Annotated in this window: 16 protein-coding genes and 2 pseudogenes (1 of these 18 running past the window's edge); 11 read left to right on the top strand and 7 right to left on the bottom strand. The window is 41.8% G+C overall.

Annotated elements, in window-relative coordinates:
* The 7 genes and pseudogenes from RMX89_RS13290 to RMX89_RS34500 form a co-directional block, all read left to right on the top strand.
* Positions 1 to 954 carry the 3' portion of an efflux RND transporter periplasmic adaptor subunit gene (locus tag RMX89_RS13290; RefSeq protein WP_322689258.1) on the top strand. 720 nt of this gene lie to the left of the window's left edge, so only the last 954 of its 1,674 coding nucleotides appear in the window; the start codon falls outside the window, past its left edge; its stop codon occupies positions 952 to 954.
* A 50-nt stretch (positions 955 to 1,004) separates the two neighbouring features.
* Positions 1,005 to 4,181, top strand: a complete 3,177-nt coding sequence (locus RMX89_RS13285; protein WP_322689257.1) for an efflux RND transporter permease subunit — start codon at positions 1,005 to 1,007, stop codon at positions 4,179 to 4,181.
* 166 nt (positions 4,182 to 4,347) lie between these two features.
* Positions 4,348 to 4,464: pseudogene (locus RMX89_RS13280) on the top strand (CemA family protein); the annotation flags it as partial.
* Positions 4,465 to 4,834: 370 nt separating this feature from the next.
* Positions 4,835 to 5,320: a hypothetical protein gene (locus tag RMX89_RS13275; protein WP_322689256.1), complete on the top strand. Its 486-nt coding sequence runs from the start codon at positions 4,835 to 4,837 to the stop codon at positions 5,318 to 5,320.
* Between the two features lie 31 nt (positions 5,321 to 5,351).
* Positions 5,352 to 6,089: a two-component system response regulator RppA gene (gene rppA / locus RMX89_RS13270; protein WP_322689255.1), complete on the top strand. Its 738-nt coding sequence runs from the start codon at positions 5,352 to 5,354 to the stop codon at positions 6,087 to 6,089.
* The gene (gene rppB / locus RMX89_RS13265; RefSeq protein WP_322689254.1) at positions 6,067 to 7,464 is read left to right on the top strand and encodes a two-component system sensor histidine kinase RppB; all 1,398 of its coding nucleotides are present in this window, start codon (positions 6,067 to 6,069) and stop codon (positions 7,462 to 7,464) included. Before rppA ends, rppB begins: the two co-directional genes overlap by 23 nt.
* Before the next feature lie 254 nt (positions 7,465 to 7,718).
* A pseudogene (locus RMX89_RS34500) lies at positions 7,719 to 7,814 on the top strand (ATP-binding protein); the annotation flags it as partial.
* A gap of 214 nt (positions 7,815 to 8,028) precedes the next feature.
* On the opposite strand, the gene RMX89_RS13255 reads toward RMX89_RS34500, so the two are convergent.
* From RMX89_RS13255 to RMX89_RS13225, 7 genes are all read right to left on the bottom strand, one after another.
* Positions 8,029 to 10,065 carry an ABC transporter ATP-binding protein/permease gene (locus tag RMX89_RS13255; RefSeq protein ID WP_322689253.1) on the bottom strand — a complete coding sequence of 679 codons (2,037 nt, stop codon included), beginning with the start codon at positions 10,063 to 10,065 and terminating at the stop codon, positions 8,029 to 8,031.
* 175 nt (positions 10,066 to 10,240) lie between these two features.
* Positions 10,241 to 11,086: a phytanoyl-CoA dioxygenase family protein gene (locus RMX89_RS13250; RefSeq protein WP_322689252.1), complete on the bottom strand. Its 846-nt coding sequence runs from the start codon at positions 11,084 to 11,086 to the stop codon at positions 10,241 to 10,243.
* A 66-nt stretch (positions 11,087 to 11,152) separates the two neighbouring features.
* Positions 11,153 to 19,861 carry a non-ribosomal peptide synthetase gene (locus RMX89_RS13245; protein ID WP_322689251.1) on the bottom strand — a complete coding sequence of 2,903 codons (8,709 nt, stop codon included), beginning with the start codon at positions 19,859 to 19,861 and terminating at the stop codon, positions 11,153 to 11,155.
* Positions 19,858 to 29,898: a non-ribosomal peptide synthetase gene (locus RMX89_RS13240; protein WP_322689250.1), complete on the bottom strand. Its 10,041-nt coding sequence runs from the start codon at positions 29,896 to 29,898 to the stop codon at positions 19,858 to 19,860. The genes RMX89_RS13245 and RMX89_RS13240 overlap by 4 nt, the downstream gene beginning before the upstream one ends.
* Before the next feature lie 54 nt (positions 29,899 to 29,952).
* Positions 29,953 to 34,206 (bottom strand): beta-ketoacyl synthase N-terminal-like domain-containing protein, encoded by a 4,254-nt coding sequence (locus tag RMX89_RS13235; protein ID WP_322689249.1) that lies wholly within the window; start codon positions 34,204 to 34,206, stop codon positions 29,953 to 29,955.
* 2 nt (positions 34,207 to 34,208) lie between these two features.
* On the bottom strand, positions 34,209 to 45,134 hold the full coding sequence (locus RMX89_RS13230; RefSeq protein ID WP_322689248.1) for a non-ribosomal peptide synthetase: 10,926 nt from the start codon (positions 45,132 to 45,134) through the stop codon (positions 34,209 to 34,211).
* A complete protein-coding gene (locus RMX89_RS13225) occupies positions 45,131 to 51,862 on the bottom strand; it encodes a type I polyketide synthase (protein ID WP_322689247.1) in 6,732 nt (2,243 codons plus the stop codon). The genes RMX89_RS13230 and RMX89_RS13225 overlap by 4 nt, the downstream gene beginning before the upstream one ends.
* Before the next feature lie 914 nt (positions 51,863 to 52,776).
* Between RMX89_RS13225 and RMX89_RS13220 the strand changes: the two genes are divergently transcribed.
* The 4 genes from RMX89_RS13220 to RMX89_RS13205 form a co-directional block, all read left to right on the top strand.
* Positions 52,777 to 54,483: a CheR family methyltransferase gene (locus RMX89_RS13220; protein WP_322689246.1), complete on the top strand. Its 1,707-nt coding sequence runs from the start codon at positions 52,777 to 52,779 to the stop codon at positions 54,481 to 54,483.
* Positions 54,473 to 55,534: a chemotaxis protein CheW gene (locus tag RMX89_RS13215; protein ID WP_322689245.1), complete on the top strand. Its 1,062-nt coding sequence runs from the start codon at positions 54,473 to 54,475 to the stop codon at positions 55,532 to 55,534. Before RMX89_RS13220 ends, RMX89_RS13215 begins: the two co-directional genes overlap by 11 nt.
* Before the next feature lie 527 nt (positions 55,535 to 56,061).
* On the top strand, positions 56,062 to 57,519 hold the full coding sequence (locus RMX89_RS13210; protein WP_322689244.1) for a methyl-accepting chemotaxis protein: 1,458 nt from the start codon (positions 56,062 to 56,064) through the stop codon (positions 57,517 to 57,519).
* Positions 57,485 to 57,671: hypothetical protein (locus tag RMX89_RS13205; protein WP_322689294.1), on the top strand; the 187-nt coding region annotated here is incomplete at its 3' end. The genes RMX89_RS13210 and RMX89_RS13205, both read left to right, overlap by 35 nt.

The raw sequence follows: 57,671 nt of genomic DNA, 5'->3' as shown, positions 1-57,671 counted from the left end.
GCAGTTAGTCTAGCAAAGTCAAATATTAGTCGCAGCAGTGCTATTTATGAAACGCGGCTGCTACAACTAGGAAACAGCGCTAATGCTAAAGGGCTAATTACAGTAACAGCTCCGATTTCCGGCAAGATTGTTGACAGGGAAGTTACTATCGGCCAATCGTTTGAGGACGCAGGTGGCAAGTTAATGACGATTGTAGATGATAGTCGGGTGTTTGCCACAGCAAATATTTATGAAAAAGATTTAGGCAAGGTAAGAACAGGTCAACCCTTAAGGATGAAGGTTGCTAGCGTACCTAATCAAACCTTTACAGGCAGAATTACACGAATTGGCTCAGTAGTGGCAGGAGAAACACGAGTAGTACCAGTACAAACCGAAATCAATAATGCCAGAGGACAGCTCAAACCCGGAATGTTTGCCGAACTTGAAGTTTTAACAGACCAGACATCTACAGCTACTTTGGTAATTCCCAATTCTGCTGTAGTGGATGCAAATAATAAGAAATTGGTTTATGTGCGAAACGGTAATGCTTTCCAATCGGTTGAAGTTGGGTTAGGACAAACCTCTGGAGATTTAATTGAGATTAAAAGTGGTTTATTTGAGGGAGATTCAGTAGTTACTCAACGTGCGCCACAACTTTATGCACAATCGTTGAAGGGTGGTAGTAAAGAAGAAAATCACGAAGAAGGTGATTCCCACTCTGAAGAAACCGAAGCTAAACCTAACACTTTACCAATACCCTTATGGTTGCTAGGTGCAGGGGGAGGATTAGGCATTGCTATCGTAGCTTTCATGGGGGGTAGCTTCTGGTCTAGCCGTCGTATCCGTTCCGGTCTAGTACCAGTAAATGATGGTTTTAATTATGAAACCGAGGTTTATATCGATAACCACAAACAACCAACTGCCTCTATTTCTACCGAAGAATATGAAAAATCACATCGTTCAGATAGTCATTAACATTTCACGAAAACAAAACCAAAAATTAGCAATCAACAATTTAATAAATAATGATTAGTGCAGTCGCTAAATGGGTAATTGCTCGACGCTGGTTAGTAGTAATTGCAGCATTTATTTCCACAGCAATCATATTATTTAATACCATCCCGCAAATGCCGCTGGATGTTTTTCCCAACTTCGCACCTCCCCAGATCGAAATTGAAACAGAAGCTCCCGGACTTGCTCCTGAAGAAATAGAATCTTTGGTGACATTACCAATTGAAAGCTCAATCAACGGTACACCAGGGATTAACTCAGTTCGTTCTTCCTCCTCAGCAGGACTATCTGTAGTCAGAGTCGTTTTTGGCTGGGGAACAGATATCTATCAAGCCCGCCAGTTGATACAAGAACGACTGCAACAAGCAGCGAATAAGCTACCCGAAGGAATTGAAACACCTAGACTTGCTCCGATTAGTTCGCCTATCGGCACTGTATTAAAATATGCTTTCACAGTAGAAAATGAGGGAGAAAACCAAAACCTCAAATCCACAATCGATTTGATGGAAGTACGCCGCATCATTGATTGGCAAGTGACAAACCGCCTTTTAGGAGTCCCTGGCGTTAGTCAAGTGTTAGTGTATGGCGGTGATGTGCGTCAGTATCAAGTATTAGTAGATCCGAACAAACTCAGAGCTTTTAATGTATCCTTACAGCAAGTATCTGAAGCAGTACAGGGAGCAAATGTCAATGCTCCTGGTGGCTTTTTAATCACACCTGATAAGCAAACTTTGATTCGGGGAATAGGGCGAATTGAATCCCTGAACGATTTAAAACAATCTGTAATTGTTGCCCGTCAAGGAACGCCTGTGCGGTTGGGAGATGTTGCCGACATTCAAATTGGCGGTGCGATTAAAATTGGCGATGGTAGCTTAAATGGCAAAGATGCTGTAGTGGTGATGGTAAATAAACAACCCCTAGCTGATACTCCTACCGTTACCCATGCCATTGAAACTGCAATGACAGAGTTGCAAGCAGGTTTACCGAAAGGAGTAAAGGTAACACAAACCTTCCGTCAAGCAGATTATATTGATGCTTCAGTAGAAAATGTCAGATCCGCCTTGATGGAAGGTAGTATTATTGCCGCAATTATCCTCATTCCTTTTTTGATGAATTGGCGGACTCTGGGAGTTGTGCTGTTGAATTTTGCCCTAACTTTTATATTTTCATTGCAAGTATTATCTTTTTTGGGTTTAGGGCTAAATACAATGACTTTGGGAGGATTAGCCGTAGCCATTGGGACAGCGATTGATGATGCGATTGTCTATGCGGAAAATATTGTTCGTCTATTGCGACAAAATAAGTCCTCTTCCAAACCTCGTCCAATATTAGAAATTGTTTTTGCAGGAGTACAGGAAGTCCAGGAATCTCTAATTGGGGCAACTTTAATTACGATTGTTGTTTTTTCTCCAGTATTTGCCCTCGCAGGTGTAGAAGGTCGAATTTTTGGCCCAATGGGCATAACTTATCTAGTAGTGGTCATGGTTTCCAGTTTAGAATCATTACTGATAAGTCCGGCATTGTGTGCGATTTTACTTCCACAGGAAAAAATGCCGTTAAAAGAACCATTAATACCCCGAATTTTCAAGCGGTTATATTATCCTTGTTTAGATTTTGCTATCCACAGTCCCGTGATGATTATCTCTGTGGCTGTGGCGGGAATGGTAGCGGCAATAGTGATTTTTCCAGCTTTAGGACGGGCTTTTTTACCAGAGTTTCAAGAAACAACTTTGGTCAATACTTTAGCTCTTTATCCAGGCTCATCTTTAGAAGCTACTAACAGTGCCGCCTTTGTATTGGAGACTAAACTAAAAGATGATTCCAGATTAAAATATGTGCAATTACGGGCAGGACGCGCCCCTAATGACCCAGATGCAGCACCCGTAAATCTCGCTCACGTCGATATTGGCTTGAGCGACCAAGCAATGGAGAAACGTCAAGAAACAGTAGAATGGTTGCGAAAAGAATTTAATCAAGTACCGGGTGCAGCTGCCAATATTGGTGGATTTATTTCCCACAGAATTGATGAAATATTATCCGGGGTCAGAAGTCAAATCGCTGTGAAAATATTTGGCTCAGATTTAGAAGAACTCCGCCGAATTGGTAAACAAGTTGAAGGTGTAATGTCATCTGTTTCTGGACTGGTGGATTTACAATTAGAACCGCAAGTTCCCATCGAACAGATGCAAATAAAATTTGACCGCGTTGCTGCATCACGTTATGGTTTAACTGTTGGGAAACTATCTGAAATAATTGAAACTGCGCTCAATGGCAAAGTGGTATCGCAAGTTTTGGAGCAGCAACAAAGTTTTGATTTAGTGGTGTGGTTACAACCACAATACCGGAATAATTTACAAACAATTGAAAATTTATTAGTTGATATCCCTTCTGTTGGGGGAGATGCAGAGGCAAATAAAATTCCTTTAGCTAAGGTGGCTAAAGTGACTTATGGTACTGGCCCTAATACTATTAACCGGGAAAATGTCTCTCGTCTAATTGTAGTATCTGCGAATGCTCAAGGTAGAGATTTGCGATCGCTAGTCAATGAAATTCAAAACAAAGTCAAGGCACAAGTGCAATTGCCCTCTGGTTACTTTATTCAATATGGGGGTCAATTTGAAGCCGAAGAAAGAGCCTCACAAAATATTTTGATTTTCAGTGGCATTTCCTTCGTAGTAATTACGGTATTAATGTATCTTTCTGTCAAATCTATTGCTTCTACAGCAATGATTATGATTAACTTGCCCATCGCTTTAGTCGGGGGTGTAATTGCTGTAGCATTAACAGGAGGCGTTGTCTCAGTTGCTTCCTTAGTAGGTTTTGTGACTTTATTTGGTGTAGCTACTCGCAACGGACTGCTTTTAGTAGACAATTACATAACTAAATTTGATAGCGGAATGTTGTTAAAGGAAATCCTTCTAGCCGGGTCAATGGAGCGACTCAATGCTATTTTGATGACATCATTTACTTCGGCTTTGGGATTAGTACCATTAGTCATTGCAGTAGGGCCAGGTAAAGAAGTTTTGCAACCACTTTCGATAGTAGTTTTGGGTGGTTTGTTTACTTCTACAGCTTTAACCTTGATAGTTTTACCAGCTTTATATTCTAAATTTGGCAAATTTTTATTGCCTCAGAAAAATCCAGCCTTTGTGGAGGATGGAAAAGTTACTAATTCTGTTTTAGAAAATTAATTTTCTCTATTCAAGTCCTTTTAAAATTTTTACATTACCATTGTGTACTTTCTGAAAAAGCAGCAGGTGAGTATAAAGTTGCTATTCTGTCTGATATCAATGCTGAAAAGGTGAACGGTCGCTTTACCTTTAAACGATAATTAACAGCAAGTGGTAGCAATAATCTTTAGTTATTGATACTGTCCCAGTAGTCATGGATACAGTTTTTAAATATTGGATATTCCGCTACCTCAATCGCAGTTCTCCTTCATCTGTTGCCACTTCCCATAACATGAATGAATAATTTTTATAAATATATCTAATTTTCTACAAATACAAAAAATACTATATTTATGTCAACTTGTAACATAATGACAACAACTTTAAATACTAATATTTTGCTTCTTCAACTGTTTGTCAATATCGTTATACTCTAAAAATGAAGTTAGAGAGAGCTTTGAATCTATAACCAGACTACAAAAAAGTATACGTTTACGAAACCGTTACGGCTCCATCAAAGATCCTTATTTATTTTTATTTTTAAAAAATTCCTTGAAATAGCTAAAATTTCACCCAAATTTCATCTCACTTTGTCAAGCTATTAAGAGGTAACATCTTTCCCCGAAGATGATTCTGATAATTAATGGATATAGTGAGGTAATCATCAGAGCGTAATGAATAGGAAATTGATACACACTACGATTTTAGCCTTAAGTATGGCAGTTTTAGTTCCAGCTACTTATGCAAATTCTACATCACAATCTAGTAACTTTCCTCACGTTATTAGCTTAGGGGAATCTCCTCAAGGTATTCGCCACTGGAGAATTCTCAGACATACTTTAAAAATAGCAGTTCCCCAAAACAGCAAGGCTATTTCTCAGCTAATAATCGAAGCTCCAGCTAACATTGTTCTTAGAGAAAGTATTGATGTGTCCGAGGAATATGGTAAAGAAATTGCGGCAAAAGTTTCTATTCAAGGCAAAAAAGGTACGCTAGAGTTTGCTGAGTCAGTCGCTCCTGGAACTATCATCATCGTAGAAATGAAGAATGTTAAAAAAACAGCAATGACCACTGGTGATAAGTTCTACAAGATATCTACAATTCTCACTGGTATGAATGTAGAGTTACCAATTGGTGTCGCTCAATTGCGTGTAATTTAATGAACAAATTGCTAAGATACATCTCTTGATTATGAAAGTTTTGCTAGTGGAAGATGAGCCAGATTTGGGTGCATCGATTCAGCGAAAGTTGAGTAAAGAAAGATATATTGTTGACTGGGTTTTGGATGGAAATGAAGCCTGGATTTATCTAGAACATGATTGGACTCAATATACACTGGCAATTTTTGATTGGTTGCTGCCGGGAATGTCAGGTTTAGAACTGTGCAAGCGTTTAAGGGATCGGGGCAACGCTTTACCAGTGCTAATGTTAACCGCTAAAGATAGCATGGCAGATAAGGTTGCTGGACTAGACGCAGGGGCTGATGACTATCTGATTAAGCCGTTTGGCATGGCAGAACTACTGGCACGGTTGCGGGCTTTGCAAAGGCGAGCTTCCTTTGGAGGTGCAACACTTACACCCCAGTTCCAGCCTTTACAATTGCACGTTGGTGGCCTTATCCTAGATTGCGGTAATTGTACAGTTTCTCGTCAGTATCCTAATGGGGAAAATAAGATAATTTATTTAACAAAAAAGGAATTTCAATTATTAGAGTACTTGATGAAACGTCCTAATACAGTTATTACTCGCGACCAGATTTTGAATCATCTGTATGCTTTTAGTGCAGAACGCGTTAGTAATGTAGTAGCAGCTCAAATCCGACTTTTGCGACGCAAATTATCGGAGTATGGTTGTGATGGGCTAATCGAAACAATCCCTAGTATGGGCTATCGTTTCAATCCTGGCAATGCAAATTCGACTATTTCGTAAGACTCGCTGGCAATTGGCTACCTGGTATGCGGTAGTTATGGCTTTAATTCTGTCCTTATGCGGTTTCGTGGTTTATGAGGTAATTATTGATGCTTATGTGGTTTCTATCAACCGGGAACTGGAATCGGTAGCGGGTACACTTCATGATGTAATTGAACCAAATTTGAAACAACCTGGTATTACAGAGCCAGTTTTTCGGCAGGTTTTACCGAATATTTGTTTAGCCCAGTCCAGTTGTTCTACCCAAAAAATTCTGCGCCACGGTAAAACCACCCCTGATGAACACGGTATTTTTAGTCCTGTATACAAAGATAAGCAATATTACATCCGTTTTGTCGATGGTTCAGGACGGTTAATTGCAGTGGCAGGTTTCCAAGCGGATGAATTGCCACCGACTGTGCTTCCCCAAGTTTGGCAAACACTCAAAGACTTACAAGGTAATCGTTACAGTCAAAAGTCTTTACTGCTGCACACTCAAGATAATCAATATTGGGGCTATATTCAGGTAGGGCGCAGTTTAAATGACCTTGATAATCGTCTCGCGGCTTTGAAAGTAATTTTGGCGCTAGGATTGCCAATTACGGTATTGTTAGTTGGTGGTTCTAGTTGGTGGCTGGCAGGGTTAGCAATGCGACCAATTGACTCTTCGTATAAACAAATGCAACAGTTTACGTCTGATGCCTCTCATGAGTTGCGTACTCCTCTAGCAGCGATTAATGCAACGGTAGAAACTTTATTTGATATGGAGTATCTATCTGAGGAAGCGCGAGATATTTTGGCATCTATTCAACGTCAAAATTATCGACTAGCTGAATTAGTTCAGGATATGCTGTTACTGTCTCGATTGGAACAGCAAACGCAGGCGACACAACAAATACATTGCTGTTTGAATATTTTGATTAATGACCTCTTGGAAGAATTTTCAGCGTTAGCGGCTGCGGCTTCTTTGCAGCTAACATCTTTGGTGTTATGTCAAGAGCTTTTATACGTAATGGGAGATGAAGACCAACTGTTACGTGTACTTTCTAATCTAATTGCCAATGCTATTCAATACACCCCTGCTGGCGGTTATGTAACTGTCATCCTCAAACGCACCAACGGTCATGCTGTAATTGAAGTTCAAGATACAGGTATTGGCATTGCATCGCACGAGCAAAAGTGGATTTTTGACCGTTTTTATCGAGTGAACAGCGATCGCTCACGTCGTACTGGTGGATCTGGATTGGGATTAGCGATCGCGCAAGCAATTGTTCAGGCTCATGGAGGTAGTATACAGGTGCAAAGCCAAGTTGGTAAAGGTAGCTCCTTTATCGTTCACTTACCCTTGACAGAAAAACAGAAGCAACTGACCTGTCTATCAACAGATGAAAATTGAATACCCTCCTAAAAAAAGTTAAGTTTGACAACTTGTCTTTTGACGTAGGCTATAGCTTGTGTGAAAGTTCCAAATAAAATGCCATATCTATTAAAAATCTTTAATATTTAGATGCGTTCGCCCTGTAATGATAGCAGACACTAATTTTATCCTTAGTGATGCTAAATTTTCATCATCTTATTAATCCTTCAGACTTAAATTATTAGATTTCTCGTTACTTAAATCGCAGTTTTTTTCAGGCTTGGTTACTTAATGCTGTAATTAAAGTTCAAGATACAGGTATTGAAATTCCACAACACGAACTTAAGCGAATTTTCGATCGTTTTTATCGGGTGAGTAGTGTCAGGAGCGATCGCCTCATACCAACCACAAGATTTTCTCTGGGCTGGGTGTTGGGGGTAGGGTGTCGGGTGTCGGGAAAAATCAAGAAAAGTAAATATGAGTGGGGATACAAATAAATTTCTGACTCACTACACCCACTCAGCCACACCCCACACCTAAAAGCCTGATATATAATGGGTTTGCCGTTATCAAGCGTGCCATTCGACTCTTATCCAGTCCGCTTTATAACTTTTTTGTCACCCCTTCAACCCATTTCCACACCTTTAAGTCTTTGTCATAGTGGCAGGTCAAGCCGTCCCTAGTAGTGATAGACTCACCTTTACTTGCCTTACTTCTAATCGTCTTAATGGAATAGAAGGTTAAGTCAGTCATTTCTTTATGAGAAAGTCCTATACTTTTAGCTTTTTGAGTCAATATTTCTGATTGATTTTGGGATTCATTGTTAGGCAAACTGTCTATAGTAATGCGAGTATTTTCAGTAGAGTTCTGGATAATTGTTTTTTGATTTTGATAATCTTGCACCGTCAAAAGTTGCCAACTGGAATCTTGTGAAAGTTCCAGAACCCAATGATGATAATTAAATAGACTTTCTCTATGCCCAACGCTAATAAACGTTGTTTTTGTTGCTTGTAATTGTTGATATAAACTTCCTTCATTTTTTAAATCCAAAGCACTTGTTGCTTCATCTAATATGGTGAACCTTGGATGAGTCACTAACAGGCGTGCGAAAGCAAGGCGTTGTTGCTCTCCCAGCGATAATATATTTTCCCAAGGAACTTCAGTATCAAAACCTTCAACTCGACTTAACAAGTTTTGCAGGTTTACTTGTTGCAAAACTTCTTTGAGTTCTGCGTCGGTCATTTGACGATTAGTTTTAGGATAGAGTAACTGTTGGCGCAAAGTTCCCAAAATGATATAAGGACGCTGGGGTAGGAATAAGACTTCTTTTAGGGAAGGACGCACTAGACGACCAGTTCCTGCGTTCCATAAACCTGCGATCGCTCTCAACAGAGAACTCTTTCCTCGACCACTCGGCCCTACAATTAATAAACCTTCTCCAGGCTGAACGTTTAATGACAAGTCTTCGACGATTACCTGCTCATAGTTTGGTGTTTGTAAGGTGACATGCTCAAAAGCGAAATGATTCTCTTCTATTGTTTTAATAGTACTGACATTCTCTGGTTCTTTAGTTACTGCTTCTAAGGCATCTGAGAACTCAGATAAACGCTCAACATAACTAGAAAATCGCCCAGAAACGCCAAATTCAGCGATTAATTCTTCCACAGCACTAGCAAACATATAGCAAGCTGTAGTAGCTTGTCCAATTTCTCCAAAATCCATATCACCTCTAATAAATAAAGGTGCGAGTACTAAAAGCGTAAAAAATTCAATTCCAGCACGGTATCCTCTGTTAAAAATTGCTTGATTTCTCTCCCAATTAATTTTTTGTTTAGCATTTTTTATCAGATTAATAAATCGGCGTTGAATTATATTCAGTTCCTGTTCTTCTCCTTGAAAAAAAGCTATCGACTCAGCATGATTGCGCACATGAGTTAGACAATAATTATAATTAGCTTTAGATTCGATTTCTGCTTGATTAATATTAATCAATTCTTGATTTAAGTAAACAGCAATTAAATTGCCTATAACTGTATAGATAATTAAAACAACAGCTATTTGTTGAGAAATTGTCCAGACAATTATTATAAAAGTCATCATTTCCAGTATTTTTTCTAGAAAAATAGCTGAAAAACTGAGGGCACTACTGGTAATTGGTTCAATTTCTTGAGCTAAACGTTGATCTGGATTATCAATATCGACTTTAAAGTTAATTTTGTAATAAGCACGATTGTGCAAATATTTATTTAAAATATGCTTATTAAGCCATTGATACCAATCAATAGCAATTTGGTTTCTAATAAATTTAGAAAATCCTATTGAAAGCGTTATCAATACAAGTCCAACACCATATATTAAGAGAATATCAATAAATTTAGAATAGTCTTTTTCTTGAATAATAACATCAACTAAATAGCGGTGAACAAAACTATTAAAAGTATTTGCACCTACAACGGCAATTATTAGTAATATTAGGAGAATGAGCATTCCCCAGGCACGAATAACATCTGAAAAAGCTCTTTCTCCTGGCTTTGTTGGATACCAGTAAGGGCCAGCGATCGCTTTTACATCTTCCCAAAATTGAATAAAATCTGAGAAAGCATTTTTTGAGGGTTTAGCTTGAATAACTTGGGGTGCCATATTTTATAAATAAGCTGCAATCTTTAAGTTAACTTTAATGCTTTTTAGTGTTGAATAATCAGTAATCACTACCGTAGAAAATCTCCTTCATAAATATTTGAGTAGTTTCCCCCCTTTGGGGGCTAGAGGGGATCGTAACACTTTGAAAACATCCTCTAGCCTCTCGTCTTGTAGGTTAAATCAGAACTTTGTCGCATAGAAGCTTTAGTGGTGTGTGGTCGCGGCTTACTAAAAATTCTGGTCTGGGTTGCCCTTTGAAGGTTGGTATATTATTGATACTGTTATAAGTAATAATCAACAGCCTGCGATCGTAGGGAGAAATATTAGGTGCTGATCCGTGGACTAAATTACAGTGAAAGAAGAGGACAGAGCCTGAAGGGCCTTTTGGTGCAACAATACCTTTTTCATCAGCTAGTTTGGCGATCGTTTCTTTATCGAGGGAATACTTGAGAGCCGCACTTACATTAGATTTCCAGTCTTTTTCTTGACCATTAACTTCAGATGATTTTATTTGTCCCAAGTGGAAAAGGCTCTCTTTATGAGAACCTGGAATGAAATAGACAGGCCCATTAAACTCATTACATTCATCTAAGAAAACTGCAACATTCAAGGCTTTTGGAGATGGCATTCCATCTTCTTCATCCCAAAATACAAAGTCTTGATGCCACGGCCATAAATCTCCGCCAAAAGCTGCTTTAAAGTTGATTTTAAATTGGTAAACATATACATTGTTATTGAGAATTTCACAAGCAGATTTTAAAAGACTAGGGTGACGAGTTAAGGCATTAAAAGTCTCTGAATCGAGGTGGCATCCATGAAGGGCACGCACTGTTGTGTTGTCTTTTTCTAATATCCGCCCTGGCGTATCTTTTACTATCAAATCTTCAACAGCAACGTGCATTGCCTCAACTTCTTTTTGAGAGAAAAGCTCTGGGATAAATAATAGCCCATTCTCTCTATAATCCTTTATTTGCTCTGCTGTTAATGTTACGGTTTTTTCGATTGGATTGGTGTATAACATAACTATTGTTTTGATAGTGTAAATTAACTAAGGAAATTGAATTAATATTGCCAAACTTGGGCAGGCTTATACCTCATCATCTGTAGCTTTCTGTGCTTGTTCAATACAAGCTTGCAAACGTTCTGCTAATATCTGAACGTGGGGCTGATTTATCATCGTTACATGATTGCCTGGAACAAAATGGACATCTACTGGTTCGTCAGAAAAATTTCCCCAGCCCCAAGTTAAATCCTGCAAAATTTCAGCAGGGACTTCACTATTAGACTCATCAACAGTAGCAGTTTCACTAGCACGTAAGAGGGTAATTCGGCTGGAATAAAACTGTTGTGGTACATAACTAACTAAGCAGTTATTTTTGAGAAATTGCACCTTATTATTAAGCTGCGTAATTTCATCATCGGGGGGCAGAAGATCGGCATCTTTTAGTCGTTCGAGAACATATTTCAGCTGATCTTCCCAAACCAAAGATTCAAGAGTATCGGTAGAAATATTCAAGTTCTTGGCGTAAACAACTTCGATCGCACGCGCAAATTCAAACAACCATTTACCGTTATCCCAATCAAAACCTATTGGGTTTTCCTGATAAAACGGTGCTTTGGTATCAAGAATGGCAATTAAAGCAACGTTATGACCTTTGTCAAGTAACTGCTGCGCTATTTCAAAAGCTAATTTACCGCCAAAAGAATGCCCTGCCAAAAAATACGGGCCCTGCGGTTGGATAGCTAAGAGTGCTTGAATATACTGGGTGGCTACATCCTCAACGGAGGTAATTGGTTCATCTCCTTTACAAAGAGCATCTGCTTGAAAACTGTAAAATGGTTGGTCTGAACCCAAACAACGGGCTAAGTTGTACAGGTAAAAGGGATCGCCAGCCGCCCCTGGAAGACAAAACAGAGGTGGTTTAGAACCGTGGGACTGAATTGCTACTAAGGGAGATTTAGTTAAGAAGTTGGAATCCGCTTGTATAACAGTCGCCAATTGTTCAACAGTGGGATTTTGGTATAAGCTGGCGATCGCAATATCCTTACCAAACTGCTGTTTAATTTGCGCCATTAAGTAAGGCGTTAAAAGCGAGTGACCACCAAGGTCAAAGAAGTTATCTTGTACTCCTACCCTGTCAACTTTTAAAATCCTTGACCAGATTTGTGTTAGTTGGAGTTCTACTTGGCTACGTGGCGCAACAAATTTGTCTGCGTCACTGCTGTCAGAAGGTGCTTGCAATGCACGCCGATCTACTTTACCGTTGGGTGTTAGGGGCAAGGAATCCAGAATAACTATTACTGGGATCATGTAAGCTGGCAGTTTTGCTTTTAAGAACTGACGCAGTTGGCTAAGTGTCGGTACACATTGTTCATGGGGTACTACATAGGCGACTAAACGTTTACTTCGGCTTCGCTCAGTACAAGTATCACCTGGGGTATCTTCCCGGACAATGGCGACAGTTGTTTGAATTTCTGGATGTTGATTGAGTACAGTTTCAATTTCTCCGGGTTCAACCCGAAATCCCCGAATTTTCACCTGATGGTCAATACGACCCAAAAATTCAATATTGCCATCTGGTAAATAACGGGCTAAATCCCCAGTTTTATACAAGAATTCAGAATGAGACAATTGGCCTTTTCTATCTCCTCTGCTTCGACGAAAGGGATTGGGGATAAATTTTTGCTTCGTTAATTCAGGACGGTTAAAGTAACCGTTAGCCAACCCAACGCCGCCTATGTACAGTTCACCAGTAACACCAATGGGGACAGGTTGGAAATTACTATCGACAATGTACATTTGTGTATTGTCAATAGGTTTTCCTATAGGCGGATAAGCAGGCCAAGTATTTGGTGTACCTGAGAAAGTAAAAGCTGTTACCACATGGGTTTCCGAAGGGCCGTAATGGTTATGAAGCGAACAATTTTCTAAATTATTAAATAAATTAACAATTGGTCGATTTACTTGCAGTTGTTCGCCAGTAGTGATAATTTCTGTGAGATTTTTGAACAAATGTTTTTGCTGTCCGTATACCTCTGCCAATTGCTGAAGCACAACAACTGGAAGAATCACCTTCTGTATAGGTTTGCTTGCCAGGAAGTGAATTAAACTGTCCAAATCCAAACGCACAGCTTCGGAAACTATAAATAGCGTTCCACCAGAACACCAAGTGGCGAACATTTCGTGAATGCTGGCATCAAAACTTAATGATGCAAATTGAAGAACTCCTACTCCTGTTTGTAGAGAAGCTAAATGCCATTGAATCAAATTAGTGATTGCTCGATTGGGCAAAGCTACACCTTTTGGTTTACCTGTAGAACCAGAGGTAAATATTACGTAAACTAAGTTACTAGCTTCTACATCAGTAACGAGATTTTCTTGGCTCCATTGAGAAATTACTGCCCAGTCAGTATCTAAACAAACAAGCTCTCCTTGATGTTCAGGTAGTTTGCTAATAAGTTGCTTTTGGGTAAGCAGTACCTTTACCTGGGTATCTTCGAGCATAAAGTGCAAACGCTCAATCGGATAGTCTGGGTCAAGTGGCACATAAGCACCACCAGCCTTCAGAATCCCCAAAAGCCCCACGACCATTTCTAATGAGCGTTCAACACACAATCCGACTAGCACATCTGGTTTCACGCCCAAGGACTTCAAGTAGTGTGCTAACTGATTTGCCCGACAATTCAATTCGTGGTAAGTAAGTTGTTGATTCTCAAACTCTACCGCTACTGCATCTGGAGTACGTTCTACTTGTTCCTCAAACAACTGATGGATACATTTATCAATTGGGTCATCCGTCTGAGTATCGTTCCATTCAGCTAATAACTGATGCTTTTCCTTCGGTGTTATCAGTGGCAATTGGGCGATTTGTTGCTGTGGGTTAGCTATAATTCCCTCAAGCAATGTTTGGAAATGACCTAACAAACGAGCGATCGCACCATCATCAAATCGGCTCGTATCATAGTTAATCTTCACCAATAATTGCTTACCAGGAGCAGCAATTACAGTTAGAGGATAATTGGTTTGTTCAATGCTGTGAATACTTTCAATAGAGAAACTATGATTGTGCGATTGTACTGCCTCATCCACAGGATAATTCTCGAAGACAACAATGCTCTCAAACAAAGGCGTTCCTCTAGAAACTTCGCTCCACCCTTGAATATCTACCAATAAATTATATGAGTATTGCTCAGACTCTACTTGTTGTGTTTGTAAATCCTTCAACAAAGTCAAGACTTGGGTATCATCTCCAACTTGAACTCGCACTGGCAAGGTGTTAATAAATATTCCTACCATTGACTCAATGCCGACAAGAGACGGCGGACGACCAGAAACAGTAGCACCAAAAACTACATCTTTTTCTTGGTTGTAGCGACTTAGTAGTAATGCCCAAGTCGCTTGCACTAAATTATTTATCGTTAGTTGATGCTGCCGTGCAAAAGTCTGTAGGGCAGCTGTCGCTTGCTCTGTCAGTTGGATTTGTTGTTCGCTGTAACTAGAATTTAACTGCTGTCGTTTTGACGATGGTTTATCAACTGTCAAAGAAGTAGGTGAGGTAAAACCTTGAAGTTTTTCTCTCCAGAATTGTTCAGCTTGGGTTAAATCTTGTTTCTGTAGCCAAGCAATATAGTTGCGGTAGTTTTGGGCTGGTTGAACGGCTACAGTTTCACCCTGAGAAATTGCTTGATAAAAATACAATAAGTCTTTGAAAACCAAAGGCATTGACCAGCCATCAAGCAATAAATGATGAGAACTCCAAACGAATTGATAACTATCTGCACTCAATTGAATCAGACCCAGGTACATCAGTGGTGCTTGATTCAGTTGGAAACCCTGTTGTCGCTGTGACTGTAAGAAAAGCTCTAATTGCTGTTGCTGCTCTTGGGTAGATAGCTGTTGCCAATCATGCCTGTTAAGGTTAATCTCCACCTGCCGATACACTACTTGAAGTGGCTGGGCTAATTGCTGCCAAACAAAAGCAGTCCGCAAGATGGAATGCCGTGCTACCACTTGCTGCCAAGCTTGCTCAAAAGCTGCTACGTTTAACTCACTTTTTAAAGTGAAACTTAACTGCTCAAAATATACTCCTGTGTTTGGAGCATACAAACTTTCAAATAGCATCCCCTGTTGCATAGGAGAAAGTGGGTAAATATCTTCAATATTTCTGGAGTTAGTCTTGTCTAAACTTGCTAACAGTTGGTCAAGTTCTAGCTGTTTGAGCTTGGTTAACGGGAAATCTGAAGGTGTATAACCTCCACTCTCACCAGATGAACAATGAGCAATTAACCCTTGCAATGTCTCAACAAATTCTTGCGCCAGACTTGCGATCGTGGTTTGCTGGTGAACATTCGTGCTATAAATCCACTCAATTTGCAACCGTTCTCCAGTAATAATGCTGTTAATGTCTAATAAATGAGCGCGGTTGTTCTGCAAACTTTGGCTGTGTCCCGCAGCTTCGCTAGCTGGCTGTATCCAAGAAGATGTATTGAGAAGTTGATCGAATTGACCTAAATAATTGAAACTGATTTCTGCGTGCGGTAATGCCTGTAGTTGAGCAGCGATTTCTACATCTTGACTTAGATAGCGTAATAAGCCATAGCCAATTCCTTTGTTGGAAATAACCCGTAGTTGTTCTTTGACAGACTTTAAGGCATCGGCAAGATTTCCTGTAGCTCCCAGTTCTAAAACTACAGGGAAAATGGTTGTAAACCAGCCAATAGTGCGTGATAAATCCACACCATCAATAATATCTTCCCGGCCATGACCTTCTAAGTTGAACAGAACAGAGTTAGAGTTAGTCCATCTGCTCAAAACCAGCACCAAGGCAGTTAGTAACACATCGTTAATCTGAGTGTTGTAAGCCTTCGGTACATCTTGTAGTAAGGCACGAGTTTGTGCCTCAGTTAACGAAACCGATACTGTACTGGCTCCTTCAACAGTGTTTGCTCTTTGTGTATAGTCTACTGGGATGGAAGGAACTGCGACACGAGATTCATTCAGCCAATAAGCCACTTCAGATTTGAGGACTTGTGACTGTGCATATTCGGTTAATTTATTAGACCAATCTTTGAAAGAAGTTGTTTTAGTAGGAAGTTTAATGGCTTTACCTTGAGCAAGTTGCTGGTAAGCTGTTTGCAAATCCTCTAACAAAATTCGCCAGGAAACGCCGTCAACTACCAAGTGGTGGATAACTATAAGTAATCGCGCTCTTTTGTCAATACCCAGATAGAAAAAGGCGACTTGCACTAGATTTTCTGACAGATTCAAACTCGCCTGGAAGGAAGCCGCTTTAGCTTCAATAGTTGTTTGTTGCTCGCTCTCTGGGAGTGCCGATAAGTCTATTTGAGAGAAAGCAACGCTATCAGTCACAGCAGAGTGAATTTGCTGCCAAGTAGAGTCAGACTGTATAAAACGTAAGCGCAAAGCATCATGATGTACTAGCAATTGCTGTAATACTTGCTTTAATAACTCTGGCTTGAGGTCAGATGGTACTGAAAGCAGAAATGCTTGATTAAAGTGGTGCGGCTGTGAGAGATTTTGCTCAAAGAAATAGTGTTGAATTGGCGTTAGAGGTAATGTCCCTGTGACTAATCCTTGTTCTATTTGAATAACACTCTCTACGTTTGCCACTGTTGCTAACTGGGCAATTGTTTGATGTGCAAATAATTGCTTGAGAGTCAGTTGCAATCCTGCTTGCTTTGCTCTACTGATGATTTGAATACTAAGAATAGAATCTCCGCCAAGTTCAAAGAAGTTATCATGAATGCCTACTCGTTCTACTCTCAGGACTTCTGCCCAAATCTGCGCTAGTATTTCCTCGATTTGATTGCGTGGGGCTACAAAACTGACTTCCAGTTCTCCACGAGAGTCTGGTGCAGGTAAAGCACGGCGGTTTACCTTACCATTTGGCAAAAGCGGTAGGGACTCCAGCATCACAAAAGCATGAGGAACCATGTAAGCAGGCAATTGCCCAGAGAGGAAGGAGCGCAACTGGTTAACTGTAGGTATCTGTTCTTGATGCGGTACTACATAGGCGACTAGGCGTTTATCACCTGGGGTATCTTCACGGGCAATGACACAACAAGCCTGTACATCATCATATTGGCTCAACCGTGCTTCGATTTCTCCTAACTCAATGCGGAAACCACGTATTTTTACTTGATTGTCAATTCGTCCTAAGTATTCGATATTACCGTTTGGTAAATAACGTCCTAAGTCTCCAGTTTTATATAATCTATTCCCTTCTGCCTCCTGCCTCCTGCCTCCTACCTTCTCAAACGGATTGGGAATGAATTTTTCTTTTGTCAACTCAGGGCGGTTGAGGTAGCCTCTTGCTAACCCAGCACCACTAATGTGCAGTTCTCCTGCTACACTAACGGGTACTGGTTGGAGATACTCGTCTAAGATGTAGATTTGCGTATTGGCTATTGGACAACCGATGGGAACAACTTGCCGCTCAATTCCTTGCTTGCAAGTCCAGAAGGTTGCATCAATACAAGCTTCCGTCGGCCCATAGAGATTATATAAGTTGACATCGAGATTACTTAACACTTTCGCTTGCAAAGCAACAGGTAAAGCTTCACCCCCGCAGAAGATTTGTTTGAGAGAGTGACAAGTTTCGAGTCCTCCTTGTTCTATGAGAATTTGTAACAAGGATGGTACAAATTGAACAGTAGTGACCTGCTCTTGGGCAATTAATTCTAATAGGTAAGAAGCGTCAGCATGACCTCCTGGTTGAGCTAATATCAGCTTTGCGCCTACTAACAAAGGAGCGTAAAATTCCCAAACTGAGGCATCAAAGCTAAAGGGAGTTTTCTGTAGCACTTTGTCTTTTTCAGTCAGGGGGAATGTTGTTTGCATCCAGAACATATGATTGCAAAGGTTGCGGTGCGAAAGCATCACTCCTTTAGGCTTTCCGGTAGAACCAGAGGTATAAATTACATAAGCCAAGTTAGTTGTTTGTACTTTCGTGATACCTACGGTAAGCTGCGCGATCGCATTATCTTGACTTGATTGTGAAATAAATTCCCACTCGGTATCTAAACATACAACCTGTGCTTGATGCTGGGGCAACTTTTCAACGACTTGCTGTTGCGTTAGCAGTACCTTAACTTGAGCATCTTCTAGCATAAAGCTCAAGCGTTCTTGGGGATAGTCTGGGTCAAGTGGCACATAAGCCCCTCCCGCTTTGAGAATACCCAGTAGTCCCACGACCATTTCTAAAGAACGCTCTACACAAATACCCACCAGTGTATCTGCTGTTACACCCAAAGACTGCAAGTAATGTGCCAACTGGTTAGCGCGACAATTCAATTGCTGGTAAGTCAGTTGTTGATTGTCAAAGATAACTGCTACAGCATTGGGGGTACGCTCTACTTGCTCCTCAAACAACTGATGGATACACTTATCAAAAGGATAATCTGCCTGAGTATCGTTCCATTCAACTAATAATTGCTGTTGCTCAACTTGTGACAACAAAGGTAATTGCGAAATTCGCTCCTTGGGATTAGCTACAATCCCTGAAAGCAAATTCACAAAATGCCCAGTTATCCGCTCGATTGTGCTGGCATCAAACAAGTCAGTGCTATACTCCCAAACACCCACTAATCCAGCACGAGAGTTGTGCATTGATAAACTCAAGTCAAACTTAGTAGTTGTGCTTTGTGCTGGTAAAGAACTGATAGTTAAGCCTGCAAGCTCTAATTCCGACATTGGCGCATTTTGGAGTGCAAACATCACTTGGAACAGTGGTGTATGACTGAGATTCCGTTCTGGCTGCAATGCTTCAACTAACATTTCAAAAGGCAAATCCTGATGATTATATGCTCCTAGAGCTATTTCCCGAACGCGTCCAAGTAATTCGCTAAAAGTGGGGTTGTCTGCCAAGCTGGTACGCATGACTAAGGTATTGACAAAAAAGCCAATTAACCCTTCTATTTCAGAGCGATCGCGGTTGGCGATCGGTGTTCCGACCAAAATATCTGATTGTCCCGTGTAGCGGTAAAGTAGGATATCAAAGGCTGTTAACAGAGTCATAAAGAGAGTACAACCTCTCTCCTGGCTGAGTTTTGCTAATCTATTAGTCAACTCAACTGAGAGTGTAAATTCTTGAGTTGTGCCTGTGAAAGTCTGCACAGCAGGTCTTGGTCGGTCTGTGGGTAACGGCAATAAAGCTGGTGCATCTTTTAGTTGTTGTTGCCAGTAATTCAGTTGAGTTTGCAGTACATCCCCTTGCAACCAATCTTTCTGCCATAAGGCGAAATCTGCGTACTGAATCGGTAGAGGTGCTAAAGGTGACGGCTGACCTTGAGAATAAGCCTTATACAGTGTTGCTAGTTCAGAGACAAACACACCCATTGACCAGCCATCAGAAACCACATGGTGCATACACACTAACAAGATGTGTTCTGTCTGGGACAGGACTACTAATGTTGCTCTGATTAATGCTCCCTTTGCTAAATCAAACGGTTGAATAGCTTGTTGTTGCACCAATTTCTGTGTAGCAATTTCTTGTTCGCTTGGTGATAGATTTTGCCACTCAAGAACTGAGACTTTCCAATTCGTTTGTGTGTGAATGATTTGTATTGGTTGTTCATCAACAGTTACGAAGTTGGTGCGTAACGCTTCATGGCGATCGATAATTTCTTGTAAGCTTTGTTCTAAGGCAGCCCGATTGAGATTTCCGGCTAGACGCAAAGCTAAGGGGATGTTGTATGTAGAACTGTTCGGCTCTAACTGGTCTAAAAACCACAAACGCTGTTGAGCATAAGATAGGGGTAATTCTTCAGTAATCATCTCTTGCTCCTTGGTAGAATGCGTGGAACAGTTAAGTCTAAGTTTTGTTGCTGTAACTTCCCGATAGATTGCGCTAGTTCAGCTATGGTTGCAACATTGAACAATTCGCTTAAAGAGAGTTGGACTTTAAAGCGATCGCGGATGCGTGAAACTAGTTGAGTTGCAAGTAGCGAGTGTCCGCCAAGTTCAAAGAAGTTATCATGAATTCCTACTTGCTCTAATCCCAGCACTTGTGACCACATTTGTACCAGTGTTTCTTCTATTGGTGTGCGCGGGGCAACATATTTATCTGAAATTTCGCTTTGTAAATCCGGTATGGGCAAAGCACGGCGATCTACCTTGCCGTTAGGAGTTAGCGGCAATGACTCCAAGATGACAACAGCATTTGGCATCATGTAGTCTGGTAATTTTGTTTTCAAGAATTGCCGCAGTTCGCTGCCTAAAGTGGGTGTACAGTCCTGATGCGCTACCACATAGGCAACTAAGCGTTTACTTCGGCTTACCTCGGCTCCGCTCGGCACAAGTCGCTCAGTACAAGTATCACCAGGGATATCTTCACGGAGGATGACGCAAGATGCTTGCACATCACCATGTTGGTTCAGGACTGTTTCGATTTCTGACAATTCGATGCGGAAACCGCGCATTTTTACTTGGTTGTCAATACGTCCCAAGTATTCAATATTGCCATCAGGTAAATAGCGTGCTTTATCGCCAGTTTTGTAGAGGCACGAATAGGAGTCAGAACTAAAAGGGTTGGGAATAAATTTCTGTTGTGTTAACTCTGGTCGGTTAAGATATTCCCTTGCTTGACCATCACCTCCAATATAAATTTCTCCTGGTACACCAACGCCCACGGGCTGTAGTTGGGAATTTAACAAATAGATTTGCGTGTTGGAAATTGGTTGACCGATGGGAATAGTTTTAGCGTTTTCGGGTACATCCTGCACCAAATACCAAGAAGTAAATGTTGTATTCTCTGTTGGCCCATAAACGTGGAGTAGTCGCTGCGGCGCACCATTTTTCAATACTTCTTTGACCCATTTCGGCTCGACAGCTTCACCGCCGAATAGAAGATGCCGTAGTGAATGGAAAGCACAAGGCACTTCTTGAGCAATTTGATTGAACAAGGCAGTTGTCAAAAATAACACGCTGATACCTTGTGCTTGAATAAAGGTTGCAAAGTCTTGTGGCGAAAGTGCCAAATCTTTGCTCACCCCCACCAATCGCGCTCCGTTAAGTAGTGCGCCCCAAATTTCAAAAGTAGCAGCATCGAAGGCGTAATTTGAGGCTTGTGCAATTACATCTTGAGCAGAAATGCTCACATAGTTGGTTTGTTTGACTAATCGAACTACACCTCGATGGAGAACGCTAACACCTTTGGGTTGACCTGTAGAACCGCTTGTGTACATTACATAAGCTAAGTTATCAGCTTTGACGTTGTTAGTTGGGTTCTGTTGTGTTTGTTGACTGATGATATCCCAGTGTGAGTCTAAGCAAACTACATTAGCTTGGCTGCCTAACTTACCAACTAGCTTTTCTTGAGTCAATACGACTGATAGCTGAGTGTCTTCGAGCATGAAGTTTAATCGCTCTTGGGGATATTCTGGATCGAGTGGCACATAAGCACCACCCGCCTTGAGAATTCCCAACATTGACACCACCATTTCTAATGAACGTTCAACGCACAACCCAACCAATACTTCTGGTTTAATCCCAAGAGTTTGGAGATAATGAGCAAGTTGATTTGCTCTGGCGTTTAACTCGGCATAAGTCAGCTGTCGATCCCCAAATATCACCGCCGTTGCATTGGGTGTTTGTTCTACTTGTGCTTCAAACAACTGGTGAATACATTTATCTGCGGGATACTCTACTGCTGTTTTGTTCCACTCCACTAAAAGTTGATGACGCTCCTCTGAAGACACAAGAGAGTGCAACTCATAGCGTCCTTGTGGCTCCTTCGCCATTGCCGCTAGAACTCTCAGATAATAATCACTAATCCTGTTAACTTGTTCGGTGGATAACTCACAGGAATCGTACTTTAAATTCAGTGTTATGTCAGAAGAGTTGGGACTGACGCTGAATTGAGCTAAGAAAGTAAAGTTTGTTTGTTCAAAAAACTTTCCACCTAGCAGCTGTAAATTATCGATTTCCAGTAGCTGTTCGTAGACATGAAAATGAGTGAAATTAAACGCTGTCTCAAACAAAGGTTCACCGCCCAAACTCCTCTGTATTTCCGCCAAAGGATAGCGACGGTGTGGCAACATTTCTCGTTCTGCTGCAAACACTTGTTGCACCAAGTCTATCCAAGTGCCTCCAGCAAATTGCAGGCGGAAGGGCAATGTATTCAGGAATAGTCCCAGAACTCGCTCACCATCATTTTGTTCAGGTCGTCCGTTAGCGGCTACCCCCGTTATTACATCTTCTTCACCACTGAGGAAATTTAATACTCGCAGATGGGCAGCCAAAAGCACACTCTTGAGTGTAGCTTCTGCGGAATGAGCCAGCTGTTTTAAGCCAGCAAAAATCTCAGGAGCTAGATTTACCTCTTGCACACTAAGTTCTGTAACATTGGTATGTTTTGGTACAGAAGACCAGCGAGGTAATTTGCTGAAAGTGCTGTCATTTAACTTTTCACTCCAGTATCGCTGAGTTTCTGGTGAAGCGATCGCTTGTTGCTCTAAAGCTACAAAATCCCGGAACGCAATACTAAATGGCGATACATAATCTACTGATTCGCCTAAAAGTGACAAGTAACGTTTAAAAAACTCACTCATCATTGAAGCAACACTCCACCCATCAAGAATGGCATGGTGAAAGCTCAAAGACAAATTAAATGTTTCCGGTGTGCGCTGATGCACAAAGAAACGCAATAGAGGAGGATGAGTCCAATCAAAATGACGTTTCTTTTCAGCTTCAAACCAATTAGCTAAGGCAACTTCATGCTGAGAACGATCCAAATGACACCAATCTTCTACCTGCAAGGGAATCTCAATTTGCTGATGAACCAGTTGCAACGGAATACTAAATTTACTAAGCTCAAACGAAGTCCGCAGTACAGGGTGATGATTGATTAAATCTTGAATAGCAACTTGTAAAAGTTGAACATCAAACGGGGTTTTGAGATGGAAACTGAAAATGTCGTGATATGTACTATCTTGGCTGTACTCACTATGGTAAACCATTCCCATTTGCAGTATAGCCAGAGGATAGGCATCCTCTACACCGTCGGGTAAATGTTCTTTGTCTGTTTCAGAAATGAGACTGAATGGTTGAGTTAATTCTAATTTTGTAGCGTCATTCTTTTGTGTTTTTAGTTCTTGAACTAGCTCGTGAATCGTCTGATATTGGAATAGCTGTTGCACAGAGAGATTCAAACCTTGTTCTTTAGCTTGAGATAGCACTTGAATGCTACGGATAGAATCTCCACCTAAAGCAAAGAAGTTATCATGAATACCCACCTGCTCAACACCAAGAACATTAGCCCAGATAGTGGCTAATATTTTTTCTTCTCTTGTGCTAGGCGTAACAAAAACATCTTCTAATTCTGGTCTTGCAGTGTCAGGTACAGGTAAAGCGCGACGGTCTATCTTACCATTTGCTGTCAGTGGGAGAGCTTCTAACTGTACAAAAGCACTTGGAACCATGTAGCTTGGCAGTTGCTTGCTGAGGAAGCGACGCAGTTCTTGGATTGTCAGAGATTGCCCCACCTGCGGCACTACGTAAGCCACTAAACGTTTGTTACCCGGTTCATCCTCTTGCACCACCACCACACTTTCCCAAACATCTGGGTGAGCAGCTAATAATGCTTCAATTTCTCCCAACTCAATGCGGAAACCACGAATCTTGACTTGATTATCAATTCGCCCCAAATATTCTAAATCGCCATTGGGCAAATACCGTGCCAAGTCCCCTGTTTTATATAGTCGCGCTTTGTCGTAGTTGCTAAAAGGATGAGAAATAAAGCGTTCTGCTGTCAGTTCTGGACGATTCAGATAACCGCGCGCCACCCCAGCACCACCAACGTACATCTCACCAGGAACGCCAATTGGTACTGGCTGTTTATATTCGTCCAGCACATACACCTTGAGGTCAGGTATCGGACGACCTATAATACTGGCTGTGTGATTTAAATCTTCCTTGCTCAATGGACGATAAGTGACGTGTACAGTAGTTTCCGTAATCCCGTACATATTCACTAATTGGGGTGAGGTGTCGCCATGTCGCTCAAACCAAGGCTGTAAGCTCTTGATTTCTAAGGCTTCTCCACCGAAAATTACCAAGCGTAAGTTTAAATCACTAGTGGTTAAACCTGACTGTTCAGCTTGAATTAATTGGCGGAAGGCGGAAGGTGTTTGATTGAGAATTGTGACTTGCTCTTGAGCTAATAACTGATAGAAGGATTCGGGCGATCGCGTCACTAAATACGGAACTACTACCAGCCGTCCACCATACAGCAATGCGCCCCAAATTTCCCACACGGAAAAGTCAAATGCATAAGAGTGGAACATTGTCCACACATCATCTTGACTAAAGTGATACCAAGAATCCGTGGCTGCAAACAGACGAACTACATTTGAGTGGTTGACTAAAGTGCCTTTTGGTTGACCTGTTGAGCCTGATGTGTAGATGACATAAGCTAAGTTATCAGTTGTAGAGCCACTAACTGGATTGTCTTCACTTTCTGTAGATATTTCTTCCCAGTCTCGATCTAAGCAGAATACACGGGCGGTATGTTCCGGTAAGCTAGTGAGCAATTTCTTTTGAGTCAACAGTATCTGCACCTGTGAATCATTGAGCATATATGCCAAACGGTCAGTAGGATAGTCTCGGTCAAGTGGCACATAAGCCCCGCCTGCTTTGAGAATTCCCAAGAGTCCCACAAGCATTTCTAAAGAGCGTTCTACACACAACCCAACCAGGGTATCTGCTTCCACACCCAATGAGCGCAAGTAATGAGCCAACTGGTTAGCGCGACAATTCAACTGGTGATAGGTGAGTTGTTGATTTTCAAATACAACTGCTACTGCATTTGGGGTACACTCAACCTGTTCTTCAAACAACTCATAGATACACTTATCTTGAGAATAATCCGCCTGAGTATCGTTCCACTCTACTAATAACTGTTGTTGCTCAGGTTGTGTCAGCAGTGATAATTGAGAAATGCGCTCAGTAGGGTTAGAAACGATACTTTCCAGTAAGGTTACAAAATGCCCACTCATTCGCTCAATTGTGCTGGCATCAAATAAGTCAGTACTATACTCCCATACACCCACCATTCCAGTACTTGTACTGAGCGTAGTCGAAATAGGAGTGTTCTGCATTAATAAAGACAAATCAAACTTAGCTGTTGCGCTTTCTGCAATCAATGGGGTGACACTTAACCCAGTCAACTCGACTTCAGACATAGGCGCATTCTGGAGTGCAAACATCACTTGGAACAGTGGTGTATAGCTGAGGTCTCTTTGTGGCTGCAATGCCTCAACTAGCATTTCAAAAGGCAAATTCTGATGAGCATAAGCATCCATTGCCATTTCTCGAACACGAGTGAGCAATTCGCTAAAGCTGGGATTATCTGCCAAGTTACTACGCATCACTAAAGTGTTGACAAAAAAGCCAATTAACCCTTCTGTCTCACTGCGATCGCGGTTTGCAATAGGAGACCCTACTAAAATGTCTGCTACACCTGTGTAGCGATAAAGTAAAGTATCATAAGCTGCCAAGAGCGTCATGAACAAAGTTACTCCTTGCTCCTGACTCAGTTTTGTCAGCCGATTAGTTAACTCAACTGACAGTGCAAACTCTTGATATGCGCCAGCGAAAGTCTGCACCGCAGGTCTAGGCCGGTCTGTAGGTAGGGACAATAAAGCTGGTGCATCTTTGAGTTGTTGTTGCCAGTAACTTAGTTGGCTTTGCAGGACATCTCCTTGTAACCAGTTTCTTTGCCATAAGGCAAAATCTGCATACTGAATCGGCAGTGGTGTTAAAGGTGACGGCTGACCTTGAGAATAAGCACTGTACAGTGCTGCTAATTCTTGGATAAACACACCTATTGACCAAGCATCAGACACCACATGGTGCATACACACTAACAAAATGTGTTCTGTCTCGGACAGCACTACTAATGTCGCCCGGAGTAATGCAACACTTGCCAGTTCAAAAGGCTGAATAGCCTGTTGTTGTATTAATTGCTGTGTGGCTATTTCTTGTTCGCCTGGTGGCAGATATTGCCACTCAAGAACTGAGAGCGTCCAATTCGTTTGTGTTTGAATGATTTGAGAAGGTTTTCCATTAACAGTGACGAAATTGGTGCGTAAGGCTTCGTGACGATGAATAATTTCTTGTAAGCTTTGTTCTAAGGCTGCTTGATTGACATTTCCCACTAGACGCAAAGCTATAGGCAAGTTGTATAAGGCACTGTTCGGCTCTAATTGGTCTAAAAACCATAGACGCTGTTGAGCATAAGACAGTGGTAAGTCTGAATTATTTGCTCTTGGCAAGATAGGCGGCGCAGAGAGTTCTATCTCTTGTACTGAGCGACTTGTACCGAGCATCTCGACTTCGCTCGATGGAGCCGGAGTCGAGGTAAGTCGAAGTATTTGTTGCTGTAACTGCTCAATTGCCTGTGCTAATTCGGCAACTGTTGCTTTGGCAAACAACTCACGCAATGGTAGTTCTACTTTGAAAATGTTACGAATGCGTGAAACTAGTTGCGTTGCTAGTAGCGAGTGTCCCCCAAGTTCAAAGAAGTTATCATAAACTCCTACTTGCTCCACTTTCAGCACTTGCGCCCAAATTTGTGCCAGTAGTTCTTCAATCGGAGTGCGTGGGGCTACGAATTTGTCTGAATTACTGCTGTCTACATCAGGTGCAGGTAAAGCACGGCGATCTACTTTACCACTAGGAGTCAGTGGCAAGGAATCCAACATCACAAAAGCATTAGGTACCATGTACTCTGGCAGCTTTGCTTTCAGGAATTGCCGCAGTTCGCTGATTGCCAATGTACAGTTCTGATGTGCTACCACGTAGGCAACTAAGCGTTTACTTCGGCTTCGCTCAGTACAAGTATCACCTGGAGTATCTTCGCGGACGATCGCACAAGATGCTTGCACATCACCATATTGGCTCAGTACTGCTTCAACCTCGCCTAACTCAATGCGGAAGCCTCGGATCTTAACCTGATTATCAATGCGTCCCAGATATTCGATGTTGCCATCTGGTAAATAGCGTGCTAAGTCCCCAGTTTTATATAATCTACTCCCTACTGCCTTCTCAAAGGGATTGGAGATAAATTTTTCTTGTGTTAACTCCCTTCGATTAAGGTAGCCCCGCGCCAAAGAGACACCACCAATGTACAATTCTCCCGGTATACCAACGGGTACAGGCTGTAGACACTTATCTAAAATGTAAATTTGTGTATTCGCGATCGGTCGTCCAATCGGAGGAAGTAACGGCCAATTCTCTATTGGATTAGCCAAAGTAAAAGTGCTGATTACATGGCTCTCTGATGGCCCGTAATGATTGTGCAAAGTACAATCGGTTAGTTTGGCCAACCACCCAGAAATAGCGGGAGTAATCTGCAACTGCTCCCCAGCAGTAATAATTTCCCTTAGATGACTATTAACTAATTCACTATCAACAGCGACTTCAGCTAATTGCTGTAAAGCAACAAAGGGAACAAACAGTCTCTCAACAGATTTTTGTTGGAGAAAACCTAACAAAGCTACTGGATCTCGGCGCAACTCCTCCGTAATTAAGAACAATGTGCCTCCCGAAAACCAGGTAGTGAATATTTCTTGGAAGGAGACATCAAAGCTAATAGGAGCAAATTGCAGCGTTTTTGCTCCAGTAGAAATTGTAGTATTTTGCAGTTGCCACAGAATCAAATTGCAAAGAGCAAGCTGATTCAGAGCTACACCTTTAGGTTGACCTGTAGAACCAGAGGTATAAATTACATATGCTAAATTAGTTGCTTGTACGCCAGGGATGAAATTATCCTGACCAGACTGGGAAATTTGTTGCCAGTCAGTATCTAAGCAGACCTTGTACTGAGCGAAGTCGAAGTGAAGTTTTGCTTGATGCTGAGGTAGTCTCTCCTGGAGTGATTGCTGGGTCAACAACACTGAAACTTGAGCATCTTCTAACATGAAACTCAGGCGTTCAGTTGGATACTCTGGATCAAGTGGCACATAAGCCCCACCTGCCTTGAGAATCCCTAACAGTCCCACGACCATTTCTAAGGAACGTTCCACACACAACCCGACCAATACATCGGCTTTCACTCCCAAAGACTTCAGGTAGTGCGCCAACTGATTTGCACGGTAATTTAATTGGTGGTAAGTCAGTTGTTGATTGCCAAACTCCACCGCTACAGCATTGGGTGTGCGCTTAACCTGCTCCTCAAACAACTGATGGATAGATTTATCTTTGGGATATTCAGTTTGAGTATCGTTCCATTCGACAAGTAACTGTCGTTGTTGTGCTTGTGTCAGTAGAGGCAATTGGGAAATTTGCTGTTGTGGATTAGTAACAATGCTTTCGAGCAAGGTCACAAAATGACCCGCCATCCGCTCTATGGTGGGCGCATCAAACAAGTCTGTGTTGTATTGCCACACAGTTGCCAGCCCAGAGTTAGTATTTTTAATGAATAAAGTCAAATCAAACTTGGCAATTGTTCTTTCTGTCGCTAACGGACTGACAGTTAACCCAGTAAACTCTACTTCAGACATGGGAGCATTTTCGAGAACAAACATCACCTGAAACAGTGGTGTATGGCTGAGGTCTCGCTGTGGCTGCAATGCTTTTACCAACTCTTCAAAGGGCAGGTCTGGATGAGCAGAAGTTAAAAGTGTCAGTTGCCGCACTCGGTTCAGTAACTGTTGAAAAGTGGGGTTGTCTGACAAATCGGTACGTAATACTAAAGTGTTGACAAGAAAGCCAATTAACCCTTCAAGTTCGGTGCGATCGCGTTTAGCAATGGGTGTGCCTACTAAAATGTCATCGGAGCCTGTATAGCGATAAAGCAAGGTAGCAAATGCTGCGAACAGCGTCATGAACAGAGTAGCTCCCTCTTGCCTGGTGAAATTAGCAACTGCTTGACTCAGTTGATTTGAAAGTTCAACACTGTAGAGTGCGCCTCGGAAAGTTTGAATAGCTGGTCTTGGTCTGTCTGTGGGTAATTCTAGTAAGGTAGGAGCGTTTTTAAGTTGTTGTTTCCAATAGTCAAGCTGTGTTTCGAGTATTTCTGCTTGTAACCACTGCCGTTGCCAAATAGCAAAGTCGGCATACTGAATTGGTAGCTCAGGTAACTCTGGAGATAAGTTATTGCTAAGGGCTGAGTAAATGGTTGCTAATTCCCGCATTATCACACCCATTGACCAACCATCAAAAACAATATGGTGTATTGTGATTAGCAAGACGTGTTCTACCTCTGTGAGTTTAAGCACAGAAGCTCGAATTAAAGGAGAATTAGCAAGGGCAAAGGGTCGAGTTGTTTCTGCTGTGGCTAATTGCTGACAAGCGATCGCTTTTTCACTTTTAGGTAAATCTGTTAAATCTATAATTGGCAGACTTAAGATTAAGCTGTCAGCAATTACTTGGACTGGCTGCTCGTTGATGGTGTCGAAGTTGGTACGTAATGCTTCGTGGCGAGAGATAATTTTGTTGAGACTTTGCTCTAGTGCTATGACGTTCAACTGACCGTGCAGTTTTAGAGCTGCTTGTTCGTTGTAGAAGGGGTTATCTGGTTCCAACTGGTTCAATAACCAGATTTGTTCTTGGCCAAAAGACAGAGGTAAATTCTGAGGACGATCGACTTTGATCGGGGATAAATCTGTGTTAGTAGCGATACCTCCAGTGAACTTTACTAACTCATTTTTCTGGTGCAGCAACGAAACAAGTTCTGCTTTACGGTTAACCAGTAAATTACGAGTGTCTGGTGTCAATACTCCTTTGGGGGCATTAACACGCAACTGCTCGCTCTCAACCCACAACTTCACACCCTGCTTAGTCAGATCGGCTACCAATTCTTCGATATTCACAGAAACTTACCTCCACGTCACCTAATTGGTAATTATTAATTAAAATTTATTTAATCAAATTGCTATTTCTTCTCTATCAATTGCATCTAAATTAATATCTGATTCTGGTTCTTTCTCCAACTTTGGTGCTATTTCAGCTATAGTAGGAAATTCAAACAGATTTGTTACAGTTAATTGAATAGAAAAAGTATTTCGTAATCTAGATACAACTTGAACCGCTATTAAAGAATCTCCTCCTAATTGAAAAAAGTTATCATGGATTCCTATTTGTTTAATTCCCAAAAATTCTTGCCAAACAATGGCAATTTTTTGCTCAATTTCATTACGAGGAGCTACATAAGCATTGGGTAAATCAGGTCTTGAATAAAGTGTAGATAATTCTTCTTGCTGAAAAACATTCGGATTTATTTGTAATGAAATCTCTGCTTCCAAGCCAGTTTCTTTTTGCTTATAAATTTGGCTAAATGCAGCTGATGCAGAAGCTTGAGCCATAATAATTTTATGCTCAAATGCTTCATTTTCAGGAAAAGCGGCAACTTGAACAAAATCTTGAGCGTGTAATGCGTCAAACCATTGGTCTTTAATGATAAAAGGCTGACCTGGGCTGCGTCTTGTATCATTTAAAGGTTTTAATAGCAGACCCCAACTAATATCAAAATCTATTTTCGGTTGAGTAATTTCCCACAGTAAGAGGAAGCCGCTAGGAGCTAATAAAGACCGGACATGGTGGAGTGTTTGATCTATGTTTTGAGTTGCGTGCAAAACATTAGAAGCTATAACTATATCAAAGCTATGCTTCTCAAATCCTTGCTCAGTTGGTGACTTGTCTATATCTAATAACTTATATTCAACAAATGAATATTCCTTAAACTTCTGTTGTGCTTGAGTCAGAAAGGCACTACCAATATCAGTAAAAGTATAGTTGGTTTGTTGGAATGGCAACACAGGTAATAAAGCTTGTGTAGACATACCAGTACCTGCACCGATTTCTAGCACTCTCAGATGAATCGATGGTGGCAATAATTTGACTACCTGTTCTAAGCTTGAGCGCAAGATAGAGTTGTAGTAATTCATTAAGGCAGATTCTGTATCTGAACCTTTATGTTCTTTTTGGTAAACCAGTTCATTGAAAATTTCTAATGGTTCTTGTTCACCAACAACAATAGCAGCTAAATTTTCACCACAGCGTTGCACTAAATCTAAATCTACTAAAGATGAATCAGAAAACCTCACTCTGACTTCTTCTAAATATTCATCAATATCATTTTGTGAACATGGCACTAGCCCAACAAATAATTCCTCTTGTTGCTGTAGTTGTCCTTGTTCTACTAATATTTGTAACCATCTACAGAACAATTGTTGATAGCGGGAAGAAATATGGTATTGCGTTAACAAATTCTCCAAAAAATATTTTTCTTCGGGATTACTAAAAGCCCGTAATTGCTGCAATGCATAATTTATGTAGGCTGTACATAAACTATCTAACCACTGTTTGTTTCCTTGATAGGTTAACTCGTTAAATTCTGCATTGTTCACACTTGCTTGTTTTTGACCCGCTTGTGTAAGCGACGTCCACAATTGCGATGTTGTGGGTATTTGCAACTTTCCCCAAGATGCTTTTTGTGGAGGGTCAATCCAATAACGTTGGCGTTCAAAGGGATAAGTTGGTAAGGGAAGACGATAATATTCATCATGACTATAAAATCCAAACCAATCTACTTTGACACCAGTCAACCAGAGTTGACCTAATGTGGTCAATAAAACATGACTATCAGATTGCTTTTCTTGGGGATGACGTACCGAAGTTAAGACCGTTTGTGTGTCTGCTTTGTCTGGATGTCTTTTAACTAATGTAGTTAGTGCGTGTCCTGGCCCTACCTCTAGTAAGACCTGCTCTGGTGTTGGTAATAATTTCTCTACACCAGAGGCAAACAGCACTGTGGAACGCAGATGTTGAGCATAATAGTCAGGATTTGTGGCTTGACTGACTTTAATCCAAGTACCAGTCAGGTTAGAGATATAAGGAAGTTTTGGTGGATTTAAAGTAACTTTTTTGACTCGCTCTGCAAATGCCTCTAAGATTGGTTCCATCATTTGCGAATGGAAGGCATGGTTCGTATGCAGACGACGGCATTCAATCCCTTGAGTAGCAAGCTGACTTTGTAGTGCTTCGATTTCTGGTATGGAACCGGAAACTACACATTGCAAGGGTTGATTAATTGCTGCTAGAGAAAGTTCTGTCCCTAATAGGGATTTTACCTTGTCTGCGGGCAGGGGAATTGAAAGCATTGCCCCAGTGGGTAGTTGCTGCATCATCTGTCCGCGTGCTGCTACCAAAGATAAGGCATCTTCTAGGGAAAAAACTTCTGCTAGAGTGGCTGCTACATATTCGCCAATACTATGACCGATCGCAGCTTGTGGTTCCACTCCATAAGACTGCCATAATTTAGCTAGGGCGTATTCAATTACAAAAATAGCAGGTTGAGCAATTCCTGTTTGTTGAAGTTGCTTGGATGCTTCATCAAGCTTTTCTTCACTAGGATAAATAATATGACGTAAATCCAGCCCTAGTAAAGGTTTAAGAATTTCTGAGCAATAATCAACTTGTTCTCTAAACACTATCTCAGTTTCATAAATTTCCCGCGCCATGTTGACGTACTGAGAACCTTGTCCGGGAAACATAAAAGCAACAGGCCGTTCTGTAATTTCTGTGTAATTAGTAAAAACTTGTTTTGGATCTAAACTACTGAGAGCTTTAACAGCATCTTCTAAATCGTGACAAATTAACATCCGTCGATAATTAAAACCCCGGCGACCACTATTTAGGGTATAAGCGACATCACTTAAGTTAAGTTCAGGATGCTCTTTTAAATGCTCAATTAAATTAGCTGTCGTCTTCTCAAGCGCACTTGCAGTCTTAGCCGATAAACACAACAATAAATATTTATTTTTGAATTTTGAATTTTGAATTTTGAATTGAGTTGCTTCTTCTAAAATCACATGAGCATTAGTCCCTCCCATACCAAAAGAACTAACCCCAGCACGGCGAGGAGTGTTATTTGTTTTCCATTCAGTCAAGGTTGTATTGACATAAAAAGGACTGTTGGCAAAATCAATTTTGGGATTAGGTGTCTGGTAGTGCAAACTAGGAGGCAGCATTTTATATTGCAGTGCTAATACAGTTTTAATTAAACCTGCGACACCTGCTGCTGTATCCAAATGTCCAAAGTTAGTTTTTACCGAACCAATAGCGCAGAAACCTTTTTTATCTGTAGTTTGATTAAAAGCTTGAGTTAAAGCGGCAATTTCTATCGGATCTCCTAAAGGTGTAGCTGTACCATGAGCTTCGATGTAGGAAATTGTTTCGGCATCTACATCTGCTATAGCTTGAGCTTCTCCAATGACTGCTGCTTGACCACTGGCACTAGGCGCAGTGTAGCCAACTTTCATTGCACCATCATTATTGATGGCTGAACCTTTAATAATTGCATGGATGTGGTCGCGATCGCTTATTGCATCCTTTAATCTTTTCAACACCACAATACCAGCACCGCTACCAGCAATTGTCCCTTGTGCCCTAGCATCAAAAGCACGGCAGTGTCCATCGGGAGAAAGAATCATCTCCGGTTGATGCAAATAACCTGTTTTTTGAGGAATGCTGATAGAAACTCCACCAGCTAAAGCTATGTCACATTCACCATTTAAGAGACTTTGACAAGCAAAGTGAACTGCAACCAAAGAAGTAGAACAGGCTGTTTGCACATTTACTGCGGGGCCAGTCAAGTTGAGTTTATATGCAACTCGTGTCGGTACAAAATCTTTATCGTTAGAGATTCCCAGTTGTAGAGGGTCAATTGTTTCTAATAATTGATGATGAGGAATGAGATTATTGAGCAAATACCTACTCATCCCCACACCACCATAAACCCCAATTAAACCATTGTAAGTTTCTGGGTCATAACCAGCTTTTTCTACAGCTTCCCAAGCTAATTCTAAAAATAAGCGTTGTTGTGGGTCTATTAACTCAGCTTCTTTTGCACTATAAGTAAAGAAATTTGCATCAAACAAATCAATATCTGATATAAAAGCACTAGCTTTTACATAATTTGGGTTATTTAGTAAATCTAGAGAAACGCCAGAATTTATTAATTCTTCATTAGTTAGCGAGGAGATAGACTCTACTCCATCACGTAGATTTTGCCAAAATGACTCGATATCTTTTGCGCCTGGAAATCTACCGGAAACAGCAATTATAGCTATTTCCGAATCATTAAATTCATTATTTTTATGAACTGAATTTATTGTCATTTTTACCTTTTCCTCTGAGAACGATATTGTTGCCTGGATTCCAATTGTTGTTTTCTTAAAGACTTAACTTCGTTATGAGATTGAGTCCGATAATTATTTTGTTTTGTGGGTTCTTCTTGATAAGACTTAGTATTTAAGTATTGGCTCAAACTATGTATGGTTGGGTAATTAAACATATCAACTATTGACAGTTCCAGCCCCAATTCTTCTTGTAATTCGTGATTAATTTTTACCAGTAGTAACGAATGACCTCCTAGCTCAAAGAAATTATTGTAGATTCCTACCTTTTCTACTGCTAATGCTTTTTGCCAAATGCCAGCAATGATGCTTTCTACTTCTGTATTTGGCATTACATAATCTGATAGTTCCTGTTGTAAATCTGGAGCAGGCAAAGCACGACGGTCTACTTTGCCGTTGGGTGTCAGAGGTAAAGACTCCAGCATCACAAAAACATTTGGAATCATATACCCAGGCAGTTTATTAGAAAGGAATTGCCGCAGTTCGCTCGTTGTGAGTGTACTTCGACTTACCTCGGCTCCGGCTCCATCGAGCAAAGTCGAGATGCTCGGCACAAGTCGCTCAGTACAAGTTATGTCTTTTTGCGGCACTACGTAAGCGACTAAACGCTTACTTCGACCTCGCTCAGTACAAGTATTACCTGGAGTTTCTTCACGAGCAATGATACAACATATCTGCACATCACTATGTTGGCTCAGTGCTGCTTCAATTTCTCCTATCTCGATGCGGAAGCCCCGAATTTTTACCTGATTGTCAATGCGCCCTATGTATTCGATATTACCATCTGGTAGATAACGCGCCAAATCCCCAGTTTTATAGAGACGACCAGTACCAAAGGGGTTAGTAATGAATTTTTCCTGGGTTAGTTCGGGACGGTTGAGGTAGCCTCTTGCTAACCCCACACCACCAATGTGTAGTTCCCCTGGTACACCCACAGGTACGGGTTGCAAATACTCGTCTAAAATATGAATCTGTGTGTTAGCGATCGCTTTACCTATAGATATTTTCTCATCGTCATCAGTGCATTTTGCGTTCGCCTTCGGCGTAGCTTTGCAAATCGTGGCGCAGACACTAGCTTCTGTCGGGCCGTAGGCGTTGAAGAAGTTTCTACCTACAGACCATTGCTTAATTAATTCCGCAGAACAAGCTTCTCCAGCTACGATGATTGTTTGCAGTGTCGGCAGTTCTTCACTAGGCATCACTGCTAACGCCGATGGTGGTAGGGTAATGTGGGTAATGCCATAATTGCGTAATTGCTCAATTAATGGCTTACCTGGCAATAGAGAATCTTTTGTTCCCAGATACAGCGTTGCACCCGATCCCAAAGCCATCACTACTTCCCAGATAGAAGCATCAAAACTGAAGGAAGCAAACTGGAGAATGCGGCTATGACAGTCTACGCTAAAAGTCTGAATCTGAGCTTGAGTTAAGTTGCATAGTCCTTTATGCTCAACCATCACACCTTTAGGTTTACCTGTTGAGCCAGAAGTATAAATAACATTAGCTAAATGAAAGGCTTTAACTCCACTGGTTGGGTTATCTTGATTGTTTTGCTCAATTTTTTTCCATACCTCATCCAAACAGACAAGGTTTGCTCGATGCTCAGGGAGTCTATCAATAAGTCGCTGTTGAGTCAGCAGCACCGAAACTTGAGCATCTTCCAACATGAAACGCAAACGCTCAGTCGGATAATCTGGGTCAAGTGGTAGGTATGCTCCGCCTGCCTTGAGAATCCCCAACAGTCCTATCAGCATCTCTAAAGAACGCTCTACACAAATACCCACCAACACATCTGGCTTCACACCCAATGAACGCAGGTAATGAGCCAATTGATTAGCACGACAATTCAACTGCTTATAAGTCAGTTGTTCACTGCCAAACACCACAGCCACAGCATCGGGGGTACGCTGAACTTGCTCCTCAAACAACTGATGGATACACTTATCTTGAGGATAGTCCGCCTGAGTGGAGTTCCATTCAACTAATAACTGATGCTGTTCAACTTGTGTAAGCAAAGGTAATTGGGAAATTTGTTGCTGTGGATTAGCAACAATACTTTCGAGCAAGGTCACAAAATGACCAGTCATTCGCTTAATGGTGCGCTCATCAAACAAGTCAGTGTTATATTGCCACCACCCAACCAGTCCAGTAGTGGTGTTTTCTATTAATAAAGACACATCAAACTTAGCAGTTATTCCTTCTACTATTAATGGATTGACAGTTAACTCAGCAAAATCTACTTGCTGCATCGGTGCATTCTGGAGGGAAAACGCCACTTGGAACAGTGGTGCATGACTGAGATCCCTCTCTGGTCGTAATATTTCCACTAGCATTTCAAATGGCAAGTCTTGATGAGTATAAGCTCCTAAAGCCATTTCCCGAACACGAGTGAGTAATTCGCTAAAGCTCGGATTACCTGCCAAATTGGTACGCATCACTAAGGTATTGACAAAAAAGCCAATTAACCCTTCTATTTCAGAGCGATCGCGGTTCGCAATAGGAGACCCCACCAAAATATCTTCTTGCCCTGTGTAGCGGTAAAGTAGGATATCATAAGCTGCCAAGAGCGTCATGAACAAGGTAGTTCCTTGCTCCTGGCTCAGTTTTGTTAGTCTATTAGTCAACTCAACTGATAGTGTAAACTGTAGATTTGCGCCATTGAATGTCTGCACAGCAGGTCTTGGTCGGTCTGTAGGCAGTGATAATAAAGCTGGTGCATCTTTGAGTTGTTGTTGCCAGTAACTTAGTTGGCTTTGCAGTACATCTCCTTGCAACCAATCTTTCTGCCATAAGGCGAAATCTGCATACTGAATCGGCAATGGTGTTAAGGATGACGGCTTACCTTGAGAATAAGCATCGTACAGCATCGCTAGTTCTTGAACAAACACATCCATTGACCAGCCATCAGAGACTATGTGGTGCATACACACTAATAAGGCGTGTTCTGTCTGCGACAGCACAAGTAACTTCGCCCTAACTAATGGTTCAGTTGCTAGGTTAAAAGATTGAATAGCTTGTTGTTGCACTAATTGCTGTAAAGAACTTTCTTGCTCGATTGTAGGTAAATGCGTTAAATCAACAACTGATACTATTCCCTGTTCCCTAATAACTTGAGTTGGTTGCCCATCAACAATGACGAAGTTGGTGCGTAAAGCTTCGTGGCGATGAATAATTTCTTGCAAACTTTGTTCCAAAGCAGCCCGATTGAGATTTCCCGTTAGACGCAAAGCTAAGGGTATGTTGTATAAAGCACTATTCGGCTCTAACTGGTCTAAAAACCATAGCCTTGTTTGGGCATAAGACAGAGGTAATTCTGCGTTACTTGCTCTTGGTAAGATGGGTGATGCTGTTAGTTCTAAGTCTTGTACTGAGCGAAGTCGAAGTATTTGTTGCTGCAACGGTTGAATGTTTTGGGACAACTCTGCAACTGTTGGTGCAGCAAATAAGCTACGCAATGGTAATTCTACTTTAAAAATGTTGCGAATGCGTGAAAGCAGTTGCGTTACTAGTAGTGAGTGTCCCCCAAGTTCAAAGAAGTTGTCATGTATGCCGACTTTTTCTACTTTCAGCACTTGCGCCCACATTTGTGTCAGTATTTCTTCAATTGGCGTGCGTGGAGCTACATATTTTTCTAGCAGTGTGCTGTTGAAGTCTGGTTTTGGTAAAACACGGCGGTCTACTTTGCCGTTGACAGTCAAGGGTAAGGATTCCAGCAGCACAAAAGCACTTGGCACCATGTAAGTAGGTAGCTTCTTTTGTAGAAAGCGGCGAACCTCACTGACTAATAAACTCGAATTGCTCCAGGTCGGTTGCATAAGATTGCAGACTAACTTGCTTCTCTGCTCCTCTGGTTGGTACTGCTTTAGAGATGATCGTCTGGCATAGATATTGTAGAGTCCAGTATCTTCTAGTAAAGCATCCTGCTCAATAGTTAGGTCGAACTCACGTTCTTTTAGCAGAGCTACAATCTCCTCCAACCTACCATTGGTGTTATGAACTTCTACAACTATCTGCTGGATCTTTTGCCAATCTTCTTGCTGGATGCCAGAAAGCACATCCTGCTCACTTTTCTCCACGTCGATTTTCAGCAAATCGATCCTTTCAACGCCATGTTCAGCAATCACATCAGAAATTGTTCTTAACTGACAAATGAATTGCTGACTCTGCAATCGTTCTGCTAACAGTTCATCAATTGCCCGATCGGAGATTTCTGGATCGTTTAATACAATACTTTGTTGTTTAAGCAAAAAGGATTTGATCGTCTCTCGCTCTTGAGTAGCATCAGCAAAGCACCCGGAAATCACAGAAACCTGGGGATAATATGTAAACGTGTCAGTTTTTGTCTCGCTGGAAAGACCAAGATTAAACAGTTTGACATTTAAGCCATAGCTCTGGGAATTTATGCGTAGCACGTCAAAAACAGGCGGAATTGGCTCAAATGCGTAAATAGAAACATCTTTACATATTTGACCCGCGAAGAGTGCGAACATACCGATATTGGCACCCACATCAAAGATACAATCGCCTTCATTGATAGTGATGTCATGTTTTAAATAAGCCTGTTCTTCCCAAACTTCTTTGTAGACGAATTCTGTCTCGTTTTTATTGAGGTGGGCAATCATCATGCCATTCGGCAATTCATAGAGTAACCCGTCACTAAGCAGACCTTTATTTTTAAAACGAAGTATTTGTAAAATTGGAAAAGCATAGTTTTGGTCGGGGACAATATATGCTACCAGACGTTTATTGTCAGGATCGTCCTCTTGGAGGATTACCACAGTTTCGCCTACAGCCAGATGTTGTGTTAAGGCTGCCTCAATTTCTCCCAACTCAATGCGGAAGCCCCGAATCTTAACTTGATTGTCGATACGTCCTAAATACTCTAACTCGCCATTGGGCAAATACCGCGTTAAGTCCCCTGTTTTGTATAGTCGCGCTTGAGGATTGTTGCTAAAAGGATGAGAGATAAACCGTTGTCGTGTCAGTTCAGGACGATTCAAATAACCGCGTGTCACCCCTTTCCCACCAACGTACATTTCACCAGGAACGCCAATCGGTAATGGCTGTTTGTATTCATTTAGTACATACACCTCAAGGTCAGGTATCGGACGACCAATCACACTGGCTGTGCCATTTAAATCGGCTTTGCTCAAGGGACGATAGGTGACGTGTACGGTGGTTTCTGTAATCCCGTACATATTCACTAATTGAGGTCTTGTGTCCCCGTGACGTTCAAACCAAGGCTGTAAACTCCTGATTTCTAAGGCTTCACCACCAAAAATTACCAAGCGTAAGTTCAATTTTCCAGCAGTTATTCCTGACTGTTCTGCTTGAATTAACTGGTAAAAAGCGGAAGGCGTTTGGTTTAGAACTGTGACTTTTTCTTCACACAATAACTGATAGAAAGATTCAGGCGATCGCGTTACCAAGTAAGGCACAACTACCAGTCGTCCACCATACAGCAGTGCGCCCCAAATTTCCCACACAGAGAAATCGAAAGCATAAGAGTGGAACATTGTCCAGACATCATCTTGATTGAAGTGATACCAAGAATTTGTCGCGGCAAATAAGCGAACTACATTTGAGTGGTTGACTAAAACGCCCTTGGGCTTACCTGTGGAACCGGAAGTGTAAATGACGTATGCTAGGTTATCGGGTGTTACAGTGTTACCCAAATTTGACTCTTTATTTTGAGCAATTTTTTCCCAATCGGAGTCTAAGCAGACGATACGCGCCTGATGTTTGAGCAGAGATTCTACTAATTGCTGTTGGGTTAACAGTACTGAAAGTTGAGCGTCTTCTAACATAAAGCTCAAACGTTCTTGGGGATATACTGGGTCAAGCGGCACATAAGCACCACCTGCCTTGAGAATCCCAAGCAGTCCTACCACCATCTCTAAAGAGCGTTCTACAGACAACCCCACTAGTACATCTGCTCCTACACCCAATGATTTAAGGTAGTGCGCTAACTGGTTTGCACGACAATTCAACTGGTGGTAAGTGAGTTGTTGATGGTCAAACACCACTGCTATGGCATCTGGAGTACGTTCTACCTGCTCCTCAAATAATTGATGGACACACTTATCTATTGGATAATCAACCTGTGTATCATTCCACTCAACGAGTAACTGCCGTTGTTCAGGTTGTGTCAACAATGGTAATTGTGAAATTCGCTCCTCTGGATTTGCCACAATTCCTGCAAGCAACGTCACAAAATGACCCGTTATTCGCTCAATGGTGCTGGCATCAAACAAATCAGTGTTGTACTCCCACAACCCTACCAGTCCAGTGGCAGTGTTCTGGATGATTAAAGTTAAATCAACCCTTGCTGTTGTGCCTTTTATGGGCAATGGACTGACTGTTAGCCCAGCCATATCTACTCCAGACATGACCGCATTCTCAAGTGTAAACATCACTTGGAACAATGGTGTATGGCTAAGATTCCGTTCTGGCTGCAATGCTTCAACTAGCATTTCAAATGGCAAATCCTGATGAGCGTAGGCATCCATTGCCATTTCGCGGACACGACCAAGTAATTCGCTAAAGCTCGGATTGCCTGCCAGATTAGTACGCATCACTAAAGGGTTGACAAAAAAGCCAATTAACCCTTCAATTTCAGAGCGATCGCGGTTCGCAATGGGAGATCCCACCAAAATATCTTCTTGCCTTGTGTAGCGGTAAAGTAAGATATCATAAGCTGCCAACAGTGTCATAAACAGAGTACAACCTTGCTCTTGGCTCAGTTTTGTCAGCCTATGACTTAACTCTACTGAGAGTGTAAATTCTTGAGTTGCGCCAGCGAAAGTCTGCACCGCAGGTCTTGGTCGGTCTGTTGGTAGGGACAATAAAGCTGGTGCTGAAGCTAGTTGCTGTTGCCAGTAATTTAGTTGGCGTTGCAGTACATTCCCTTGCAGCCACTGTCTCTGCCAAATTGCGAAATCTGCATACTGTAAAGTCAGTGGTACTAATGGAGAGGGACGACCTTGAGCATAAGCATTGTACAGCGCTGCTAACTCAGAGACGAATATACTCATTGACCAGCCATCAGAGACAACATGGTGCATACACATTAACAATATGTGTTCTGTCTCGGACAGCACTACTAATGTTGCCCTAATTAATGCTCCCTGGCTCAAGTCAAACGGTTCAATAGTGTTTTGTTGAACTAACTTTTGTGTGGCTATTGCTTGTTCTGTTGCAGATAAATGCTGACACTCAACAACTGAAACTTTCCAATTCGTTTCTGTTTGAATAATTTGAGTTGGTTGTTCGTTAACTGTAATGAAGTTGGTGCGTAAGGCTTCGTGGCGATGAATAATCTCTTGTAAGCTTTGTTCTAGACCAGCTCGATTGAGATTTCCCACTAGGCGCAAAGCTATAGGAATATTATAGAAGGGGCTGTTTGGCTCGAACTGGTCTAAAAACCACAGACGCTGTTGAGCATAAGACAGTGGTAATTCTGCATCCTTTGTCCTTGGTAAAATAGGCGGCGAAGTTAGTTCTAAGTCTTGTACTGAGCGACTTGTGCCGAGCGGAGCCGAGGTAAGTCGAAGTATTTGTTGCTGTAACTGCCCAATTGATTGGGCTAATTCAGCTACTGTCGCTCTTGCAAATAACTCACGTAATGCCAGTTCTACTTTAAAGCTGGTACGAATGCGTAAAAGCAGTTGAGTTGCTAGTAGCGAGTGTCCCCCTAGTTCAAAGAAGTTATCATGTATCCCTACCTGCTCTACTTTTAGGACTTCTGCCCAAATCTGTGCCAGCATTTCTTCCATTGGAGTGCGCGGGGCGACAAATTTTTCTAGCAGTGTGCTGTCTAATTCTGGTTTTGGCAGGGCGCGACGATCTACTTTACCGTTAGAGGTCAGGGGTAAGGATTCTAAGAGCACAAAAGCACTGGGTACCATGTACTCTGGGAGCTTTGCCTTTAAAAACTGACGCAGTTCTGGGACTGTGGGAGATTGTTCCACCTGCGGCACTACATAAGCAACTAAACGTTTGTCGCCCGGTTCATCCTCTTGCACCAACACCACACTTTCCCAAATGGCAGGGTGAGAAGCCAGTAATGTCTCAATTTCTCCCAACTCAATGCGGAAACCGCGAATCTTGACTTGATTATCAATGCGTCCTAAATACTCTAAATCGCCATTAGGCAAATACCGTGCTAAGTCCCCGGTTTTATATAATTTTGACTGATTAAATACGTTAGAAATAAACCTTTGTTTCGTCAATTCTGGACGATTGAGATAACCACGCGTCACTCCAGCGCCACCCACATACATTTCACCCCTGACACCAATTGGCACTGGCTGAAAATATTCATCTAATATATACACCTGAAGATCGGGTATCGGACGACCAATAACACTAGCACTGTGATTTAAATCAGCTTTGCTCAGTGGGCGATAAGTGACGTGTACAGTTGTCTCCGTAATCCCGTACATATTCACTAATTGCGGTAAAGTGTCGCCGTGTCTGTCAAACCAAGGCTGTAAGCTCTTGATTTCTAAAGCTTCACCACCGAAAATCACTAAGCGTAGATTCAATTCCCCAGCAGTTATTCCTGACTGTTCAGCTTGAATTAATTGGCGGAAGGCCGAAGGCGTTTGATTGAGAACTGTAACTTTTTCAGTACACAATAACTGATAAAACGATTCAGGCGATCGCGTCACTAAATACGGAACTACTACCAGTCGCCCACCATACAGCAATGCGCCCCAAATTTCCCACACGGAAAAGTCGAATGCATAAGAGTGGAACATTGTCCACACATCATCTTGACTAAAGTGATACCAAGAATCTGTGGCTGCAAACAGACGCACTACATTTGAGTGATTGACTAAAACGCCCTTGGGTTTGCCTGTGGAACCTGAAGTGTAGATGATGTATGCTAGGTTCTCGCCTGTTGCGGTGTTATCCAGATTTGATTCGCACTCTTGAGCAACTTTTTCCCAGTCGCTGTCTAAGCAAACAAGATGCGCCTGATGTTGAGGAATAGAGTCTACTAATTGCTGTTGAGTTAATATCACCTTAACTTGAGCGTCTTCTAACATAAAGCTTAAACGCTCAGTTGGATACTCTGGGTCAAGTGGTAGGTATGCACCACCTGTCTTAAGAATACCTAGTATTCCCACAATGGTGTAGAGCGTTCGCTCCACACACAAACCAACCAAGGTATCTGATTTTACACCTAATGAGCGCAAGTAATGTGCCAACTGGTTAGCGCGACAGTTCAACTGGTGATAGGTGAGTTGTTGATTTTCAAATACAACTGCTACTGCATCAGGGGTACACACTACCTGTTCTTCAAACAACTGATGGATACATTTATTCTGGTGATACTCCACCTGTGTGTTGTTCCATTCGGCGAGTAACTGTTGCTGCTCAGGTTGTGTCAACAAGGGTAATTGCGAAATATTTTGCTGTGGATTTGCTACAATCCCTTCAAGCAATGTCACAAAATGCCCCGCCATCCGCTCGATAGTACTGGCATCAAAAAGGTCAGTGTTGTACTTGAAAATTCCAGCTAAAGAAGAATTTCCTTCTGCAATCGTCAGATTTAGATCGAACTGACCATCCATCTGGGGTACTTCAAAAGGTTTGAGTTTTACTACTTCTTTATCTACTTCACCTCCTAACCAAAGTTGTTGCGTATGCTCAAACTGCCGCAAGTTCTGGAGAAGGAAGTTAAATACAGCCTGAAAAATAGGAGAGCGGCTCAGATCGCGCTGTGGCTGCAATCGCTCTACCAGTAGAGCAAAAGGAAAATCTTGATGCGCTATAGCTTCTGATACTGTTCTTCCAACTTGAATCAGAAACTCTTGAAAACTGGGATTTCCTGACAAACTCGCCCTTATGACCACAGGATCGACAAAATAGCCAACTAGCGGCATAAATTCAGGTTGAGTTCTACCTGAAGTGGGAGCGCCGACGAGAATATCCTCTTGTCCCGTATAACGATACAAGAGAACCTGAAATGCAGCTAGTAGAACTATGTATTGAGATATGCCTTCTGTTTGAGCTAACCTTTTGAGTTCTTCTGTGAGTTTTTGAGGTATTTTGAAATTATAAGAAGCGCCGTTGTAGGTTTGTATGGGTGGTCTTGGTCTATCTATTGGCAAGTTAAGTACAGGTAATTTTCCTGCCAGTTTTTGCTGCCAATAGTTCCAAAGTTTTTCTCCTTGAACACTGGTTAATAATTCTCTTTGCCAACGAACGTAATCTATATAAGAGTGATCCAAAGGAATAAGAGTTGGCTGAACACCTGACTCTAATGCAACATAGACCGTTATCAACTCTTCTATTATTAATAGAATAGACCAAGCATCAACAGCAATATGATGTACGGTCATTAACAATATATGTTCTTGCTGTGAGCGAGTGAACAAACGTACTCGCATCATTGAGTCGTTTTCGATGTTGAAGGGTTGTTGGTGTTCTTGAAGAACTCCTTCCTCCAAATCCTGTTCTCTCCAGTCACAGGAATTTATCTGTTGAAAGTCTGTGAACTGAGTTTGATGAATCTGCTGAACAACATTATTACCTTGCTTAAAAAATTTACTACGCAACTGCGGATGGCGGTCAAAAATAACTTGGAAACTTTTTTGTAAAGTCCTAACATTTACAGGAGAACATATACGGCACGCAAAGGATACGTTATAGGCAGAACTTTCAGGTGCTAGTTGCCACAAAAACCACAGTGCTTGTTGACCGTAGGACAGAGGATAAATATTTAAAATATCTGGGCGATCGCGCAGTAAATCTAAAATTTCAGTTTTATGTTGTTGGAGTTGAGCAATTACATCAGGAGTCAACAAACTTTCAGAACCATCTATTAGTAATTTTTCTCCATCATGGCTCAACTCAAGTCCTTTAAAAGAAAGCTCTTGTAAAAATTCTAATAAATTCATAACTCTATCCTAATTTTCTTGCTATTTTTGATATTTCCTATTTGAGGTAGCTCATTATTATGCTGAATTCCTTTAGCAGATTCGTTATCAGAATCTAAACCTAGTTCTTGTATTAAATAATTAGTTAGCAACTCTACATTAGGATACTCAAAAACTAAATTTATTGGCAAAGAACATTTTAAAGTCTTTTGCAAATGATTTTTCAAGTCTAAAGAAGTTAGCGAATCCATACCTAGCTCGAAAAACTTTTTGTGTAAATCTATTGGTTCTGATTGCCAACCGAGGACTTTGGCTACTGCTGAACAAATATGATCGTGCAAAATTTTTCGACCTTTGGTAATATTTGTTGTCTTTAATTGTTCAACCAAATCATGTTGCACAACCACAGTTTTTACTGAAGTTTCGAGAAAGTTAGCAAACAACGGCGAAACTGAAGCTGATTTTTCCAAAAACTGCACCCAATTAATGGGTATAACTGCAACTTGGGTAGAGGATTGATACAGTAATTTATCGAGAGCAGCTAATCCCTGTTCTGGGGTAAATGTTCCAATACCCCGCGTTTTTGTTTGCTCATCTAGTTGACGCTGTGCAAAGGCTCCTATTTGCGACCAAGCTCCCCAGTTAATGCTCAAACCTGGTAGTCCCTGAGCCTGGCGATGATACGCTAAAGCATCAAGAAAAGCATTGGCTGCTGCATGATTGGATTGACCTGGATTACCAATTAAAGAAGCTATAGAAGAAAACATCACAAAGAAGTCTAAATCCTGCTTCTGAGTTAAAGTATGCAGATGCCAAGCTCCTTGTACCTTTGGAGCCAAAACTTTTGCAAAGCGTTGCCAGTTCTGTTGTTGTATGACGCCATCATCCAAAATACCAACAGAATGAATAATTCCTCGCAGTGGTGGTAAAGTTTGCTCAATTTCTCTTAGTAATTTTGCGATTTGTTCGATATCAGACACATCTGCCTGAACAACTTTTACTTGAGCGCCAGCTTGTTCTAATTCTTGAAGTTGTTCATTAACAGCAAGACTTGCAGGACTACGCCCAACTAGCACCAAATGTCTTGCTCCCTGCTGTACCATCCAATGAGCTACCAATAAACCCAAACCACCCATACCGCCAGTTATCAGGTAGGTACTATCCTCACGGAACCTTAGCGGCTTGTGTGCTGCTGTTTCTATATCGTCTTTAGACTGCTGGTAACGAACTAATCTGGCGACATAACGTAGGCGATCTCTGAAGGCAACGTGGTCTTCTTTTATGGGAAACCACATTTCTTCAAATAAGGCTTGCATCACTTCAGCATCTACTTTTGGAGACAAATCTACTTGCACACAGTTGAGTTCTGGATGTTCTGTAGCAATTACCCTTGCCATTCCCCACAAGCTTGATTGAGCTACTCCTTCTAGGTTGGTAATTGCCACTGCTTCTTGAGTTACTAACCAGAGACGAGGATGAGTCAAGAAATTAACCCCTGTTAATGCCTGGACTAAATGCAGAGTGCTTCCACACCCTAGCAAAGATGCCGTAGTTAAATCGGCTGTGGTGAGTTCTGCGGCTTTAACTGTATCTAAACTCCAGCAATGAACGACACCATACAAAGGCAAGGTGCTATTAATTGCCTGCAATAACTTTTGATAATGTTGTGGATCGCTTGGGTTAATTTTGAACTGTTGTGGCGCTAATTGTTCATATTCCTCGCCAGCGAACACCAATGTACAAACTTGTGAGTGAGTATCTAGCTTTTGTGCTAACTGTTGCGCTATACCTAACCGATCTGCGAATAACAGCCAATGTTTTGGCTCAATTTGTACTGGCTCATTTGGCGGTACTACTTGTGCCAGCATCACCATTGCTGAAGACTGTTGAGATGGTGATAGATTAACTGTGCTTGTAAACCCAGTTTCTTGCAATATTTTTTGCCATTGAGCAGCACTAATCAAGGGATAGTCTGGACGCAATTGCAAATCGTTAAATCGCCACCATCCTGGAGTTAAGCCAAAGATTAAGTCTACCCAACGCTGACGTTGAGTTGTTTCCAATAAAATTAATATGCCCTGTGGTGCTAATAATTGCTTGGTGTGCTTGAGGGTTTGTTGCAAATCTTGGGTAGCGTGTAAGACATTGGCAGCCACAATTACATCATATTGATGCTTTTCAAATCCTTGGCTTAAGGGGTCTTTTTCAATGTCTAATACTTGATATTTTACAAATGGAAAATCCTGAAATTTCTCTTGGGCTTTTTGGGTAAAAGAGATACCAATATCACTGAAATGATATTGAGTTTGTTCTCCGGGTAAATGTGGTAGTAGGTAAGCAGTTGTTCCACCAGTTCCAGCACCAATTTCTAATATTCTTAATCCGCGTCCAGTTGGTAAATGCTCGACAATTGAGACTAGGGTTTGTTGGGCTAAGATATTCGTCACCTTTGTCAATGGCGAATTCTCATATAACTGGGCTGTAGTTGAGTCGTTTTCGGGAAAAAGCAATTGCAATGGGTCACATTCGCCCCGTAGAACTTGGGCTAATGATGCGCCGCAACGTCCTAGTAGGATGAATTCAGCATTTGCTATTGGATATTGAGTTAATAGGGTATTTAATTTAGCTTGCGGATCGCTAACTTCTGGCTGGCGAATAACTTGCCACTCAAAAGCTTTTGCCTCTAACACCCCTACTTCGGCTAACATCTCTAACAGTCGCTTGAATAGCCTTTGGTGTTGGCTGATTATACCTAATTGGTTAGCGATCGCATCTGTAGTGAAGCATTGCCCTAGCTGCGGTTTCCACCCCATTGCTATCAAGGCTTGCAGCACATAGCCAATACTGAGTGCTTCTAGCTCTCTGACTGCTGCTTCATAAAATTCTAGCTGTGGTTCAGCCATCAATTGAGAATGTTGTGGCTGAAGTTTACGACTAATTTCTGCAATTGCTGGCAGATAATCTGGAGACAGCTGCTCATTGCTAAAGCGCACTTGAGGTTGCCACTCTACTTTATATAGCCAATTCTCTAAAGAATTTTCTTTAAAGTCTCGCTGGAGACTTTGTAATAAAGTGTTAGGAGTTGCTTTTTTAGCCTCAAAACCTTTGATGTCTGCAATCAACTGTCCGTTAGCGTCAAAAAGTTTAATATCTGCTAATAGCTTGTTGCTATTAGAGTTATCTAACTGCCGTTGCATTGCATGACACCATAACTGCTGATTTTGAGGACGTTGGTAAAACCGGAAACTCTCAATTGCAGAGGGTACAAAAGTGTCTTCGCTAGGAAAGAAAGTGTTGATTAGTTGCAAGCAAGAGTCCAAAAGCCCTGGATATAATTGATACTTTTCTAAACCGTCTACTACTGAAATCCATTTGAGCTTGCCTAAAGCTTCTCCTTCTTTCCACCAGACCGAATCAAGCCACTGGAAGCTGACACCATATTGAATCTGTCGCTTTTGCCAACTTTGGTAAATTTCCCCAGCAGTGATTTGTTGAGTACAGCGTGTCTGTATCTCTTGGAGTAAGACGGTTTCTGGTGTAGTATTAACGCCTTTCGTGATTTTTCCTGTGGCATGGACTAACCACTCACTTACTTGATTACTTGCGTTGGAGACTGTATCAAAGCTGATGAGTTTGAAAGATGCGTCACTCGCCTCTGGAGAAAGTACCAGTTGTACTGTGCGGACTTCGCCTTCAGGGACGACCAATGCCTGGGGGAAAACTATATTTTCTAACAGACAGGACTCACTGGCGAAAGTCAAATCTGCTGCACCCAATAGCAAGGAGAGATGACAGGCTCCAGGTACAACAATTTGGTTATAAACTTGATGATCTAATAAAAACGGTAGGGTTTGAGTACTGAATTCAGACTCAAACACGATTTCTTTGCTTAAGGGTAACTGGAGTTTTTTGTCTAATAATGGGTGCAGCTTTGTCGAGTTTCGTTGCTGTTGATGGCGACGCGGAGTATTCTCAATCCAATAGCGCTGCCTTTGAAATGGATAAGTGGGTAATGTAACTTTCTTGCGGGAATAGTCACGGTCAAACCCTGACCAATCTATTGCCATTCCGCCTACGTATAACTCACCCAAACTAGAAAGCAGTTGTTGCCATTCTGGTACTCCCGGACGCAGAGAAGGCAACCATGAACCCACGCCTTCAGGCAAGCACTCACGCCCCATACCCAACAAAATGGGTTTAGGCCCAACCTCCAAAAAGACTTCATACCCAAGCTGATGTAATGTCTGCATACTATCGGCAAACCGCACTGTTTGCCGGATGTGAGTCACCCAGTATTGAGCATTGGCGATATTCTCGTCAGCAAGTTTTCCGGTGACATTAGAGACTAATGGTATCTGGGGTTGCTTGTAGGTTATTTGACTAGCTACTTGCTCAAACTCCTTCAACATGGGTGTCATCAACGGAGAATGGAAAGCGTGGGATACTTGTAAGCGCTTGGTTTTTACCCCCTGTATTGAAAGTTGCTGACAAATAGCAGCAATGTCTTCACTGGCTCCAGATATAACTACACTTTTGGGGCCGTTGATAGCAGCGATGCCTACGGCGGGCTTCTCTACGAGACGCTGCGCGAACGCCAACGCCACTGTGTCGTTAAATGGTGCTATAACTTTCCGTACTCTCTCCTCACAAGCCATCAGTGAAACCATCTCGCCACCAGAAGGCAACTGCTGCATCAACTGTCCGCGATAGGCAATGAGTTTGAGTCCATCTTCTAAGCTAAAAACGCCAGCCACACAAGCAGCAACATATTCACCTACGCTATGACCTAGTACTACATTTGGCTCAATGCCCCAAGATTTCCATAGTTGATACAGAGCATATTCAATAGCAAACAACGCTGGTTGGGTATAGGCGGTTCGATCCAGTAAATGCTCAAAAGCTTCTTGGCTAGGATACAGTACCTCTAACAGAGAATGCTCCAGATAAGGACGGAGAATTTCATCGCACTGCTCTATAGTTTGGCGGAATATGGGTTGGTGATCGTAGAGTTGGCGACCCATGTTGATATACTGGGAGCCTTGGCCAGTAAACAAGAAAGCTATTTTTGCTGGCTGTTTGCTTAGTTGACGACTAATTAAGCCTGCGGTGTCTTTCCCAGATGCAAAAGCAGTGAGTCGATCGATTAACTGCTCTCTAGAGTCCGCCACAATAGCAAGACGGTGGTTAAAATGCGATCGCCCAGTGTTGGCAGTGTAACAAATATCTGTTAGCGGTATCTTTAAATCGGAGCTTCTTAAATAAATTTGATATTCTTTTGCCAGTTCTTTTAAAGCGCGATCGGTTTTTGCCGAAAGTGTCATCAAGTGGCTTGGACGCTCAATTTTCGTAGCCAGCGTTTCTTCTGACACTGGTGACTCTTCTAGGATTACATGGGCATTAACACCCCCAAAACCAAAGGAACTTACACCTGCTCGTCTAGGAATAATTTTTCCTTTTTTTGTCTTTAAATGTTGCCAGTCTTCTGTTTCTTTAACTATATAAAATGGACTACCATCTAACTTAATTCGGGGGTTTAATTCCTGAAAATTATTTATTCCTGGCAATTTTTTATATTTCATTGCCAATAAGATTTTTATGACTCCAGCAATACCTGCTGCTGATTCTAAATGTCCAATATTTGTTTTTACCGAACCTAATCCACAATAGTTTTCTGTAGTGGGTTCAATAGCATAGTGCTGATACAGTTGTGTATATGCCCGTTTTAAACCATTAATTTCAATTGGGTCGCCTAATGGCGTACCTGTTCCATGAGCTTCTATATAAGATACAGTATCAGGTTGAATATTTGCTTTTATATATGCGGCTCTCACAACTTTTGATTGGGAATAAGCATTAGGAGAAGTTAAAGTTCGGGCATGACCACCATGATTTATGGCGCTTCCTTTAACTATTCCATAAATATAATTTTTATCTTCAACTGCTTTTTTTAAAGGTTTTAATAAAATGACACCTGCGCCTTCACCTCGCACATAACCATCTGCTTTGGCATCAAAGGCTTTGCATTTGCCTTCAGGTGATAACATCCCCAATTTGCTGAAAGATATATAGCTAGTTGGTGTACACAATACACTGACACCACCAACTAATGCCATTTCACATTCATTTTGATTAAGCGCATTTACAGCTTGATGAATTGCCACAAGTGAGCTAGAACAAGCAGTGTCTACAGGAATACTAGGGCCATGAAAGTTGAAAAAATAGGAAATTCGATTAGGGATAATACAAGTATATGTACCTGTAGAATTATATCCTTCAATGACTTCGCCCTTATCTTGTAATTCTTTATAATCGAAATTACAAACGCCAATAAAAACACCAACATTATTTCCTGATAATTCTAATGGTGAATAGCCAGCATCTTCAATGCATGACCAACTCAGTTCTAGCATCAACCTTTGTTGGGGGTCTATTCGATTAGCTTCACGAGCTGATGTCTGAAAAAAATTTGCGTCAAATTTATCTATATCTTCGATAAATCCTCCCCATTTGCTATTACTTGTATTAGGAATTTCAATATTTGAAGAATAAAAATTCTCAAGATTCCAACGCTCTTGAGGTATCTCTGTTATACTATCCGTTCCTTGTTCTAGATTTTTCCAAAACTCGTTATAATTGTTTGCTCCTGGAAACCTACACGCCATACCAACGATGGCGATCGCCTCTGTTTGAATGTTAAACGATGACAAATCACGATCAAAATTATCTATTATTTCAGTCTCATTGTTCATCTTTAAATTTTAATAAATATTGGTTTAATTATTTAATTACTTATACTTCAAAATATCAGTTTTATAAAGGAAATGCAATGGACAATTAAGACACCTAAGTGGACAATTAAGACACCTAAGTGGACAGTTAAGACACCTAAGTGGACAGTTAAGACAGTTAAGCGGAAAGTTAAGACAGTTAAGACACTTAAGCGGAAAGTTAAGACAGTTAAAAATTTAATAAATAATAATTATTAGCGGGCGTCGTATAATATTAAGTATGAATTGAGGCTCTATACTTTCAGTAGTCCGATAAAAAATATCCTACATATGTGTAAGCACGGGAGACAGTGCAATCGCCACTCCTGCGCAGTGACGCTCCTGCATGGCTAACGCTCAGGAGAAAGGAGAAACCCTTCCACATGGCTGGCTCGACTTGACGATCCAGCAGTTACTTTCAGAGCTTCTCCGACTTTCCCTTTTTAATTCGTTCATAAAACCCAATACTGCTTAATAAATTTTATACTAACTTCTAGATTAAAATTAATTATAGATTTAATTAATACAGCGTATTAATATTTTGTTATAGATATTTTTTGAAGTAATCCTCAAACTACGCGCCCATAAACCCTTTGAAGTATCTCATCAGGGTTAATTGTCATGTTTTATCAGTACTGCTAATGTTAATAAAATAACTTTAGGCTGAAATATGTATTTTAGCGATCGCTTGTTTTTTGCCTGACCTCACAAAATCGCGTTGCTCCCGGGAGTGAGGTCAGTCACGACAACTTGCTCAAGGCAGTGAAAGTCTGTAGATGCATTCTCCGTATTTACTTATCTTTACATAGTTTGGTTTTTTCGCGCCGACTTACTAAATCCAAATCAAGAGATTGAAATGGGAAACCTAAGCGTATTGGCTCGAAAATTATATAGTGATGAATCAAACGCTCGGCGATCGCCCCATTTTATTTGAATCCAATTCTCAACACAGTGATGACTTTATTTTGTTACAGATGGTCGATCTGATTGCTGATACATTCGGCATTCACATCAAACCACAGTATCAAGATAGATTAAAGAAAAATCTTTTAACTCGCATCCGGGCGCTAGGATTATGCTCACTCAATGATTACTATCAGTTCTTGGTAGCAAATCAATTAGTTCCTGGTGCGAAAGAGTGGCAAGAACTAATCTCTTTACTCACTGTCACTGAAACTTATTTTTTTCGGGATCAGGGGCAGATGTCGCTGCTCAAAAATCAGCTGCTCCCAGAGTTAATCGAGCGCAAACGGGAGCTTAGTTTAACTCAGTACAACGCTGCTAATGGAGAATTTTCTCGGCCGACATTACGGCTTTGGAGTGCCGGGTGTTCGACTGGTGAAGAAGCTTACTCACTTGCCATTCTAGTGAAAGAACTAATCCCTGACAATCAGACATGGGACATTCTGATTTTAGGCACAGATATTAATCAACCCGCGATCGCCCTGGCTCAACAAGGAATTTACAGCGATTGGTCTTTTCGGACAACCACTGAAGAAATCAAAAATCGCTACTTTCGCTCCCACAAAAAAGGTTGGAAAATCGATCCTGCTATTCAAGCAATGGTTACATTTCAACCTGGAAACCTGATGCAGGATAACTTTCTTGCTTACGCGTCTAGCATTCACGATTTCGATTTGATTATTTGCCGCAATGTGTTTATTTATTTTGACTTCGACGCGATCGCACAAATTATAAGCAAGTTTTACTGCTCTCTGACACCAGGAGGTTTTCTGCTCACAGGCCACACGGAATTATACGGACAAAAAACTGAACCGTTTCAAATCAAAAATTTTCCCCAATCTGCGGTTTATCAAAGACATACCTCACTCGACGAGCAGAGCAAAGTCTTGAATACCATAACACCTGCTGCCATTGAGAGCAGAGAAACCGAAATTTCTTCCCCCTCTCTCACGGTTTGGTTAACAAAGTTATCTGTTGAGGCGAGCAGGGGGAGAACAGAAGCAGAGGAAGAGAAATTGCTTAATATTAATAACTCTCTTCCCTCCCCTGCCTCCCCTGCACCCCCTGCCTTCCCTGCTTATCCGAACCATCCCTCTCTCCCAAGCTTGGAGACAGGCTTCGACGTGAGCGCAAATACTCAAAATCTTTTAGATGCAGCCAAGGAATCGCTAATTCAAGAAGCTTATGCCGATGTCATTCAAATAGCCCAACAAGTGATTGCTCTTGCCCCCCAAGACTTTCAGGCATATTGTTTGATGGCAGAAGCTTACGCAAATTTTGGCGATTACTCCCAGGCGAATCAGGCGTGTCAGCAGGCACTCCAGATCAGCCCATTGGCGATCGAACCCTATCATTTGTTGGCTCAAATTGCCGAAGAGCAAGGAGATTGCGACAGTGCCAAATTATTTTTAAAACGTATTATTTATCTCGCTCCTAATTCTGTTACTGCTCACCTGGAATTGGGTTCTATATACGAACGAGAGGGAAATGAAAAACAGGCTCAAAAAACCTGGCGATCGCTTCTAGAAATTTTGCAAAATCTACCCCAACAAGCGATCAATTCCCATAACCAGCAAACCACTGCTGAACTAAAAGCACACGTTCTTAAGCACTTAAATTCAACTAGTTATGAACCATGAATCTTATTTAATGTTTAAACTCAATAACTCACGCTATGGCATTCCGGCTACAGCCGTGCAAGAACTCTTCTTTCTGCCAGAAGTGACTGCGATCGCCAAAACTTCCAGCACAATTTTAGGCGTGATTAACCTGCGAGGGAAGTTTCTCCCCGTGATGGATTTATATCGCCATTTAGAACAAGCGCGTCCCCCTTTTCAATTGACTGACAGCATGATTGTCGTGGAGTGGCAAACTCAACGAATCGGAATCATCGTCAATCAAGTGGATAGCGTACAAGCGATCGCACCCGATCGGATCGCTGCCAATGTTTGCGATCGAGCGAAAGAGAGTTTGCCGGATAGATTGGTGGCTGGCATTGCCAATGTTGAGGAGGGCATCGTTACATTGCTCAATCCCGAACTGTTGGTGGAACACGCCTTTATAGAGACTGTTTTCAATCTAAATTCTGATTTTAACAACGGCTCAGTCAATGATGCACTAAAACATTCCTCTGATTCAGCCCTAAATCAGGGCTTATACGCTCATTTTGATTCGCAAGAGCGACAGATTTTGCAAGAGCGAACTGAAACTCTGCGGTGTTCGGTTGATGACGAAGATTCGGCGTCGCTTTTACCTCTAGCGGTTGTGGGGTTGGCGGGTGAGTACTTTGGGTTTGGCTTGGAAACGGTGCATGAGTTTACCGATATTCACAAGATTACCCCGATTCCCTGCTGTCCGCCGCACATTGTTGGCAACATCAACTTGCGGGGCGAAATTGTCACCTTAATTAACATCAATAATGTAGTCGATCTGCCCATAAATGAGGTGCGTTCGCATCAGCAAGCCGTTGTCGTGCGTCTGGAGCAACGAGTGGCGGGCATTGCCGTAGATGACATTTTTGATGTGACGTATATTCATCCCTCCCAAATGATCGCGGCTCCAATTGCCCTGCATTCTGCCAAAGACGACTATCTCCAGGGTGTCGCACCTTATCGCGATCGGATGATGAGCATCATCAATTTATCTAAATTGCTCACCTCTGAGGTGTTAGTTGTCAATGAAGAAGTCTAAGAGGATGTTTGAAAAGTCCTCTTGTTGGTATCGAAAAGTTATAGATCCCCCTAAATCCCCCGATAAATTGGGGGACTTTGATTCCAGTTCCCCCCTTAAAAAGGCTACCGTGTACACACAAGTTATCGAATTACTACCAGTTCTCGAATTACCCCACCCTAACCCTCCCCTTGTAAAGGGGAGGGAACCGGATTTTTCTTGTTTCCCCCCTTTACAAGGGGGGACTAAGGGGGGTAATTCGACTTGTGTGTACACCGTAGCCTTTTTAAGGGGGGTTAGGGGGGATCTAAACGTGCTTAAAATCACAGCAAAACACTTTTCAAACAACCTCTAACGCTTATAAATCTAGGGTTAGGTTTTGTTCTACAGATTATCAATGAGATTCGCAGCAAACTCGCAGAGATAACGCAGTCGATATACAGAATGTTGTGCAATCTTCCGTTGATTCAAAAGTCCGATCGCAAAGATTACAAATGATAGAAATATTGGGAAATCCTTGAACTCATTCATTCACAACAGATAACAAGATGCAAAGTAAGCGAAATTGGAAACTGAGATACTGGATTATGGGCAGCTATGGAGTTCCCATTCTGGCGTTGATAATTTCTGCGGGGCTGATATTTATTAATATCAACCTGGTGAGTCAGCGATCGCAAGATTTAGTTTCTTCCTATAACGTTAATTCAGCGATTAATGCCCTTGCCACGAATGTGCAGAGCGGTTCTAAGTCAGTTCGGGGCTATTTGTTAGAAAAAAATCAGACATCTTTTGACGAATACCAAAAATCTCAAAGAAGCTTCAACGAGCTTTTGTCAAAGCTAATGTCGCTTGCCAGAACAGAGCAAGAGCAACAGTCATTAACCAGGCTAGAGGGACTGCTGAATAATTTAATGCTTGTCGAGGATGATTTGATTGGCAAAGTGAATCAAGGTAAGGTTCAGGAAGCTGTTGAAACCTGGAGTCACGAAAATGCTCGCAGTATGGTCGATCGCCTGACAAGTGCGATCGATGAAGTTCAGCGCCGAGAAGACCAGAATGTAATTTTGGCTGCCAAGGAACAACAAGCAGCGCTCGATACGCTCAAGCTCACAATTCTGTCTGCGACTGGACTTTCCTTGCTGTTGTCGGTTTTGACTGGCATCTGGGTAATTAGCCGCACTGCTCGACGGATAAATGAATCAGCCAGTGCGATCGCTACCTCAACGGCTGAAATTGCCGCCACAATCGAGCAACAAGAGCGCACTGCCAACCAACAGGCAGCCTCGGTCAGCGAAACTACCACTACAATGGACGAACTCAGCGCCTCTGCTCAACAGTCTGCCCAGCAAGCATCCACTGCCTCAACCAGCGCTCAACAGGTCTTAAATTTGGCAGATCAAGGCAATCAATCACTGAACCGCACCCTGGAAGGAATGGCAGCCTTGAGCCACAGAGTCAGTGCGGTAGCAGACCAAATGCTGCGCCTGAACGAACAAACCAAGCAAATTGGCAATATTTCCGGGTTGGTGAGCGACTTAGCAAATCAAACCAATATGCTAGCGCTAAATGCGGCAGTAGAAGCAGTCCGGGCAGGGGAACAGGGGAAGGGCTTTGCAATCGTCGCCGCCGAAATTCGCAAACTGGCAGATCGGAGTAAGCGATCGGCTGAAAAAATTAATGTGCTGGTGAATGATATTCAATCCGCCATTAACTCAACCGTTGTGATGACAGATGAAAGTACAAAAACTGCTCAACAGGGGGCGGCAATAACTAAGCAGACAGTGGAAGTCTTTATCAGTGTCACCGATGCCGTCAACCGGATGGTGTTGAATATTCAGCAAATCTCGCTAAACGCTAGCCAGCAATCCATTGCGGTTCAGCAAATTTTACAAGCAATGAATGCACTCAATAACTCTGCTAGAGAGACAGCGATCGGCATCAGTCAGACTCGCGTTAGCACTCAGCAACTCAATGATGCAGCTTATAAGCTACAGAGTGTTGTGTAATCAGGGGCAGGGGGCAGGGGGCAGGGGGCAGGGGGCAGGGGGCAGGGGGCAGGGGAGCAGGGGAGCAGGGGAGCAGGGGAGCAGGGGAGCAGGGCAGGGGAGCAGGGGAGCAGGGGGCAGGGGAGCAGGGGAGCAGGGGAGCAGGGGAGCAG

Source organism: Nostoc sp. DedSLP04 (genome assembly GCF_034530775.1).
Lineage (GTDB): Bacteria > Cyanobacteriota > Cyanobacteriia > Cyanobacteriales > Nostocaceae > Nostoc.
This window is presented reverse-complemented; position numbering and strand designations above follow the sequence as displayed.

Coding starts and splice junctions, on each gene's coding strand:
- RMX89_RS13285 (WP_322689257.1), top strand. CDS start 1,005: ATGATTAGTGCAGTCGCTAAATGGGTAATTGCTCGACGCTGGTTAGTA.
- RMX89_RS13275 (WP_322689256.1), top strand. CDS start 4,835: ATGAATAGGAAATTGATACACACTACGATTTTAGCCTTAAGTATGGCA.
- rppA (WP_322689255.1), top strand. CDS start 5,352: ATGAAAGTTTTGCTAGTGGAAGATGAGCCAGATTTGGGTGCATCGATT.
- rppB (WP_322689254.1), top strand. CDS start 6,067: ATGCAAATTCGACTATTTCGTAAGACTCGCTGGCAATTGGCTACCTGG.
- RMX89_RS13255 (WP_322689253.1), bottom strand. CDS start 10,065: ATGGCACCCCAAGTTATTCAAGCTAAACCCTCAAAAAATGCTTTCTCA.
- RMX89_RS13250 (WP_322689252.1), bottom strand. CDS start 11,086: ATGTTATACACCAATCCAATCGAAAAAACCGTAACATTAACAGCAGAG.
- RMX89_RS13245 (WP_322689251.1), bottom strand. CDS start 19,861: ATGATTACTGAAGAATTACCCCTATCTTATGCTCAACAGCGTTTGTGG.
- RMX89_RS13235 (WP_322689249.1), bottom strand. CDS start 34,206: ATGACAATAAATTCAGTTCATAAAAATAATGAATTTAATGATTCGGAA.
- RMX89_RS13230 (WP_322689248.1), bottom strand. CDS start 45,134: ATGAATTTATTAGAATTTTTACAAGAGCTTTCTTTTAAAGGACTTGAG.
- RMX89_RS13225 (WP_322689247.1), bottom strand. CDS start 51,862: ATGAACAATGAGACTGAAATAATAGATAATTTTGATCGTGATTTGTCA.
- RMX89_RS13220 (WP_322689246.1), top strand. CDS start 52,777: ATGAATCAAACGCTCGGCGATCGCCCCATTTTATTTGAATCCAATTCT.
- RMX89_RS13215 (WP_322689245.1), top strand. CDS start 54,473: ATGAACCATGAATCTTATTTAATGTTTAAACTCAATAACTCACGCTAT.
- RMX89_RS13210 (WP_322689244.1), top strand. CDS start 56,062: ATGCAAAGTAAGCGAAATTGGAAACTGAGATACTGGATTATGGGCAGC.